The following is a 55,993-nucleotide window of genomic DNA, read 5'->3' on the forward strand; positions in this document are numbered from 1 at the left end:
TCGCGGACCTCCCGGATGGTCCGCTCGTGGGCGCGGAACGCGTCGCGGCGGTGCACCAGGGTGACCGACCTCGCGATCGGCTCGAGGTGCTGCGCCCAGTCGAAGGCCGAGTCACCGCCGCCGACGACGACGACGTCCTTGCCGCCGTACGGCGCGAAGCTGGGGACGAAGAACTCCAGCCCACGGCCCAGCCACCCGTCGGCCGCCGGGAGCGGCCGGGGGCTGAACTTGCCGATCCCGGCCGTGACGAGGACGGCCCCGCAGACGATCTCGGTGCCGTCGTCGAGGCCGACGCGGACGCGCGCGCCGTCGTCCACGTGGTCCATCGAGGTGGCCGTGCGGTCCAGGAAGTACGCCGGGTGCGCGGTCGCCGCCTGCTCGACCAGGCCGGCCACCAGGTCGCGGCCCTTGACGCGGGGGAAGCCCGCGACGTCGAGGATCTGCTTCTCCGGGTACATCGCGGTGACCTGGCCGCCGAGCTCGGGCAGCGAGTCGACCACCGCCACCCGGAGCTCGCGGAAGCCCGCGTAGTAGGCGGCGTACAGGCCGGTCGGGCCGGCGCCGATCACGAGCAGGTCGACCTCGGTGGGCTCCGTCACGCTCATGGAGGCGATCCTGCCCCGGCGAGGGGCCTCTGGGACAGTGGCACCGATGTCGTCCGCCCGCCGCACCGCCGCCGGCTGGCTCGCCGTCCTGACCGGATCGGCGCTGGCCACGGCCCTCCTGTGGGCCGTCGGCGCCCCCACCCCGGCGCTGTTCGGACCACTGCTCGCCGGCTTGGTGTGGGCCCTCACCTCCCCGGTGACGCTGGTCCTGCCGTCGCTGGCCGCCCGCTCGGGGCAGGCCGTGCTGGGCGCCACCATCGGCGCTGTCGTCACCGCCGAGACCCTGCGCAGCCTCGGCGCGGACGTCGTGCCGATCGTGCTCGTCGTCGTCGCCTCCCTGGGGCTCAGCCTCGCCGCCGGCTGGGCGCTGGCGCTGCGGCGCGACGTCGACCTGCCGACCGGGGTGTTCGCGATGATCGCCGGCGGCGCCTCCGGCGTGGTCGCCGTCTCCCGCGAGCTCGGCGCCGACGAGCGGGTGGTCGCGGTGGTCCAGTACCTCCGCGTGCTGCTGATCCTGATGGTGATGCCGCTCGTCGCCGTGGCGCTGTACGGCGGGTCCGCCGGCGGCGGCGCGGCCGTCACGGCCGGCACCGACCTGCCCGGGGACCTGCTCTTCGTCGTCCTCGCGGTCGGTGGCGGGCTCGCGCTGACCCGCTGGGTGAGGGTGCCGGCCGCCGGTCTGCTGCTGCCGCTGACGGTGGCGGTCGTGATCGCGGCCACCGGCGTCCTCGGCACCGTGTCGGTGCCCGCCTGGCTGCAGTGGCCGGCGTACGCCGTCATCGGGGTGCAGGTGGGGCTGCGGTTCACCCGCGCGTCGCTGCGGTCCATCGCGGCGATGCTGCCCGCCGTCGTCGGGCTGATCGTGGCGCTCGTGCTGGCCTGCGCGGGGCTGGGCGGTCTGCTGGTGCTGACCACCGACGTCGACCCGCTGACGGCCTACCTGGCCACGACGCCGGGCGGGCTGTTCGCCGTCCTCGCGACCGCGCTGGACAGCGACGCGGACGCCGCCTACGTGCTGGCGCTGCAGGTGGTCCGGCTGCTGGTGATCCTGCTGCTCATGCCGTTCCTGGGACGTTTCCTGGCCCGCCGCCGAGCGCCCTGATCTGGCTGCGGGTCCTCCGCCGCCACCGCCAGAGCTGCAGGAGGCCGAGGCCCCACAGCACGTACTGGCTGCTCATCGCCCACCGGAACGCCTCGGGGGTGTAGGCCGTGCTGGCGCCGGGGGTGAACGCGTCGAGCACCACCCCGATGACCACGACGAGGACGAGGCTGGCCACGAACCCGCCCTGGTTGATCAGGCCGGTGGCGCTGGCCAGCCGCTCGGAGGGGTTCGAGGTGCGCCCGAGGTCGAAGCCGATCATGGACGCCGGACCGCCGACGCCGACCACGACCATCAGCAGCAGGAGCAGCGCCAACGGGGCGTTCCCGGGCCAGAGCAGCACGACCGCCCAGGTCGCCGCCAGCGCCCAGACCACGCTGATCGCCAGCGTCGAGCGGTGCCACGGGTGGATGCCGATGAACCAGCCCATCAGCGGGCCACTGGCCATGACCGCGACGATGATCAGGCTCAGCAGGAGGCCGGCCTCCGCCGGGGAGCGGCCCTCGCCGCGCACCAGGAACGGGTAGCCCCACAGCAGGCTCATCGTGGTGGAGCTGAACTGGGTCGTGAAGTGGATCCAGAAGCCCAGGCGGGTGCCGGGCTGGGCCCAGGAGGCGGCCAGGCTGATGCGCACGGCGGTGAGCGAGATCGGGGCGCCGCGCAGCCGTCGTACCTCGGGGGTGTCGGCGAGGACGACGAACGCGACCACGCCCGCCACCAGGCTGGCGCCCGCGGCGACCAGGTAGGCGCCGGTCCAGCCGAGCGTCCCGAGCGCCCACGTCATCGGCACCGCCGCGACGATGGCCCCGGACTGCCCGAGCGTGCCGGTGAGCTGCGTCATCAGCGGGATGCGCCGCGGCGCGAACCAGCTGCTCAGCATGCGGAGCACGCACACGAACGTCATGGCGTCGCCGATGCCGACCCCGACCCGCGCGAGCACCGCGAGGGCGTAGGTGTCGGCCAGCGCGAACCCCGCCTGCGCGACGACGATGAGGGCGGTGCCGGTCAGCAGCACCGACCGCGACCCCCAGCGGTCGACCATGAGGCCGACCGGGACCTGCATGGCGGCGTACACGAGCAGCTGCAGCATGACGAACGTCGACAGCTGCGCCGCCGAGATGCCGAACCGGTCGGAGGCCTCGAGGCCCGCGACGGCGAGCGAGGAGCGGTGGAAGACGGCCAGCAGGTAGATCGCCAGCCCCACCGCCCAGACCGTCAGCTGGGTCCGACGGGAACGCATGGGCACTCGCGTCAGGGTACGGCGTCCTCGCGGCCGGGCTGGATTCGGCGGGGGTGGGGCGGGGGCTGGGCACGCACCGTGCGGCGCGCGGCTCACCACGCTAGGTGGGCGAGCACACGGTGAGCGAGGCGAGCTCACCGCGCTGACCTCGGGCTGACCTACCTACCCTGGTGAGCGACGGGCTGGAGTGTCGACCAGTCCAGGAGAGGAAAGCCATGGGACCCGCCGACGCCCTGCTCAGGGCGGCCACCGCCGATGGCACGGACGTCCCGGGGACGCCGTACAGCCTGCGTCTCGAGGGGCTCCGGGTGCCTCAGGACGGCGGACCGGCCCACGTCAGCTGGACCTACCGCGACCCGACGGGCGAGACCGACCGGGTCCCCGGCACCACGGAGGTGCGGCTCACGGACGACCCGCGCACCCAGTGGCGGGCGGCGCAGCTCGACGCAGCCCACGCCTACCAACGACACCTCGACCTCGACACCCGCCCCGGCGAGCCGTACGTCCCGGTCCGATTCGAGATCGACGAAGCGTGGCACCTGCTGCTGGAGCACCTGGGGCGGAGGCACCGGGTGGTGGAGTCCGACGGCGTCCTGCGGGTCGGTGAGCACGGGCGGCTCCGTGTCGACCGCGAGGCGTGGGCGGCCTACCTCAACCAGTTCGCCGACGACACCGGCACGGGCCCCGAGGAAAATCCCGACGGCTGGGTCCCGTGCGCTGTGCCCCTCGTGGACGGACTCCCGCTGTGGGCCGACGACGAGCTGACCGAGTCACTCGGCGCCTGGGGCAACGGCCGCGTCGTCGGTCGCGAGATCGTGACGGACTCCTAGCGGCACCAGCAGTGTCGCCGGAGTCCGCGACCTCACGACCTCCTCCGGTCCGTGCCCACGACCGAAAGCCGTCCCGCGGCCGGCCCGCCACACCGACTCCTACTGGTGCTTCACTCCTGCCGGCGCCGTGGGGCCGGGCCCCGGCAGGACGTCCGACACGATGTCCTCCAGCTGCTCGACCGACTCGATGACGACGAACCGGCGGTCGACCACCCTCCCCGACGCGTCGATCACCATCAGCAGAGGGAGCTTGTTGAGGAACGGGATCGGGTCGAGCGCGTTGATGTCCCCCGCAGGGTCGGACAGCTGTGGGTACGTGGCACCGGCCGCTGCGAGGAAGTCCATCGCACGGTCTGCCTGGGGGTCCTGGTAATCGATCCCCAGTACGGGGACACGCTCCCCGTGCTCGTCGTGGAAGTCCTGGAGAACGGGCACCTCGGTAGCGCACGCTTCACACCACTGAGCCCACACGCTGATGACCCGCGGCCCCCTCAGGGTGGATAGGTCCACGGCTCGGCCTCCGCCGAAACACTCGGGGACGACCTCGGGGAGTCGGTCTCCACCCGGAGTCCTACCGCCATCAGGCTCGGGCGCTGGACACGGTTCGATCCCCGCTCGTTCCTTGGCTTCGCGCAGTTCAGGCGTGTCGACCTGCACCTCCGGGGGCCCGGTGAACGGCAGGGTCCAGTCTCGGTCGCCGCCCGACGAACAGGCCGAGACAGACATCGCTGCCACGACCGACGCGACCACCCACCGGACCACGGACGGGACGCCGGACCTGCGAGTCACGTCTTGACCCCGCCCCGACCCGACGTCCGTGACGCCGGCTCACTCATGACGGTCAGTCGTCGTCCTCGTCGAGAAGGCCCTCGCGCTCGGCCTCGGCGACGATCTCCCGCAGCTTCGTGAGGCTGCCGCAGTCGTCGTCGATCAGCGCGTTGCGGGCCTCGGCGAACGTCCGGCCCAGCTCGGCGCGCTCACGGTCGGAGACCCCGTCGCGGGCGGGGTTGAGGATGGTGAGCTCCTCCTCGGTGAGGTGGTGGTTCACCGCGGTGGCGAGCGCCTCGACGGCGTCGTCGAAGGCCTGGGTGTCGGTGCCCTTGAGCTCGAGGACGGCGAGCAGCGCCTCGTGGCCCTCGGCGTGCTCCTCCTCGCCGTGCTCCGCCTCGTGCTCGCTGACCGCCTCGCGCTTCTTGAGGCGGGGGTAGACGTGCTCCTCCTCGGCCCGGGCGTGGGCGACGTGGAGGGTCGAGAAGGCACGGCGGACGGCGTCACGGTCGGAGGTGGCGTCCCGGAGGTCGCGCAGGAGGGTCTCGAAGCGGCGGTGGTCGTCGAGGATCAGGTCGACGACGTCGCCCTCGATCGGGCGGCCCAGGTCGATGGAGGTGCTCATGTGACGGAGCGTACGGGTCAGCCCGCGCGCGTCAGTCGAGGCAGAACTCGTTGCCCTCGGGGTCGGTCATCACGAGGAAGCCCGCCTCCATGCGTCCGTCCGGGTCCGTGCGGCTCACTCGGGTCGCCCCCAGGCTCCTCACCCGCTCCGCCTCGACCTCCAGCGCCTCCATCCGCTCCTCGCCGGTGAGCCCCGGGGCGGCGCGGACGTCCAGGTGCAGGCGGTTCTTGACCGACTTGGACTCCGGGACGCGTTGGAAGAACAGACGGGGCCCCACGCCGTCGGGGTCACTGCACGCCGATCGGGAGTTCCACTCCGACTGCGGCACGCCCCACGCCTCGAGCGCGGCGGGCCAGGAGTCGAACCCGGGCGGCGGCGGGTCGACGACGTAGCCGAGCGCCTCGGCCCAGAACGCCGACAGCGCCGCCGGGTCGGCGCAGTCGACGGTCACCTGCACCGCCCGGACGGTCACTTCATCGCCTCCATCATCTGACGCAGCTCCTTCTTCAGGTCGCCGATCTCGTCGCGCAGGCGGGCGGCGACCTCGAACTGCAGCTCCGCCGCGGCGGCGTGCATCTGGGTGGTGAGGTCCTGCACGAGGTTCGCCAGGTCCGCGGTCGGCATGTCGCTGGGCGGCGGGGCCTCGCCGTTGGCGCGGCTGAGGGCCGGGACCGGCTGCCGGGCCTTCGCCTTCACGCCGCCGGCGCGGGAGTTGGCCTCCGTGCCGGCCCAGGTCTCCAGCAGGGCCTGGGTGTTCTCGTCCTCGCGGGCGAGCATGTCGGTGATGTCCGCGATCTTCTTGCGCAGCGGCTGCGGGTCGACGCCGTGCGCCGTGTTGTAGGCGACCTGCTTCTCGCGGCGGCGGTTGGTCTCGTCGATCGCCGAGGCCATGGACGGCGTGACCGTGTCGGCGTACATCAGCACCTGGCCCGACACGTTGCGGGCGGCGCGGCCGATGGTCTGGATCAGCGACTTGTCGGAGCGGAGGAAGCCCTCCTTGTCGGCGTCCAGGATCGCGACCAGGGACACCTCCGGCAGGTCGAGGCCCTCGCGCAGCAGGTTGATCCCGACCAGGACGTCGTAGCTGCCGAGGCGCAGGTCCCTCAGCAGCTCGATCCGCTTCAGGGTGTCGACCTCGGAGTGCAGGTAGCGGCAGCGGACGTCGTGGTCGAGCAGGTAGTCGGTGAGGTCCTCCGACATCTTCTTGGTCAGGGTCGTCACCAGGACGCGCTCGTTCTTGTCGGTGCGGTCCCGGATCTCGGCCATCAGGTCGTCGATCTGCCCCTTGGTGGGCTTGACGATGACCTCGGGGTCGATCAGGCCGGTGGGGCGGATGATCTGCTCGACGACGTCGCCGCCCACCTTGTCGAGCTCGTAGTCGCCCGGCGTCGCCGAGAGGTAGATCGTCTGGCCGATCCGCTCGAGGAACTCCTCCCAGCGCAGCGGCCGGTTGTCCATCGCGCTCGGGAGCCGGAACCCGTGCTCCACCAGGTTCCGCTTGCGGGACATGTCGCCCTCGTACATGCCGCCGATCTGCGGCACCGCCACGTGGGACTCGTCGACGACGAGCAGGAAGTCCTCGGGGAAGTAGTCGAGCAGCGTGTTCGGCGCGGAGCCGCGAGAGCGCCCGTCCATGTGCATCGAGTAGTTCTCGATGCCGGCGCAGGAGCCGACCTGGCGCATCATCTCGATGTCGTACGTCGTCCGCATCCGCAGGCGCTGGGCCTCCAGGAGCTTGCCCTGGGCCTCGAAGACCGCGAGCTGCTCGGCGAGCTCGGCCTCGATGCCGCGGACGGCGCGCTCCATCCGCTCCGGGCCGGCCACGTAGTGGCTGGCCGGGAAGACGTAGAGCTCCTGGTCCTCGGTGATGACCTCCCCCGTGACGGCGTGCAGGGTCATCAGCCGCTCGACCTCGTCACCGAAGAACTCGACCCGGACCGCGTGCTCCTCGTACATCGGGAAGATCTCGAGGGTGTCGCCGCGGACGCGGAAGGTGCCGCGGGTGAACGACATGTCGTTGCGGGTGTACTGGATCTCGACGAGCCGTCGCAGCAGGGTGTCGCGGTCGCGCTCCTCCCCCACCTTGAGCCGCACCATGCGGTCGACGTACTCCTGCGGCGTGCCGAGGCCGTAGATGCAGGACACCGTCGAGACGACGATGACGTCGCGGCGCGTGAGCAGCGAGTTGGTCGCCGAGTGCCGCAGGCGCTCGACCTCCTCGTTGATGGAGGAGTCCTTCTCGATGTAGGTGTCGGTCTGCGGGACGTACGCCTCGGGCTGGTAGTAGTCGTAGTAGGAGACGAAGTACTCCACCGCGTTGTCCGGGAAGAGCTGCCGCAGCTCGTTCGCGAACTGCGCCGCGAGGGTCTTGTTCGGCTGCATCACCAGCAGCGGTCGCTGGACCTGCTCCGCGACCCAGGCTACCGTCGCGGTCTTGCCGGTGCCGGTCGCGCCCAGCAGGACGACGTCGTGGGTGCCGCCGTCGATGCGCTTGCTGATCTCGGTGATGGCGGCGGGTTGGTCGCCGGCCGGCTGGTAGTCGGAGACCACGTGGAACGGCGCCACACGGCGCTCGAGGTCGGTGACGGGTCGCATGCGACTCAATCTACGACCGACCGCCGACAGCGGCTCCCGGCCCGGTCCTAGGCTCACGGCCGTGCCGGACCCGTCAGGACCCCTCGTGCCCGACCACGTGCTCGATCTCTTCGTCGCCCCGGCCGTCGACCGCCCGCTGGCGGGCAGCCGCAGCGTCGTCGCCGGGGACCTAGTGCTCTCCCCCGGCCACGACCCGCGGGTCGACGACCTGCTGTCGCCGATGCTGGCCCGGTTGGCGGTCACGCTCGACGAGCGGCCCGGTCGCGTGCCGGGCGCGCTGCGGCTCGCGGTGCCCGTGCCCGCCCGGGACGGTTCGTGGGTCGTCGACGGGTGGGCGGCGACGCGGTGGGAGCCCGGGACCCGGGAGTGCGAGGACCCGGGCGTCACCCTGGCGGCGGGTCGGCTGCTCCACGCGGAGCTGGCGGTCGCGGTGCCGCGACCCCCCGAGGCCCTGGCCCGGCGGACCGACGCGTGGGCGCGGGCCGAGCGGCTGGCGTTCGGCCCGGTCGCCGACCTCGTGGCCGCGGCGGAGGGGCGGGGCCCCGCGGTCGCCGGGCTCGTCGGTCGGCTGGGCCCCTGGCTCCCGGAGCCGACCGGTCTCGGCCCGAGCCAGCTCGTGCACGCCGCCCTGGCGGGCAACGTCCTCCTGGACCCCGGCGGGTCGCCGGTCGTCGTCGACGTCACGCCCGCCTGGCGACCCGTGCGGTGGGCCGAGGCGGTCTGCGCGCTCGGGGCGCCGACGCGGCTCGTGGAGGGGCCGACGCGTGTCGAACGGGAGGCGCTGGCCCGCGCCGCGGCGTACCGGCTGCTCGGTGAGGAGCGGCCGGACGCCGCGGCGTACGCCTCAGCGCTCGAGGCGCTCGGCCTCCCGTAGCACCTGGGCGTCCTCGTCCTCGCCGGACCCGATGTTGGGGCCGCGCGGCGGGATGGCGTCGTAGTCCGCCGGGTCGAGGCGGTTCACCTGGCCCGAGGCGATCGACGACAGCATGCCGTCGAGGCCGATGTAGACCGAGCGCGTCAGCACGGCGCGGTAGCGCTGGCCCAGCGTCTGGGTCTGCCCGCGGACCTCGAACAGGACGGCGCCGCTGCCGTTGAGGGCGAAGGAGCCGAGCGCCGTCCCGGGCAGGTCGATGCCCTGCGGGTAGAGCGTGACGTTCCCGAACAGCGGGCGGTCGGCCGCGGCGGCCTGCAGCGAGCGGTTGACCGCGACGTTCAGCTTCTTGGAGTAGTCGAGGTCGTAGTCCTCGGCGTACTCGGCGTACTCCGGCTTGGTGGCCGGGTCGGCGACGAACTGGCCGGAGATGGAGAGCGTCACGTACTCGTCGGGGTCGTCCGGCATCACGTAGCAGGCGCCCTGGTGGTGCAGGTCGACGTACGTGTCGACCTCACCGAACTCGTCGGTCAGGCCGCGGTAGACGTCGCGCACCGTGCGGGCCTCGGGCGTGATGTACCAGCCGGTCTGGGACGAGTCGCCCGGGAAGTCCTCGGCGCGGGGGCGGTAGTCGAGGTCGGGGTTGAAGTCGCGGTTGGTGTCGAAGCCCGGCCGCTGGCTGTAGTCGTCGCCCTGGATGTCGGGGTCGTCGTAGTAGTTCCACGCCGGGTCGGCGCCGCGCAGCTGCGGGAAGCGGGCCCGGACCTCGCGCCAGCTCTGGTCGTTGCCGCGACGGTCGAGCTCCGCGCCGTCCGGGTTCATCTTGGGGATGGCGACGATCGTCAGCTCGTCGCGCCAGCGCTCGGCCTTGCGGGACTCACTCGTGCCGACCCAGTCCAACAGGTCGAGGATCGCGTCGGTGCCGGTCTTCTCGTTGCCGTGGATCTCGCTGACGAGCATCACGACCTCGTCCCCGGTGCCGACGCGGGCGGACCAGATCTCGCGCCCGCGGTTGCTGCGGCCGATCTCGTCGACCTCGACACGGCCGTCGCTGACCCGGGCGATGCGGGCCAGCTCGACGCCGAGCTCGCGGTGGTCGGTGAACTGGTTGACCGGCAGGTCGCGGGGTTCCTCGCTGCACGACGCCCGCGCGCGGACGAACGCACGGTCGCCCGGCTGCGCCTCGTCGTACGCGCGGGAGGAGGACGGGGGCTCCGCGCCGCCGGAGCCGGGGGCGCCGACGGCGGAGGTCCCGCCGGCGAGGAGGGCGAGGGACGCGAGCCCGAGGACGGGCGCGAGGGCGCGTGAGCGCAGGACAGCAGACACAGGTTCTCCCGAGAGTTGTGAGGTTGCTGGGCTGTTGCTATCAGGAGTCGGCCCCGCGCGCCAGGGTCCTGCTTATAGGTTGACGCCGTGCCCCGCCGACGTCCGACCGCCGCCGAGACGTGGCTGGTGGTGCTGCGACGGGTGCTGATGGGGCTTGTCGGCGTCCAGCTCCTGACGGCCCTGGGCCTCACCCTCACCGACTCGTACCGTCGCCGCGGCCGCAAGCCGAAGCCGTTCCCGGTCACGCCGCCGCGGTCCGTCCCCGTCGGCGGAGGCGAGGTGACGACGTACACGTACGGGCGCGACCTGTACGCCGACATGCTGGCCGCGATCGAGGGCGCGCAACGACAGGTGCTGCTCGAGACCTACATCTGGAAGGGCGACGAGGTCGGCGAGCGGTTCAAGACCGCCGTGATCGACGCCGCCCGGCGGGGCGTCGAGGTGCACTGCATCTACGACGGGTTCGCCAACCTGGTCGTCTCGCCTCGCTTCAAGCGGTTCCCGGAGCCGGTGAAGGTGCTGCGCTACCCGGTGTGGACCGCCGGCATCCGGATCTTCGACATGCGCCGCTACGGCCGGGACCACCGCAAGATCCTCGTCGTCGACGACGAGGTCGGCTTCGTCGGCGGTTACAACATCGGCTCGGCGTACGAGACGGAGTGGCGCGACACCCACGTCCGCATCACGGGGCCCGGGGTCTGGGACCTCAAGCGCGCCTTCGCCGACTTCTGGAACCTGAACCGTCGGCGGCTGATCCTCACCTCCGAGCGGCCGCTCCTGCTCGAGACGCCGTCGCGGTGGGAGCCGGCGATCCGGTTCCAGCGCAACGTGCCGCGCCAGCTCGTCTTCCCGATCCGGGCGATGTACCTGGAGGCCATCGCGAAGGCCTCCACCAACATCTGGATGACCCACGCCTACTTCATCCCCGACCAGGACTTCGTGGACGCGCTGCGCGTCGCCGCCATGCGGGGCGTCGACGTCCGGCTGCTGCTGCCCATGACGTCGAACCACGTGGTGGCGGACTGGATCAGCCGCGGGTACTTCGAGCAGCTGCTCGTCGCCGGGGTGCGGATCTTCCGCTTCGCCGGCGCGATGGTCCACGCCAAGACGTCCACGATCGACGGCAGCTGGTCCACCGTCGGGACGGCGAACGTCGACCGGCTCAGCCTGCAGGGCAACTACGAGATCAACGTCGAGATCATCGACCCCGCGATGGCCACGAAGCTCGAGGAGATCTTCACGACCGACCTCACCAACGCCGTCGAGCTGTCGCTCGAGGACTGGGAGGCCCGGTCGTTCCAGCGCCGGTTCGCCGAGGGGATCCTGGCGCCGCTGCGCCCGCTGCTCTAGTCGTTCCCGCCTCTCAGGGCACGGGCGGCGCCGGGTGGATCTCCAGCTCGCGGCCGTCCGGGTCGGTGACCCGGAGGACCTCGCCCACGCCCTCGGCGTGACCGACCTCGGCCGGGTGGCCCGCGGCCACCAGCCGCGCCGCCACGTCGGCGAGGGGCTCGGACGTCTCCAGGCCGAGCTCGCACACCGGGGAGTCGTCGGTCGGCCGGTGCAGCCCGACGGCCCCGCCGGGGCCCTCGCAGGCGGCCCACCACTCGTCCTCGCCGGGCCGCGGCGCGAGGCCGAAGGCGCCGAGCAGGGTGCGGGCGTCGTCCCGGAGCTCGAGGGGCAGGTACCAGACCGGCCGGACGGTCGTGCGGTCGTCGGGCGACCCGGCGCGCTGGTGGTAGCCGTAGCTCTCGCCGGAGTCGGTGTCGACCTGGATCTCGTGGCCGTCGGGGGCGGGGACGACGAGCGCCCGGCCCCACGCCTCGTCGTACGGCGTGACGTCGAGGCCGGTCCCGCGCAGGTCGGCGACCAGGGCGTCGAGGCCGGCGGAGACGAAGGACAGGTGGGTTTCCCCCGCTGCCGCGCCGAGATCGCTGGAGGAGGCGCTGTGCACGGCGACGGCGCCGCGTCCGGCGCTCAGGACGACCCAGCCGCCCCCGTCGGCCTCGCTCTCGCGGCCGAGGCCGACGACCTCGAGGAAGCGGGCCACCGCCTCCACGTCGTCGGTGAACCGGACGGGCCGGACGAGGTCCCGCACGCGGGTGTCGCTGCCGCTGGTGACGGTGATCATCGGTTCTCCTCCAGGTAGGCGGTGAGGGCTCGTTCGACGAGCGCGGACAGGCTGGCGCCCTCGTCCACGGCGCGGTGCTTCACACGACGGACGAGCTCGGGCGGCAGGTAGACGTTGAACTGGGTCTTGTCCGCGCGACTGGGTGACGGCACGCGAGGATGCTAGCAACCTAGACTACTGAGGGGAACCCCTCCGAGTCGGCACGTCTGCGCACCTCAGGAGGCTCGAGTCGGCACGTCTGCGCATCCCGCGGAGGCTCCGTCTTCGGCTGAATGAGTGGTTGGCGACCGGTCGGGGTGGGATTGTCGACGCTCGGGACGTGTCGCACCCGGCCGGACCCTCGGGCCGCGCCGATCGCCACCGAGCACGACGGGCGCGGGTCCGGTCCCACGGCGTCCGGGTCACCGACTCGACCCCGCACAGCTGTACAGACGTGCCGACTCGACCCCGCACAGCTGCGCAGACGTGCCGACTCGACCCCGCACAGCTGCGCAGACGTGCCGACTCGACGCGTGGGCCTAGCCGGGCAGGTGTGTCGGCAGGGTGATGCGCGGGCCGCGGCGCGGCCGGGCGAGGTGTGCGAGCTCGACCAGGCGCTGCACGCGGTGCCGGTGCGGCCGGAAGGGCTCGAGCAGGGACGCCATGTCGGCGTCGTCCCCGACCGTGCCGGTCAGGGCCCAGGTGACGTTCTTCGCGATGTGGTAGTCGCCGAAGCTGACGGCGTCGGCGTCGCCGAGGGCCCGGAAGCGCACCTCGGCCGACGTCCAGACCCCGACCCCGGGCACGGTCCGCAACCGCCGGTCGGCCTCGTCGTGGTCGAGGCCGACGATCCGCTCCAGGCTGTCGGCCACGCGCGCAGCGCGGACGGCCGCCTTCGACCGCGCCGGGTCGACCCCCATGCGCAGCCACTCCCACGAGGGGATCGCGGCGACCACCGCCGGGGTGGGCGGCACCCAGAGACCGTGCTCCGCACCCGGCCCGGGGGCACGCTCGCCGAAGCGGCGGGCCAGCATGCGCTGCGCGGCGAAGGCCTGCTTGCCGGTGACCTTCTGCTCCAGGATCGCGGGCAGCAGCGCCTCGAAGACCAGACCGGTGCGGGTCAGCCGCCAGTGCTCGTGGCGCCGCCACGCCTCGGCCACGACCGGGTGCTCGGGGGCGAAGCCCGACGGGTCGTCCTCGGCGCCGCACATGGCGGGCAGCTGCCCCAGCGCCCAGTCGGCACCGTCGCCCCAGGCCGCGGCGTGCACCTCACCGAGGGCGTCGCGCGCGCGGACGACGAGCGTCGCCGGACCCTCCGGCGTGCGGATGCCGCGCCACACGGTGCCGTCGGGGTCGAGGCGGAAGGCCGCGTCGCTCCCCCGCTTGAGGATCCGCAGGTTCTGCGCCACGGGGCAGGGCCAGTCGGGCCGCCAGACCCGCCGCAGCCCCCGGTCCGCTCCGCTCACCCCGCCACGGTAGTCAGCGGTACGACGAGCGGCGGGCCTTGCCCGCGTCGTCCCGCAGCGGGTGCGGCACGGCCTCCCACCCTGTGGGCAGGTGCGGTGGGTCGAGACGCGTCGCCGCCCAGGCCCGGACGGCGTCGAGATCGGGGCACTGCACCACGGCGTGGAGGCCGCCGCCGCGGCCGACCACGACGGCCGATCCGACGTCGGGGTGCTCCAGCAGGGCGGCCTCGACGTCCGCCGGGGCGACCCGGTGCCCGTCGACGTCCACGAGGTCGTCCAGCCGGTCGAGCACCCACAGCCAGCCGTCGGCGTCCGTGCGGCCCGCGTCGCCCAGGCTGTGCCAGCCGTGCCGGTCCTGGGCCGCCGCCCCGACGTAGGTGTAGGTGGGCGCGTCCCGGCGCATCAGGATCTCGCCGACCTCGCCGGGTGCGCAGTCCCCGCCGTCGGGGCGCACCACCCGGAAGCGCGTGCCGCCGACGCCCCGGCCGACCGAGCCGGGGTGGAGCAGCCAGTCCTCCCCGCCGATCATCGCGACACCGGCCGACTCGGTCCCGGCGTACACCTCGACGACGCGGGACGGCCCGAGCCAGGCGAGCCAGTCCCGCTTGAGCGGCTCCGGGCACCGCGCGCCCACGTGGAGCACGGACTCCAGGGACGACACGTCGGCGGTCGCCCGATCGGGGTGCCGGGCGATCGCCCGCATCGTCGTCGGCGACAGCACCGACCACGTGACGCGGTGCCCGGCGACCAGCCGGAGCCACTCCCCGGCGTCGAAGGACGGCATGAGGACGAGCTCGTGCCCGCTGGTGAGGCCGCGCGTGGCGTAGACGAACCCGGCGCCGGCGTGCGGGGGCGAGGCGACGAGCTGGACGGCGTCGCGGGGGACGAACGCCGCCACCGGACGGTCGGGATCCACCCGGGCGGGCGCCGCCGCCCGGACGAGCTTGGGCCGACCGGTGCTGCCCGACGAGGCCGCGACCTTCCAGGACGACGCGGCGCGGTCCGGCAGCGGCGCGCCCGCCCGACCGGGCGTGAGGTCGAGCGGCCCGTCCTCGACCCGGGCCGGACGGGCGAGGTCCAGCAGCGCCGCCCGCTCGCCGGGCGCGAGCCCGGGCGCCAGCGGGAGCGGCGTGGCACCCGCCCGCCAGGTCGCCACGGCGGCCAGCACCAGGTCGACCGGGTCCCCGCAGCCCAGCACGACGACGTCGTCGACCCCGAGGCCCTCCGCCACCCAGCGACGGGCGACGCCGTCCGCGAGGTCCACCAGGGCGCGCCGGGTCACCACCCGGCGCCCGCTGCGCAGCGCCACCCCGTCGGGGTCGCGCTCCGCCAGGAGCGCCGGCGCCCGCGAGATCGTCACCTCGGCCACGCCCCGAGCCAAGCAGGCCCGCGGTGTCCAGGTCCGTCTCCGGGAGCCTGTTACACCGATCTCACCCAGTGGTTCGACGAACGAGTTCCGGACGAAACCACCCCGAAACAGCCCGAGCCTTGACTGGTCGGCATGACCACACCGGCGCGACGGGCCCTCGCCGCGCCGTACGACGCGCACCGGCACATCGGCCACCTGCCGGCGTACCCCTTCTACGGCGGACCGCCGATCCGGCCGGACACCACGGCCGTGGCCACCGTCGCCGACTTCCGGCGCAGCCTCGACGACCAGGGCGTGGAGCGGGCGCTCGTGCTCCCCAACTACGGCGTCCCGGACCCGGACGTCGCGTTCGACCTCAACTCCCTCGCGCTCGACGCCGCGGCCGCCGACGAGCGGATCTCCTGCGGGCTGTGGGTCTCACCCAAGGCCTCCGACGCCGCCCGCAACGAGAAGGCCCTGGGCCTGGTCACCGAGACCGGCGTACGGGCGCTGAAGACCAGCTTCCTGCTCGGTGGTGGCGTCGACGACCCGGACTGCGCCGAGCAGCTCGACGCGATCTTCACCACGGCGGCTGCCCACGACCTCGTCGTCCACGTGCACACCTCCCCCGGCGCCGCCTCCGACGTCGACCGGATCGGCGAGCTCGTCGAGGCGTACGGCGACGCCACCCGCATCCACCTCGTCCACCTCGGTGGTGGCATGAGCGGCCACCTGAAGCTGATCGGCGGGCGGTTCTTCGACTGGGTCGAGGCCGGCAAGCAGGTCTGGACCGACACCAGCTGGGCCGTCGGCTTCGCCCCCGCCTGGCTGGTCGCCGAGATCGAGCGCCGCGGCGTCGGGCACGACCGCGTGCTGTTCGCCACCGACGTCCCCTGGGGCGACTTCGCCGGCGAGCACGCCCGCCTCGCCGCCGCGACCGGCGACGGCGAGCTGGCCCGCGCCTTCTTCCACGACAACTTCGCGGCCCTCTACGGCACCACCTGACCCACCCGCTCCAGCCCGCACGACCCCCCGCCACCCGCACCACCCACCTGAGGAGAGCAGATGTCCGTGTTCGACGACGAGATCCTGGCCAACATCGAGAAGTCGGTGGCCGAGGTCCCCCACCCCTCGCAGGCGAAGGGCACCAACCTCTACGGCTCGACGAAGATCTTCCCCGACTACCAGGCCAGCGAGGGCCAGAGCTACCTCACCCTGGTCCACGGCATCCCGCACGAGTCGTCGGTCAGCTTCGTCGCGATCCTCCAGGCCACCCGGGCGCTGCGGAAGGGCTTCGACTCCGTCATCTACTTCTACGGTCCCGGCGCCCTGGCCTGCATGGACACCCGCGGGTTCCCTACCACCGGCGACGTCGCGTTCCCCGGCAACCAGAACATGAACGACTCGCTGAAGACCTTCATCGGCGAGGGCGGCACCGTCTTCTGCTGCCGCTTCGGCATGGCGCTGCACGGCTGCCGCGAGGAGGACCTCATCGAGGGTGTCGTGCCCTGCCACCCGCTCGACGTGCAGGACTGCGTCATCCACTTCGCCAACAAGGGCGCCATCATCAACTCCGTCTACAACCTCTGAGGTCGTGACCATGGCCTCCCGCCCCGACACCCGGGTCGACCTCGCCATCCAGGGCATCCGGCTGCTCGACCCGCCGGTCGCCCGCCGTGGTGGTGCCGGTCCGTCCGACGACGGCCACGTGCTGATCGACGGGGTGGGGGCCGCGGTCCCGCTCAACCCCCGCAGCCCGTACGCCGTGCGCGGCGGCCGGCTCCTCCTCGACGGGGCCGACACCGGCCTCGGGGTCGAGACGGTCGCCCGCCCGGCGTTCTACGACCTCGTCACCGCCGACGGGGTCCCGTACGAGCAGGTCGCCCGCCTCCACTCCGGGCACGTCCTCGCCACCACCGTCGTCCAGACCTGCGTGCGGTACGACGAGTCGCAGCGCTGCCGGTTCTGCGCGATCGAGGACTCGCTGCGCTCCGGCTCCACCGTCGCGGTGAAGACACCGGCGCAGCTCGCCGAGGTCGCGGAGGCCGCCGTCCGGCTCGACGGGGTGACGCAGATGGTCATGACCACCGGGACCTCCAACGGCCGCGACCGCGGCGCGACGCACCTCGCCCGCTGCGTGCGGGCCGTGCGCGCCGCCGTGCCCGACCTGCCGATCCAGGTGCAGTGCGAGCCGCCCGGCGACCTCGCGACCATCACCGAGCTCAAGGAGGCCGGCGCCGCCTCGATCGGGATCCACGTCGAGTCGCTGGACGACGACGTCCGGCGGCGCTGGATGCCCGGCAAGGGCAGCGTCCCGATGGCCGAGTACGACGCCGCCTGGCGCGAGGCCGTCCGGGTCTTCGGCCACAACCAGGTCTCCACCTACCTCCTGGTGGGGCTCGGCGAGGACCCCGACGAGCTCGTCGCCGGGGCCGAGCGGCTCATCGAGATGGGCGTCTACCCGTTCGTCGTGCCGTTCCGGCCGCTGGCCGGCACGCTCGCCACGGACGTCGACGGCGTCGGGGCGCCGGCGCGGGACGTCACCTACGACGTCACCTCCCGCGTCGCGAAGGCGCTCCGGTCCGCCGGCATGGTCGGCACCGACCAGGCAGCCGGCTGCGCGGCCTGCGGAGCCTGCTCCGGGCTGTCCCGCGAGGGGGCGTGATGCTCGACCACGGCATCCTCACCGGGTTGCTGCCCGCCGCAGGGCCCCGTCCGCTCCTGCGGGTCGAGCGGGCCGAGACCACGGCGCGGGCGGCGCACGACGCCCTGCGGCGCGCGGAGTTCGTGGACGCGCAGGGACTGTTCGGGGGCCACGACCGCGACGACGTCGACGACGACCCCCGCACCGTCGTGCTCCTCGCCCGCTCGATCGACGGTGACGTGCTGGGCGGCGTCCGGGTCCACCCCGCCGCGCACCCCGCCACCGCCTCCCGGGACCTCGGGTGGTGGCGCGGCAGCCGCCTCGTCGTCGCCCCCACCGCCCGCGGCTCGCGCGCCGGGGTCGCCGCCGCGCTGGTCCGCGCGGCCTGTGCGACGGCCGAGGACGCCGGCGCCCTGCGGTTCGACGCCGCCGTCCAGGCCCGGCACGCCGGGCTGTTCACCCGGCTCGGCTGGCGACGACGCAGCGGCCCGACGACGCGTCACGGCGTCCCCCACGTCGAGATGGAGTGGCCCGTCGGGCGCGTCCAGCGGCTGGTGGACGCCACCAAGGCCCCGCTGGCCGGGCTGCTCGGCCGCGTCACCGACCACCCGCTCGGCGGGGGCGGACCCGGGTGGGTCGGCGACGACGCCGCCCCGGTCCCCGGCGTCCCGCTCGTGGCCGCCTGCGACGCGATCCTGCCCTCCATGGTGGAGCGCGACCCCGAGTGGGCCGGCTGGTGCTCGGTCCTGGTCAACCTCAACGACCTCGCCGCGATGGGCGCTAGCCCGGTCGGCCTCCTCGACGCGGTCGGCGCCCGCGACGCCTCGTTCGCCCGGCGGGTCCTGCGGGGACTGCTGGACGCCGCCGAGGCCTGGGGCGTGCCCGTGCTCGGCGGCCACACCCAGCTCGGGGTCCCGGCGGCCCTGTCGGTCACCGCGCTGGGCGCCACGCCCCACCCGGTCCCCGGCGGCGGCGGCCGCCCCGGTCACGCCCTGCGGGTGTCCGCGGACCTCGGCGGTGGCTGGCGTCCCGGCTACTCCGGCAGCCAGTGGGACTCCACGACCAGCCGGACCCCTGCCGAGCTGCGCGCCACGGGCGGCGTCGTCCGCACGCTGGACCCCGCCGCCGCGAAGGACGTCTCCATGGCGGGCACCGTCGGCACCGTCGGCATGCTGGCCGAGGCCAGCGGGTGCCGCGCGGTCGTCGACGTGGCGGACGTGCCGACCCCCGACGTCGCCACCACCGGGGACTGGCTGACCTGCTTCCCGGGCTTCGCCGTCGTCACCACCGATCGCCCCGGGAGACCCGCCGACGGGCTCCCGGCCACCGTCACCAGCCGCGTCTGCGGCGACCTCGTCGAGGGCGCGGGCGTCGGCCTGCGCTGGCCCGACGGCGTCGTGACCGAGGCCGTCACCACCACCGTCACCGGACTGGGAGCAGCATGACCACCACCCACCTCGCCGCCGTCGCGGACAGCTTCGGCCGCGACGTCGAGCAGAACCTCGCCCAGATCGAGACGTACGTCCAGGCCGCCCGCGGCCAGGGCGTCTCGCTGCTCGCGTTCCCCGAGGCATGCCTCGGCGGCTACCTGTCCGTGCTCGGGTCGGGGCGTGACGGCACCCACGCCGAGGCCCCGGACGACCTGCCCCCGGCGATGGACCTCGACGGTCCGGAGCTGCGGCGCGTCGGGGAGCTCGCCGGCGACATGACCGTCGTCGTCGGCCTCTGCGAGGCCGACGGCACCGAGCGCTACAACAGCGCCGCGGCCGTGACCGGCGACGGCGTCCTCGGGGTCTACCGCAAGGTCCACCAGCCGCTCGGGGAGAGCCTCTACTACGGCGCCGGGGAGCAGATCCTCGCCTTCGAGTCGCCGGTGGGGCGGATGGGCCTGCTGGTCTGCTACGACAAGGCGTTCCCCGAGGCCGCCCGCGCGCTGGCGCTGGACGACGCCCGGGTGGTCGCCTGCATCTCGGCCTGGCCGGCGTCGCGCACCGCCGGGGCGGGGGACGTCGCGCAGGACCGTTGGACCCACCGCTTCAACATCTTCGACCAGGCCCGCGCGCTGGAGAACCAGGTCGTCTGGCTCGCCGCCAACCAGACCGGCACCTTCGGCTCGCTGCGCTTCGTGGGCAACGCCAAGGTCGTCGGCCCGGGCGGCGACGTCCTCGACACCACGGGCACGGCCCCGGGGATGGCGTTGGCGTCCCTCGACCTCGACGACGTCCTCGGCACCGCGCGCCGCTCGATGTTCCACCTCGGGGACCGGCGCCCCGAGCTGTACCGCGCGACCGAGCTGGTCGGGGCCCGTCGTGCCTGAGGCCGGAGTCACCGTGCGCTGGCCCGACGGCCGGGTCGAGGAGTGCTGGTCGCCCTCGCTCGTCGTCCACGACCACCTCGAGGCGGGCCGCCGCTACACCGTCGCCGACTTCGTCGACCGGTGCACCGCGGCGATGGCCGAGGCCGACCGGCGGGTCCGCGCCCGCTACGGCTTCGCCTGCACCGGCGCCGCCGCCACCGTCGAGGCCGTCGGGGCCTCCGCGTCCCGGCACGCCGCGGACGCCGAGGTCGAGGTCCTCCGTGTCCACCCGCCCCTGCCCGGGGAGCCGGCATGAGCGGCGCAGGCGCCAGCCCCGCGGCGCGTCGTACGTCGGTCGTCGTGGTGGGCGGCGGCCAGGCCGGGCTGTCGGTGAGCTGGCACCTCGTGCGCGACGGTGTGGACCACGTCGTGCTGGAGGCCGAGACCGTCGGGCACGAGTGGGCCGACCGGCGCTGGGACTCCTTCACCCTCGTGACGCCGAACTGGCACTGCCGCCTGCCCGGGTACGCCTACGACGGGCCCGACCCGGACGGCTTCATGACCCGCGACGAGGTCGTCGCCTGGCTGGGCGCCTACCCGGCCACGTTCGGTCCCCCGGTCCTGGAGCACACCCGGGTGACCGGCCTCGTGCCGTCCGGTGACGGGGGCTTCGTCGTCACCGCCGGCGGCCCCGACGGCCCCGCGACCTGGGAGGCGGACCACGTCGTCGTCGCCACCGGGGGCTACCACCTCCCGATCGTCCCGCCCTGGGCGGCGGCGCTCGACCCCGCGGTCACCCAGGTGCTGTCCGGGGACTACCGCCATCCCGGACAGCTGCCGGACGGCGACGTCCTCGTGGTGGGCAGCGGCCAGTCGGGCACGCAGATCGCCGAGGACCTCCACCTCGCCGGCCGCGGCGTGCACCTCGCCCTGGGCGACGCCCCACGCGTCGCCCGGACCTACCGGGGTCGCGACACCATGACCTGGCTCGCCGACATGGGGCTGTACGACACCCCCGTCGCGCGCTACCCCGGCGGTCTCGCCGCGCGGGAGAAGACCAACCACTACGTCACCGGCCGCGACGGCGGGCGCGACATCGACCTGCGGCGGTTCGCCGCCGAGGGCATGCACCTGACGGGGAGGGTCGACGGACTGCTGGACGGGCCCGGTGGTCACAGGCTGGGTCTCTCCCCCACCGTGCGCACCGCACTGGACGCCGCGGACGCCGTCTACAACTCGATCTGCGCGGACATCGACGCCTACGTCGAGCGCGCCGGCGTCGACGCGCCGCCCGGGTCGCCGTACACGCCGGTGTGGGAGCCGGACGACGAGACGACCGAGCTCGACCTGGCGGCCGCCGGCGTCACGAGTGTCGTCTGGGCGATCGGCTACCGGCCCGACTACCGCTGGGTCGGGGCGCCCGTGTTCGACGGCGGGGGCCGGCCCGCCCACGACCGCGGTGTCACGGCACTGCCCGGACTCTCGTTCCTCGGCCTGCCGTGGCTGCACACGTGGGGCTCGGGGCGCTTCCTCGGCATCGCCGCCGACGCCGCGCACGTCGCGGAGCACGTCCGGGCCGACCTGGCCGTCGCGGCCGACCGGCTGGCGGGCTGAGCGTGGTCCGGGTCCGGATCGGCGCGGCGGCGGCCCACTTCGGTCGTGACCTCGCCCGGGCCGTCGCGAAGGTGGAGCGCGTCGTGGCCGACGCCCGCAGCCGCGGGATCGAGCTGCTCGTCCTCCCCCAGGCCACCCTCGGCGGCTACCTCGGCGACCTGCGCCACCCCGACGCCGCCGACCCCCCGGCCGCGATCACCCTCGACGGCCCGGAGCTGACCCGGCTGCGGGGGGCCACCGGCCCGATGGTGCTGTGCCTCGGGCTCACCGAGGCGGCCGTGTCGTCCGCCGGGACCGTGGTGCACAACACCGCCGTCTGCCTCACCGGGGACGGCGTGCTGGGCCGGCACCGGAAGGTCCACCGGGCCGTGCGCGAGTCGGTCGTGTACGCCGCCGGGGACCGCTTCGACGCCTTCGACACCCCCGTCGGGCGGCTCGGGATGCTGGTCGACTACGACAAGACCTTCCCCGAGTCCGCGCGCTCGCTCGCGCTGGACGGCGCGCAGGTGCTGGTGTGCCCGTCGGCCTGGCCCGCGTCGGTCACCGACCGCGCGGCCCGCCTGCCCGCCGACCGCCAGTCCCGGCTCTTCGACCTGTACGACGGCGCCCGGGCCGCCGAGAACCAGGTGGTCTGGGTCTCCGCCAACCAGACCGGCGTCACCGGGGGCCTGCGCTTCCTCGGCCAGGCGAAGGTCGTCGGCCCCGGTGGCGACGTGCTCGCCCGGACCGGCAGCAAGGGCGGCCTGGCCGTGGCGGACCTGGACGTCGCCGCCGAGGTCGCCCGGGCCCGACGCACGCTGCACCACCTCGCCGAGCTGGCCCCGGCGGCGTACCGGGGTCCGGGGCAGGTGGCGGTCCGGTGAGGGTGGCCCTCCTGACCTACTCCACCCGCCCCCGCGGCGGCGTGGTCCACACCCTGGCCCTGGCGGAGGCGCTGGTCCGCGCCAACGCGGAGGTCGACGTGTGGACGCTGGGCCGCGGTGGTGACACCACGTTCTTCCGCCCGGTCGCACCCGGGGTCGGCGTCCGCGCCGTGCCGTTCCCCGAGGTCGCCGACGAGCCGGTCGGGGCGAGGATCGTGCGCTCGATCGAGGTCCTGCGCCGCGCCTTCGCGGCGGACCGTGGCGCCTACGACGTCGTCCACGCCCAGGACTGCATCTCCGCGAACGCCGCGCTGCCGTGCGTGCGGACGATCCACCACCTCGACACCTTCACCACCCCCGAGCTGGCGGCGTGCCACGAGCGCGCCGTCGTCGCCCCCACCGCGCGCCTCTGCGTCTCCGAGGCCGTCGCCGACGAGGTCCGGGCGGGCTGGGGGCTGGACCCGACCGTCATCCCGAACGGCGTCGACGCCGCCCGGTTCGCCGCGGGCGCTCGCGACCTCGCGGGCCGGCGCCGCTGGGCCGACGCGCACGGGCCGTACGTGCTCGCCCTGGGCGGCATCGAGCCCCGCAAGGCGAGCCTCGACCTGCTGGAGGCCTTCGCCCTCGTACGACGCGACCGGCCCGGGCTGCGCCTCGTGCTCGGGGGCGGCGAGACGCTCTTCGACTACCGCGACTACCGCGCCGCCTTCGACGCCCGCGCCGACGAGCTCGACGTGAGCCCGGTCGTCCTCGGCACCCTGAGCGAGGACGAGCTCCCCTCGCTCGTCGCCGAGGCCTCGGCCCTCGCCATGGTCTCGACCAAGGAGGGCTTCGGGCTCGCCGCGATGGAGGCCCTGGCCGCCGGCGTCCCCGTGGTGGCGCGCGACCTACCCGTGCTGCGCGAGGTCCTCGCCGGCACCGTCGCGTACGGCGCCGACGTGCCCGCGATCGCCACCGCCCTCGCGGGTGTGCTCGACGACCCTCCGGACCCGGGGGCCGGCCGTCGTCTCGCGGCGTCGTACACGTGGGACGCGGCGGCCTCGGCCCACCTGGACTTCTACGACCACCTGCTCACGCGATGACCGTCCGCCGTTGTCGGTGGTCGCGTCTAGCGTCAGCGACATGGGGAACGAGTCGGCTGCCAGCGACCTGCAGCAGCGTGCGAGCGCGCTGCTGAGCCGCTTCGCGTACGCCGCCCTCGACGAGCACAGCGACCGCGACCTCGTCGACCTGCTGCGCGCGACCGAGGAGCTCAAGTCCGCGGCCGCAGCCCTCCAGGCCCGCGCCGCCGCGACGATGGCCGCTCGGGACGACTGCCCAGCCGGGCGACGCAGCGCCGGGTCGCAGGTCGGGCTCGCACGCCGCGAGTCGCCGTACCGGGGTCGCGAGCTGACCTCGTTCGCCACCCGGCTGACCGAGGACCTCCCCCGCGTCCTGGACGCCCTGACCTTCGGGCGCCTCAACGAGCGGCGCGCGATGGTCCTGGCCGCCGAGCTGGCCGACCTCTCCCCGGAGCACCGGGCGGAGGCCGACGAGAGGCTCGCGGGCAACCCGTCGACCCTCGACGGTCTCGGCGACCTCGCGCTGCGACGGGCGGCGCGGCGGGTGGCCTACGAGCTCGACCCGGAGGCCCCGGTCCGACGGCGGCAGAAGGCACGCACCACCCGACGCGTCTCGAGCCGTCTCTCCTTCGGCGACGGGATGTCCACGATCTCGGGCTGGGTCGAGGACCTCGCAGCCGCGGCGATCATGACGTCGCTGCGCGACGGTGCCGACCGCATCCTCGCCCAGGACGACCCGGACGACGACCGGACGCACGCTCAGATCGTGGCCGACCTGTTCGTCTCGCGACTCACCAACCAGAAGCACGCCCAGGCGACCCCCGTCGCGGTGAAGCTGCTCGTCTCGGCCGAGACGCTGCTCGGTGACGAGGACACCCCGGCCGACGTGGAGCACATCGGGCCGGTCCCGGCCTCGGTCGCGCGGCAGCTCGTCGGGCTGTCCCCCGACCTCCGCTCGACGATCCAGCGCTTCTTCGTCGCCGCGGGCAGCGGCACCCTCGTCGCGATGGAGTCCGGGGCCCGTGGTTTCACCGGACAGCTCCGCGACTTCGTGCTGACGCGGGACCGGTGGACCTGCCGGACGCCGTACTGCGACGCACCGGCCCGCCACGTCGACCACCCCGTCCCGGTGGCGGAGGGCGGGGAGACGAGCGCGCCCAACTCCGGCGGAGCCTGCGCGGGCTGCAACTACACGAAGGAGCATCCGGGGTGGACCTACACACCGGTGCCCCGCTGGCCGGCCGACCCGCGGCCCCACGAGCTCGAGATCGTCACCCCCACCGGACACGTCTACCGTGCGCTGGCCCCGCCGGGGCCGAGGCCGCCCCCGACGCCCGAGCCACGCCGCATCAGGTGGGACGGGCCGGCGAAGTACGCCGCCTGACGCCGCGGACCGGGGTGCTTCGATGGACCCGTGCTGCTCGCCGACCTCGTCGCCACCTCCACCGCGGTCGCCGCGACCCGCTCCCGCAAGGAGAAGGTCGCCGCCCTCGCCGAGCTGTTCGCGCGCGCCGACCCCGACGCGCCCCTCGAGGTCGAGGTCGTGACGTCCTACCTCGGCGGAGCGCTGCGGCAACGTCGTACCGGGCTGGGCTGGCGCTCGCTGACCTCGCTCCCCGACCCGGCCGACGAGCCGAGCCTGACGGTGCTCGCGGTGCACGAGGCGTTCGAGCACGTCGCCGGGCTGTCGGGGCCGGGGTCGCAGACCGCCCGGGCGGCGGCCACCGCCGAGCTCTTCGGCGCCGCCACCGCCGAGGAACAGCAGTGGCTGCGCGGGCTGGTGACCGGCGAGGTGCGGCAGGGCGCGCTCGACTCGCTGGTGCAGGAGGCCGTCGCCCGGGCGACGGAGACCCCTCTGCCCGCCGTACGCCGGGCCGCGATGCTCGCGGGCTCCACCGTCGTCGCGGCCCGGGCCGCCGGCACCGGCGGCGAGGAGGCGCTCGCCGCGATCGGCCTCGAGGTGATGCGACCCGTCACGCCCATGCTCGCCTCGACCGCCCCGACCGTCGCCGAAGCGCTGGAGAAGGTGGGCGGGGAGGTCGCCGTCGACACCAAGCTCGACGGGATCCGGATCCAGGTCCACCGCGACGGCGATGACGTCCGGATCGCGACCCGCTCCCTCGACGACATCACCACCCGCCTGCCCGAGGTGGTCGAGGTGGTCCGGGCCCTGCCGGCGCGCACGGTCGTCCTCGACGGCGAGGCGCTCTCGCTCGGAGGTGACGGCCGACCCCGCCCGTTCCAGGAGACCGTCTCCCGCACGGCCAGCGCGCACGAGGAGGGGGCGGCCGCCGTGACGCCGTACTTCTTCGACCTGCTGCACCTCGACGGCGCCGACTACCTCGACCGCCCCGGTCGCGAGCGACTCGCCGCCCTCGACGCGCTCGTGCCGGAGGCCCACCGGGTCCGACGCCTCGAGACGGGCGACCCCGAGGCGGCCGAGGCCTTCGCCCGCGCCGCCGTCGCGGACGGGCACGAGGGCGTCGTCGTGAAGTCGCTCGACGCCCCCTGGGAGGCAGGACGTCGCGGCGCGGCCTGGGTGAAGGTCAAGCCCCGCCTGACCCTCGACCTCGTCGTCCTGGCCGTCGAGTGGGGTTCCGGACGTCGCCGCGGCTGGCTGTCCAACATCCACCTCGGCGCCCGCGCCGACGACGGCGACGGGTTCGTCATGCTCGGCAAGACCTTCAAGGGCATGACGGACGAGGTCCTCGCCTGGCAGACCGAGCGCTTCCTCGGCCTCGAGACCCACCGCGAGGGGCACGTCGTCCACGTGCGACCGGAGCAGGTCGTCGAGATCGCCCTCGACGGCGTCCAGCGCTCGCCGCGCTACCCGGGTGGGATCGCGCTGAGGTTCGCCCGGGTGCTGCGCTACCGCGACGACAAGACGCCGGGCGAGGCGGACGTGCTGTCCACGGTCACGGGCTTCCTGCTGCCAGGCTGACCCGATGGACGACGACCTCCCGCGCATCCCCCGCGTCGCCGGCGAGCGGGAGGCGCTCGCGGCGTACCTCGAGCACTTCCGGGCGACGATCGAGCTGGCGTGCCGCGACCTCACGACCGCCCAGGCGGGCGCCCGGTCGATGCCACCGTCGACGATGTCGCTGCACGGCCTCGTGCGGCACCTCGCCAGCGTCGAGCGGTGGTGGTTCCAGCAGAGCTTCGAGCACCGCGACGTCCCGACGCTGCACGCCGGGAACGACGACTTCGAGCCGCCGCCGGACGCGGACCTGCAGGCCGACCTCGCGACCTGGCAGGCCGAGTGCCGGGTGTCCCGCGAGATCGTCGCCGCCCACGACCTCGACGACGTGGTCCGCCCGCTCGACTGGTACGAGGACGTCGACCTGCGCTGGCTGGTGCTCCGGATGATCACGGAGTACGCCCAGCACTGCGGGCACGCCGACCTGCTCCGCGAGGGCGTCGACGGCAGGACCAGCTCGTGACCGCGCTCGTCACCCCGGACCTGGAGACGGCACGTCTGCGGCTGCGCTCCTTCCGTGACTCCGACGCCGACGACCTCTTCGCGCTGCAGAGCGACGCGCACGTGCTGCGGTACTGGGACGCGCCGCCGTGGACCGACCCCCTGCGGGCCGTGTCGTTCATCGAGAGGTGCTCGCGGATCGCGGCCGAGAGCGACGGCGTACGGCCCGCAGTCGTCGATGGAACCGACGGGTCGTTCCTCGGCTGGATCACGCTGAACAGCTACGACCTCACCTTCCGCAGCGCGTCGCTCGGCTTCTGTTTCGCCGAGCGCACCTGGGGCCGGGGGTACGCCACCGAGGCAGCGGGAGCGCTCCTGGCGTGGGCGTTCGCGGCGCTCGACCTCAACCGGGTCCAGGCCGAGGCGGACACCCGCAACACCGCCTGTCGGCGGGTGCTGGAGAAGCTCGGCTTCGTCCTCGAGGGAACACTGCGCGAGGACTGTGTGGTCGACGGCGTCGTCTCCGACTCCTGGGTGTTCGGCCTCCTGCGCCGCGAGTGGGTCGCGTCACGGTCGTGACACTCCCGGTTACACGTCCCGTACCCTCGGTCCCGTGACCACCACGCCGGCCCCCCGCGGCGACGGCCGTCGCTCGGCCGCCGCCCAGCGCCGCCGCGAGCGCAAGCGCGAGATCATCGCGGCGACCCGCGCCCTGTTCGACGAGCGCGGCGTCCGCGACGCCCAGATCGAGGACGTCGCCCGCGCCGTGGGCATCAACCGGGCGATCATCTACCGGCACTTCACCGGCAAGGAGGAGCTGTTCGCGCTCGCCCTCGTCGGTTACCTCGACGAGCTGCGCGAGGAGCTGGTGGCGGCCGCCGACTCCGCCGGGCCCGACGACCACCGGGCCCGTCTGACGGCCCTGACACGGGCCTTCGTCGACTACGGACTGGGCCACCCCGCGTTCGTGGACTGCGCCCAGACCCTGATGCGGCGCACCGGTCCGGAGCTGTGGGACGAGATCGCCGAGTCCGCGATCTACCGCCTCGGCCGCTCCATCTCGGGGTGCCTGGCCGTGCTCGCCTCGACCTTCGAGGCCGGGACGGAGAGCGGCGACTTCCACGTCGAGGACCCCCACCTGCTCGCCAACACCCTGTACGCCAGCGGGCTCGGTGCCCTGCAGCTCGCGAGGGTCGGGATCCTCGTCAAGGAGGCCGCCCCGGGCGTGCCCACGGTCGGCAGCATCACGGCCGACCAGGTCAAGGAGCACATGGTCACCAGTGCGCTCGCGATGGCCTCGGCGGGGACCCCGCAGCAGGCCTGACCCGCGCTCCCTACGCGGCCTGGAGCTCGACGACGAAGGTCGTGCCGCCCTGCGGTCGGGCCTCGCAGCGGATCGATCCCCCGTGGCGCTCGACGACGTCACGGCAGATCGACAGGCCCAACCCGGTCCCGGCGTACGAGCCGGCGGACGTCGGTGCCCGGTACAGGCGGTCGAAGATCTGCTCCCGCTGGTCGTCGGGGACGCCGATCCCGTTGTCGCCGACGCGGATCACGGCACGGCCGCCGTGCACCTCGCCGGTCACCTCGACCCGGGGCTCGACCCCGGGGGCGACGTACTTGACCGCGTTGCTGACGAGGTTGGTGAAGAGCTGGTGGCACAGGTCCCGGTCGGCGTGCAGCGCCGGGAGCGACGCGTCGACCACGAGGTAGGGCTCGCACCGCTGCTCGCGGGCGATCCCGGGCAGCAGACCACCGGGGCCGGCCAGCGACACCGTCTCGGGCTCCAGCGTCGACTTCCCGGCGCTGGCCAACAGGTCGCGGATCAGCTCGGCCATGCGGTCGGCGGTGCGCTCGGCGCGGGAGAGTGCGTGGGCGAGCCCGTCCCGCGCCGGCCCGGGCGGCAGGTCCTCGACGAGGTCCGCCGCCTGCTCGACCCACCCGCGCGTCGCGGTCAGCGGCGTCCGCAGGTCGTGGGCCGCGACCTCGGCGAACTCGTGGAGGCGGTCCTGCGCGACCCGCTCGTCCGTCACGTCGCGCGAGACCACCAGCGCGGCGGCGGGCTCCCCGTCGACGACCCCCTGGGACAGCGGCACCGCGCGCAGGGCGATGATCCGGCGGCTGCCGCCGGGACCGGCGATCGCGACGTCCTCGAGGATCGTCCGACCCTCCCGCCGGGCCCGGTACGACGGGCGGTCGTCCTCCGCGATCCGTGACCCGTCGAGCCGGTAGATCTCCGCGGTGACCACCGACGAGGCCGCCCTGTTGCTGCGGACGACCGTGCCCTCCGCGTCGACGACGGCGATGCCCTCGTCCATCGCCTCGGTGACCGCGTCCAGCAGCTCGATCCGGGCGCCGGCGTGACGGTTGGCCTCTGCCAGCTCGGCGAGCAGCGCGAGCCGCTCGTCCCGCCCGACGGCGACGGCGAGGGTGGTCAGCGCGACGGTGAGGACGAAGGCCTGCGTCACGAGCGCGTTGAGCTGGGGCGTCTCGAGGCTGGCGAAGGGTCCGATCCCCGCCAGGGTGAGCCCGCAGGCGGCGGTCCCGCAGCAGGCGGACAGCAGCCCTGCCCAGAGGGTGGGCAGCCGGGCACCGGCCCAGACGGCCACGCTCACGAGGGCGAACGCCAGCTGGGCCCGGCCGTAGGTGAACACGAAGCCGTACGTCGTCACGGCGACCAGGACCAGGGCCAGCACCTCCGGCCACCCCGCGTACGGCGTCCGGGGATGGGGTGCGGACACCGCGCGGACGGGGGCGATCCCGCGCCGCGCGCGCCACCACTCCCAGACCAGGTGGCCGACGGCGCCGACGATCACGACGCCGGCGAAGTGGCGTCCCCACCAGTCGGCGACCCCCGAGCCGCGCGGCTGCTCGGGGACGACGAGGTCGATGAGCCCGCTCGCCAGCAGGGCGCCGACCAGGGTGCCCAGGAGCAGCGCACCGAGGAACCCGACGAGGGACCGCAGGTCGTGCAGGCTGGCACCACCGCGCACCCCGAGCAGGGAGGGTGCCCACTGTCGGAGCAGGAGCGCGCAGCACACCGTCTGCACGCTCGCCGCCACCGCCACGATCCAGGCGAGGCTCCAGCCCGAGCCGGTGACGACCATGACCAGCGCGACCGCGACGGTCATGGCGGCGAGACTCAGGGACCGCCCGAGCCGTCCACGACTGGCCAGGTACCAGAGCAGCGCCGCGCCGGACGCAGGCCACACGAGCGCGAGGGACTGAGCGCCGATCGCCGTGGCGACCCGGGCGCCGAGCCCGAGTCCGACGACGGCGAGAAGTCCGACCACGAAGACCGCGGCCCCGCCCCCACGAACGGACACCCCCACCCCTGTCGTCCGGTGCGCAGCCGGGCGAGCGCCGACCGCGGCCGACACTCTACCGCCACCCTCAGGGACGCTCCAGGATCGCGGTCACTCCCTGCCCGCCGGCCGCGCACACCGAGATGACGCCGGAGCCGGAACCCTTCTCCGCGAGCAGGGAGGCGAGGGTCGCGACGATCCGCCCACCGGTGGCCGCGAACGGGTGGCCCGCCGCGAGCGAGGAGCCCACCACGTTCAGCCGCTCCCGGTCGACCGCGCCCAGCACGTCGTCGAGGCCGAGGCGCTCCTTGCAGAACACCGGGTCCTCCCACGCCTTCAGGGTCGCGAGCACCTGGGAGGCGAAGGCCTCGTGGATCTCGTAGAAGTCGAACGAGCCGAAGTCCTTGCCCTCCCGGGCGAGCATCCGCGGCATCGCGTACGCCGGCGCCATCAGCAGCCCCTCGCCGCCGTGGACGTAGTCGACCGCCGCCGTCTCGTACGCCGTCAGGTAGGCGAGCACGGGCAGGCCGCGCTCGGCCGCCCACTCCTCGGAGGCCAGCAGCACCGCGGAGGCGCCGTCGGTCAGCGGCGTCGAGTTGCCGGCCGTCATCGTGGCGGCCGCACCCTTGCCGAAGACCGGCTTGAGCTTCGCGAGCTTCTCCACCGAGCTGTCGGGGCGCAGGTTGTCGTCGAGCTCGAGACCACGGAACGGCGTCACGAGGTCGTCGAGGAAACCCCGCTCGTACGCCGCCGCGAGGTGGGCGTGCGACGCGGCGGCGAGCTCGTCCTGCTCCTCACGGCCGACCTGCCACTCGACGGCGGTCAGGGCGGCGTGCTCGCCCATCGACATCCGGGTGCGCGGCTCGGAGTTCTGCGGGATGGCGGGCACGAGGTCGGCCGGCCGGATGCGCGACAGGGCAGCGAGCTTGCCCTGGGTGGTCTTCGCGCGGTTGGCGGCGAGCAGCTTCTTGCGGAGCCCCTCGCCCACGGCGATCGGGGCGTCGGAGGCGGTGTCGGAGCCGCCGGCGATCCCGGACTCGATCTGTCCGAGGGCGATCTTGTTGGCCACCTGGATGACGGCCTGCAGACCTGTCCCGCAGGCCTGCTGGATGTCGGTGGCCGGGGTCTCGGGCGCGAGCCGGGAGCCCAGCACCGCCTCGCGGGTGAGGTTGAAGTCGCGGGAGTGCTTCAGCACCGCCCCGGCGACGACCTCACCCAGCCGCTCGCCGGCCAGGTCGTACCGGTCGGCCAGCCCGTCGAGGGCCGCGGTGAGCATGTCCTGGTTGGAGGCGGTCGAGTACGCGCCGTTCGATCGCGCGAAGGGCGTGCGGTTGCCGCCGACGATCGCGACGCGACGGGTCTTCTCCTGCATGGGAGCTCCTGGTGCTCGGGGTCTGGCCGCGTCCAGACTACTGATGAGTAACCTGGATCCGCAGCCCGGTGAGTCCCATCTCACCAACAATGGACACCGAGTTACACATCGCGTTACACAAGTGTCCCGGCCCGGTGCCCGAGCCGATGACCGACCCCGATGTCGACAGTGAGGACCCGCAGGACCATGAGCGACCGCTACCAAGGCTTCGTCAGCACCCCGATCGGCAAGCTGCTGGTCAAGAACCTCGGCCTCCCCTCGCCCGTCCGGCTCGACCGCTGGACCGAGGGCGCCCCCCTGGTCGACGGCACCGTCCTGGTCGGCGGCGACGGGCGGCTGGCGGGTCTGCTCCCGACCCTGCTGAAGGACCTCGGTGTCGAGGTCCGCACCGAGGCGGAGGGCGACGGGCGGTTCAAGGGCCTCGTCCTGGACGCCACGGGCATCACCGACTCCGCCGGGCTCGTCGCGCTCACCGAGTTCTTCACGCCCGTGATGCGCCGGCTGGAGTCCTGCCCGCGCCTCGTCGTCCTCGGCACCGACCCCGCCCACACGCAGTCCGCCTCCGAGCGGGTCGCGCAGCGGGCGCTGGAGGGCTTCACCCGCTCGCTCGGCAAGGAGGTCGGCCGCGGCGGCACCAGCCAGCTCGTGTACGTCGCCCCCGGCGCCGAGGAGGCGACCGCCTCGACGCTGGCGTTCCTGCTGTCGCCGAAGTCGGCGTACGTGTCCGGTCAGGTGGTCCGCATCGGCGTCCACGGCACGACCACCGTCGCGGAGGAGCCCGCCGTCGCCGAGAAGCCGCTGGCGGGCAAGGTCGCGCTGGTGACCGGCGCCAGCCGCGGCATCGGCGAGCAGATCGCCCGCGTCCTGCACCGCGACGGCGCCACCGTCGTCGGCGTCGACGTCCCGCAGGCCGCCAGCGACCTGGTGTCGCTGGTCCAGGAGCTCGGCGGCGACCACCTCGCCCTCGACATCACCGCGAAGGACGCCCCGCAGCGCATCGCGCAGCACCTCAAGGACAAGCACGGCGGCGTCGACATCGTCGTCCACAACGCCGGCATCACCCGCGACAAGAAGCTCGCCAACATGAAGGCCGACCGCTGGGAGTCCGTCATCGCGGTGAACCTGACCGCCCCCGAGCGCATCTCCCGCGAGCTGCTGGAGCAGGGCGTGGTCAACGCCAACGGCCGCATCATCGGCGTCGCCTCCATCGCCGGCATCGCCGGCAACGTCGGTCAGACCAACTACGCCGCCTCGAAGGCGGGCGTCATCGGCCTCGTCGACTCCCTCGCGCCCGAGGTCGGCGACGGCATCACCGTCAACGCGGTCGCCCCCGGGTTCATCATCACGAAGATGACCGCGGCGGTCCCGTTCGCCACCCGCGAGGTCGGCCAGCGCCTCAACGCGATGGCGCAGGGCGGCCTGCCGGTGGACGTCGCCGAGACCATCGCCTGGTACGCCCACCCGGGCTCCACCGCGGTCAACGGCAACGTGGTCCGCGTGTGCGGCCAGATGATGCTGGGGGCCTGAGGTGGCGTCGCAGGACGGCGTGGTCGACAAGGAGCTGACGGGCGAGCCCGGCGGGCTGGCCACGATCGCCCGCGCCGCGCTCCCGCTGCTGCCCGTGGTCAACCGGCTGCCTGGCGTCCGCAAGGCCCCGCGCTCGTCGTACGACGGCCTGGCCTACCACCGCGCGCCGGTGACGGTCGAGCGCGACCACGTCGAGGCGTACGCCGCGGTGTGCGGCTTCCCGGTGAAGGACACCGTCCCGCTGCCCTACCCCCACGTGCTCGCCTTCGGGCTGCACACGGCGATCATGACCGACCCGGCGTTCCCGTTCCCCGCGGTCGGGACCGTGCACATGGAGAACGACATCACCTCCCACCGCCCGGTCCGGGTCGGCGAGGCCCTCGGTCTGCGCGTCGAGGCCTCGGAGGCCCGTCCGCACGCCAAGGGCACCGCGCTGGTCTTCTCCGCGACGGCCACCGTCGGTGACGAGACCGTCTGGGAGAGCACGTCGACGTACCTGCGCCGCGGGAAGGGCGACGAGGCAGCCCCCGCCGGGCTGCGGATCGAGACGACCCCCGGCACCGGGGTGCGCTGGCCGCTGCCCGCCGACCTGGGCCGGCGCTACGCCGCCGTGTCGGGCGACCACAACCCGATCCACCTCCACCCGCTGACGGCGAAGCCGCTGGGGTTCCCGCGCCACATCGCGCACGGGATGTGGAGCCTGGCCCGCTGCGTCGCCGCCCTCGAGAACCGTCTCGACGGGGACGGCGGCGCCCGGGTGCAGGTGGCCTTCAAGAAGCCGATCCTGCTCCCGGGCAGCGTCGCCTTCGGCTCCCGGCCCGTCGCGGACGACGGGCCCGGCGGCTACCTGTTCTCCCTGACCTCGCCGAAGGACGGCTCGCCGCACCTGGTGGGGCGCACGAGCCGTCCCTGACGGGTCCCGTCAGCGGGTTGCTCCGCCAGGCCTCAGCGGTGGCTCAGCGGAAGTCCGCCTGCTTGGCGAAGCTGCCGGTGGCGGGGTCCCAGGCGCCGACCTCGCTGTAGCCGTCGCCGTCCCAGTCGCCGGCGACCGGGAGGGCGCCGCGCGCCCCGAGCACGAACGTCTTGGTCGTGCCCACGGGGTAGCGGAGGGTGAAGGTGCGGGTCTCGCGGTCGTACAGACCGACGTCCGTCCGGCCGTCGCCGTTCCAGTCACCGACGAACGGCAGCTGACCGGCCTTGCCGAAGGTGATCTTGCGGTAGATGCCGCCGTCGTGGCCGCGCAGGTCGAAGCGGGTCACGTTGGCTCGCCAGACGCCGACCTCGTCGCGACCGTCGCCGTCCCAGTCGCCGGCGAGGGGCACGTTGCCCTTGTAGCCGAAGCGGAACTCCTGCGGGCCCTGCGGGGTCTTGAGGCGGAAGGTGCGGTCGTTGCCGTTCCAGACGCCGGGCAGGGCCTTGCCCGTGCCGCCCCAGTCGCCCATCACGGGGCGGTCGGTGCCGCCGCCCATCTGGCGTCGGAACATCCCGCCGTCGGGGCGTCGCGTCTCGAAGCGACCGGTGGCGCGGCGCCACACGGTGGCGTCGTCGGCACGCCCGCCCAGCACGTTCGCCGCGAGCGGCACGTCGCCGGCGTACGGCGCGGTGGGCAGCTCGGCCTGGGCGCAGTTCTTCGACACGAGGGTCGTGCCGAACGCGAACTCCTTGCCGTCGAACCAGGGGTGGATCACGCTGCCGTTGCGGCGCTGTTCGTAGTGCAGGTGGGGGCCGGTGCTGTTGCCCGTGGTGCCGAGCCGGCCGACCATGTCGCCGGAGTCGACCTCCGCGCCGACGCCCACGGCGATCGAGTTGAGGTGGGCGTACAGGGTCGACTCGCCGTTGCCGTGGTCGACGACGACCCAGTTGCCGTAGCCGCTCGAGGACCGGGTGGCGGTGGTGACCTTCCCGTCCGCGGACGAGACGACCGGCATGTCGAAGTCGTCGGTGCGGTTCCAGTCGACCGACAGGACGCTGGGACTGTGCGAGGAGCGCGTGGAGCCGTACCAGTCCTCGCCGCAGCGGAACGGCATCTGGAACGCGGTCTGCGGCCGGGTGCTGGCCTGGACCTCGATCCGGTCGCGGTCCTTGCGCTTCGCGCCCTTCTCCTTCGAGCCGTCGATGCGCACGCCGTCGACGACGCTGCCGACGGGGTCGTTCGGGATCGTCAGGGTGCCGCGGTCCTGGCCCCGGTCCTTCTTCCGGTCCTTGTCGGCGGCGGACGCCGAGGCGCTCGCCAGTCCGAGGGTCGTCACGGCGAGAGCCGCGGTGGTCAGCAGAGCGACGGAACGGCGCAGGGAGCGACGTGGCGGGAAGGGCATTCGACGTCCTCGAGATCGGGGGAGACGGCGAGTCACATCCTTCTCAGGAGTGCTCATTCGTCACAGCAGTCACAACCGTGACATGCGTCGGCGTGTCTGTCACCCAGATCCCGTGAATTACAACGGTGTAGTGCTATGCGGGCTTGTTCGCCGTCAGGCGGATGAGCCCCTCCTGCGCGACCGAGGCGACCAGACGGCCGTCCTCGGTGAAGACGCGGGCGGTCGCGAAACCGCGACCGCCGCTGGCCGAGGGCGACGCCTGGTCGTAGAGCCACCACCGGTCCGGACGGAACTGACGGTGGAACCAGACGGCGTGGTCGAGGGACGCCGGCTGGATCCGCGGGTCCCCGATCAGCAGGTCGTGCGGCACCAGCGAGGCCCCGAGCAGGGTCAGGTCGCTGGCGTAGGTGAACGCGGCGAGGTGGGTCAGCCGGTCGTCGGGGAGGTCGCCGTCCACGCGGATCCACAACCGCGCCCCGTGCTGCCGCTCACCCTTCGGGGGGACGACGTACCGCACGTCGAGCGCCGCCCACTCCTGCTCCCAGCGCTCCCGGGCCTCCTCGCCGGCCGAGCCGACGATGTCGACGAGCCGCATCGCCTCGTCCGGGCCGGGGACCTCGGGCATGGCGTCGGCGTGCTCGAGGCCCTCCTCGACGCGCTGGAAGTTGGCGGTGAGGAAGAAGATCGACCGGCCGTGCTGACGGGCGACGACGCGCCGGGTCATGAACGACCGGCCGTCGCGGAGCGCCTCGACGTCGTACAGGATCGGGATCTCGCTGTCGCCCGGGCGCAGGAAGTAGCAGTGCATCGAGTGCGCCTCGAACGCCGGGTCCACCGTGTGGGTGCCCGCGACGAGGGCCTGCGCCGCCACCTGCCCGCCGAAGACGCGCTGGCGCGTCTTCACCGTCGGCTGGCGGCCGCGGAACAGGTTGTCGTCGAGGGTCTCGAGGTCGAGGAGCTCGACGAGCTCGTCGGCTGACCGGGGCACGGTGCCTCCTGGGGCGCTGGGTGGGTCTCAGGGGGTGGGTCTCAGGCGGTGGGTCTCAGGTGCGGGGCGGCTCGTCGCCGCGGTCGAGGCGGGCGAGGAACTCCTCGAACTCGTCGCCGAGCTCCTCGGCGGTGGGGAGCGGCCGGTCGGGGGCCAGCAGACCCTCGCCGGACTCCTCGGCCCGGCGGAACGCGTCGTACTGCCGCTCGAGGCCGACGACGACCTCCGCGACCTCGGGGTGCTCGGCGAGGTACTCGGCGACCTCGTCGGCGCGCGTGGCCGCGGCCTCGCGCAGGGCCGTCAGGTCGACGGCGATGGCGGCGGCCCGCTCGACGTGCTCCAGCAGCACGACCGAGGCGGCCGGGTACTCCAGCTGCGCCAGGTAGTGCGGCACGTGGGCGACGTAGCCCAGCGCCGGCTGGCCCCACTCCCCCAGCCGGACCTCCAGCAGCGCCTGGGCGCTGGAGGGCACCCGCATCTCGCCGTCCCACGGGCTCGTGGTGGTGAGCAGGTCGGCGCGGCGGGCCGGGGCGTTGGCGTGCTCGGTGAACGTGATGGGTCGCGTGTGCGGCACCGCCATCGGCACCGCCCCCATGCCGACGACGCGGGAGACGGAGAACCGCTCGACGACCTCGCGCACGGCGCGGCAGAACGCCTCCCAGCGGTTGTCCGGCTCCGGCCCGGTGAGCAGCAGGTACGGCGTCCCCGCGGCGTCTCGCTGCAGGCGCACGACCAGCCGGGGCGCCTCGTAGTCGGTGTAGTGGTCGCGGGCGAAGGTGACGGGCGGGCGACGGGCCCGGTAGTCGTAGAACGCGTCGACGTCGAACGTCGCCACCACGGGTCCCTCCACGAGGCCGGCCAGGTGGCGGGCGGCGAGGCCGGCGGCGCTGCCGGCGTCGAGGAACCCGTCCAACGACAGGACCAGGGCGGGACCCTCGCCCTCCCGGGCGTCCGCTGCGAGACCCTCGACGTCGTCGACGATGTGGACCAGACGACCCGACGTACTCATGGGGTCAAACCTAGCCGTCAGCCGTACTGGCGCAGGATCCGGTCGGTCGCCGCGGCGGCGAGCTCGGGGCCGGTGGTGCCCAGCACCTGCCGCAGCACCCGGTCCGGGTCACCGCCACCGGCGTCGCCCCGCACGTCCATCGCCTCGAGGAGCGTCCACAGCGCGTCCGGGCCGAACACGGCCGCGATCTCCTCGCACACCTGCCAGGCCACGTCGTAGTTGGCGCTCGAGCGCGGACCCTCGTTGAACCCGCCGTCGTCGGGCAGGTCGGTGAGCCCCCGCCGTGCCTCGGTGAGGGCGGCCGACGACAGCAGCCGGTCCCCCAGTTCCAGCGGCTGCACCGAGACCCACTCGGCGATGCCCTCGGCGAGCCAACGGGGCACCAGCTCGTCGCGGGCGCCGAGCGCGACGTGGGTGAGCTCGTGGCGCAGCAGGCGGCCGCGCTCGGTCTCGTCGGCCGTGAGCATCCGGGGGTTGAGCACCACCCGCTCGGAGATCACGGGGCCGTCCGGGTCCGACCGGATCGGGATCGCGACGCCGTCGAGCCGCTCCGGGTCCCCTCCGGGCAGTCCGGCGACGGAGTCGAGCAGGAGCAGGTCGGAGGGCGCGTAGACGACCACCGGTCGGGTCCAGCGGTAGGGCACGACCTCGCGGACCTCGCGGACGGCGGCCGCCGTCGCGTCGACGACCTCCTCGCCGCTGTCGATGCTGCCGACGTCGAAGACGCCGAGCACGCCGCCGTCGCGGACCGTCCCGATCGGTCGTACGTCCCACGGCTGGGCGCCGCCCGCGGACGCGTCGGGCGAGACGGGCAGCTCGGAGACGAGCCGCAGCTCCTCCCCGCGGACCGGCTGCCAGACGAGCTCGTGCTCGGAGCGGACGGGCGCGGCGTCGAACCGGGACAGCTGGAGCACCTGGCGGACGCGCACCCGCACCAGGTCGTCGTCGACCGTGACCTCGGGCGGCCGCTCGTAGCGCAACACGCCCACGGGCAGCCGGGACAGGTTGACGGTGTAGCGCCGCTGCGCCCGGCGTGCCTCCTCCTCGGCGACGGTCTGGGCGACCACGGCGTCGGCGTCACCCCGTCGCAGGGCCCGGGCGCGGCGGTCGAGGGCGTCGTCGACCGCCCCGGCGAGCGCGTCGGCGTCCTCGAGCAGGGTCGGCGGAGCGGGCTCGCGGGCCGGCGGGGCCGCGACCGGGCCGTCCTCGAGCCAGGAGCAGCCCGCCGTGGTCGTCAGGGCGGCCAGGACCACGAGCCCGACCAGGCCGGTCCGTGCCGAGCCGACCGGGGCCGGGGGGCGGTTCACCGGGGGACGTCGCCCCGGAGGTGGCCGGGCGCGGGAGCGTCGGCGCCCCCGAGGGCGGTGACGTCCTCGACGATGCCGCGCGCCAGCGTCTGGGCGTCGAGGCCCACCCGCTCGAGGATCGTCGCCCGCTTGGCGTGGTCCATGAACTCCTGCGGGATGCCGTGCAGGCGGAACGGGACGTCCACGCCGGCGTCGACGAGGGCCTGGAGCAGCACGGAGCCGCATCCGCCGACGCGGCCGTTGTCCTCGACGCTGACCACGAGCCGGTGCGTCCGGGCGAGGTCGACGAGCGCGGGGTCGACGGGCTTGACCCAGCGCGGGTCGACGACGGTGACACCGATGCCCTGGTCGACCAGGCGGCGTCCGACGTCGACCGCGGTGGTGGCCATGGAACCCACGCCCACGACGAGGACGTCGCGGGTGCCCTCCGCACCGGTCGAGCGCAGCAGGACGTCGCAGCCGCCGGCGCGGTCGACCGCCTCCAGGTCGGCGGGCGGCGGGCCCTTGGGGAACCGCACGACGGTCGGGGCGTCGTCAACCTCGACGGCCTCGTTCAGCAGCTCGCGCAGCCGGGTGCCGTCACGGGGAGCGGCGATGCGGAGACCGGGCACGACCTGGAGGACCGACATGTCCCACATGCCGTTGTGGCTGGCGCCGTCGTCGCCGGTGACGCCGGCCCGGTCGAGCACGAAGGTGACGCCGCAGCGGTGCAGCGCGCAGTCCATGAGGACCTGGTCGAAGGCGCGGTTGAGGAAGGTGGCGTAGACCGCGACGACCGGGTGCAGGCCGCCCATCGCCATGCCGGCCGCCGAGGTCGCGGCGTGCTGCTCGGCGATCCCGACGTCCCAGGTGCGGTCGGGGAAGTGGGCCTGGAAGTGGTGCAGGCCGACCGGGTGCATCATCGCGGCGGTGATCGCGACGACGTCGGGCCGGCGGTGTCCGACCTTGACGATCTCGTCACCGAAGACGTCGGTCCAGCTGGAGGCCTTGGCGTTCTCGATGCCGGTGTCGACGTCGAACGGGCCCAGCGAGTGGAACTGGTCCTCCACGTGCTGCTCCGCGGCGTCGTACCCGAAGCCCTTGCGGGTGAGCGCGTGCACGATGACGGGCCCGTCGAAGCGCTTCGCCCGAGCGAGGGCGGCCTCCAGGGCGGAGCGGTCGTGGCCGTCGACGGGGCCGACGTACTTGAGGCCGAGGTCCTCGAAGAGGCCCTGCGGGGCGAGGGCGTCCTTCATGCCCTTCTTCACCGCGTGCAGCGCGTCGTAGGCCATCGGGCCGATGCCGGGGACGGCGTTGAGGCGCTTCTTCACCAGGTCGAGGACCTGCTCGTAGCGCGGGTCGGTGCGCAGGCTGGTCAGCGCGGTCGCGAGGCCGCCGATGGTGGGCGTGTACGAGCGGCCGTTGTCGTTGACGACGATCACCAGGCGCGAGTCCTCGGCGATCGCGATGTTGTTGAGCGCCTCCCAGGCCATGCCGCCGGTCAGCGCGCCGTCGCCGATGACCGCGACGACGTGGCGGTCCTCGCCGCGGACGGCGTACGCCTTGGCCAGCCCGTCGGCGTACGACAGGGCGGTGGAGGCGTGGGAGTTCTCGACGATGTCGTGGGGCGACTCGGCCTGGCTGGGGTAGCCGCTGAGGCCACCCTCCTGGCGCAGGGTGTCGAAGCCGGGGCGGCGGCCCGTCAGCAGCTTGTGGACGTAGGCCTGGTGGCCGGTGTCGAAGACGACGCGGTCACGCGGGGAGTCGAAGACCCGGTGGATCGCCATGGTCAGCTCGACGACGCCCAGGTTCGGGCCGAGGTGTCCCCCGGTGCGCGCGCAGGTGGCGACCAGGACGTCGCGGATCTCGACCGCGAGGCTGTCCAGCTGGTCGTCGTCCAGCGCACGCAGGTCGCGTGGTCCGGTGACTCCGTCGAGCAGGCCCATGACTCCCAGCCTAGAGGCCGGGTCCCCACACGGCTCAGTCCGCGTCGAGGACGGCGAGGGCGGGCGCCTCGAGGCTGCCCAGCCACACCCGGCCCTCGTGCTCGCGGACCCCGGTGACGAAGTGGAACGCCGCGTCGCCGGTCGCGAGACGGGTCGCGTCGAGGTCGTGGACCAGCGCGCCGGTGGCGCCGTCGTACGCCTGGACGTGGACGGTGCGGCCCGGGGAGGGCTTCAGCGGCCCGGGGGCGCGGGTCGCCAGGCGGCGCATCGCCAGCGGGGCCCGCTGGACCAGGCCGAGGAGGCCGACGACCGGACTCGCCAGGGCCACCCAGACGAGGCCGTCGGAGCCGACGGAGGCGTTGTCGGGGTAACCCGGCAGGCCGTCGACGAGGACCTCGGTGCTCCCGGCGCGCGGTCCGGCGAGGTGGTGGCGACGGATCCGGGCCGCGGACGTCTCGTTGACGGTCAGCCAGGCACCGGCGGGGTCGAGGGCGACGCCGTTGGCGAACCCGAGGTCGTCCAGCACGACGGCGAGGGTCCCGTCGGGGTCGCGGCGCAGGAGGCGACCGGTGCGGGTGTCCTGCGCCATCTCCTCCTCCCACTGCTCGCGGCCGTGGTGCAGGGAGGAGTCGGTGAACCAGATCGTGCCGTCGGCGGCGACGGCGGCGTTGTTGCAGAACCGCATCGCCCGCCCGTCGACGGTGCTCACCAGCGGCTCGACCGCCCCGGAGGCCGCGTCCACGGCCAGCAGGCCGCGGGTGCTGTCGCACACCAGCACCCGGCCGTCGGGCAGCCACTCGAGGCCCAGCGGGCGGCCCCCGGTGTCGGCGACCCGGGTGATCCGGGACCCGTCGGAGGAGACGCGCAGCAGGGACCCGTCGTCCACGCCGACCAGGACCGAGCCCTCGTGCGGGCCCGCCGTGGTGACGAGGACGTCCTCGGGCCCGACTCCGGGGACGGGGTGGACGGTCAGCCTCATCGCCCCGCCCCGAGCTGCGGGGAGGCGAGCAGGCTCGGCCAGACGGTCCGGGCGGCCAGCGTCAGCGGCAGGGACGGGGCCGTCGCGGGGTCCACGAAGACCATCCGCCTGCCCTCCCCGCAGACGACGTCGGCGTCCGTGACGTCCAGCCGGGTGACGAAGAGGTGGCAGTCATGCGGGCCGACGACCGGGTGGTCGACGCGGAAGGCGCCCAGCGGCGTCAGGGACGGCGCGGCGAGGCCGGTCTCCTCGTCGAGCTCACGGTGCGCGGCCCGCTCCGGGGTCTCCCCCGCCTCGATCGCACCCCCCGGCAGGCCCCAGCACTCGGGGTCGATCACGGGGTGCTCGTCGCGCTCCTGCATGAGCACCAGGCCGCGGCCGTCGACCACGGCGACGCTGGCGAAGTCTGGGACTCTCCTGCTGTCCGTCACGGTCGCCACGGTAGGCCCCTGGCAGGGTGGGCGGCATGAGCACGCCCTCTCCCCGCATCGGCCTGGCCACCTGCTCCGAGGTCCCCGACCTCGACGACGAGGGCCGCCTGCTGGCCGAGGCGCTGCGGGCCGCCGGCGCCACCGCGACCCCGCTGGTCTGGGACGACGCCGCCCTCGACGACGCCGCCTGGGCGTCGTACGACCTCGTGGTGGTGCGCTCGACGTGGGACTACGCCGAGCGGCTCGACGAGTTCCTCGCCTGGGTCGACCGCGTCGCCGCCCTGACCCGCCTGGAGAACCCGCCCGCGCTGCTGCGGTGGAGCACCGACAAGCGCTACCTCGCCGACCTGGCGGCCGCCGGCGTGCCGACCGTGCCGTCGGCGTTCGTCGCACCGGACGAGGCGCACGCGTCGGTCGAGCACCCCTACCTCGACGTCGAGCACGTCGTGAAGCCCAGCGTCGGCGCCGGCTCCCGGGGCGCGCTGCGGTTCGGTGCCGACGAGGCGGACCGCTCGCGGGCCCACGTCGCCGCGCTGACCGCCGACGGCTTCACCGCGCTCGTCCAGCCCTACCTGAGCGAGGTCGACGAGGCCGGGGAGACCGGGGTCGTGGCGATCGACGGCGAGATCTCGCACGCCTTCCGCAAGGGGGCGCTGCTCACCGTCGGCGACGAGCTCGTGGAGGGACTCTTCAAGCAGGAGGAGATCACCGCCCGCGAGCCCACCCCGCTGGAGGTCGAGGTCGCCCGGCGCGCGCTGGCCGCCGTTCCCGGGGGCAGCGCCGCGCCGCTCTACGCCCGGGTCGACCTGCTGCCCACCCCGGACGGCCCGCTCCTGCTCGAGCTGGAGCTGTGCGAGCCCTCGTTCTTCCTCGACACCGCGCCCGACCGTGCCGCGGCGATCGCGGCGGCGTTCCTGCGGCGGGTCTGAGCGCGCGCCCGCGGGAGAAGCCTCGGTCACGCCCGCCGCTCGGACGGCGGACCGCCGTACAGGTCGGCCCAGACCTCGACGCTCTCGACGATCAGCCCGTCGCGCAACGTCAGGAAGCTGGCGACCGCGAAGTGCTGTGGCTCCCCGGAGCCGTCGCGGCCGACCACGTGGGCGCGGCCGACCGCCCGGTCGCCGCTGACGACCGAGTCGTCGAGGTGCAGCCGCTCGAAACCGGGGTACTCGGCGTTGAAGTCGACCCACGCGTCGCGCGCGAACTCCTCGCCGGTGTGGACCAGACGGCAGACGAAGTCCGGGTGCAGCAGCGCGCGCAGGCCCTCCCAGTCGTGGGCGTCGATGGTCGCGGCGAAGCGGGCGAGGGCGGTCTCGGCGTCCATGCGAGGCGATGGTCGCAGGAAACTCAGTCCTCCGGGAGGGCCGCGAAGTCCTGCTTCATCTGCCGGTACCAGTCGAGCGAGCGCTTCGGGTGCCGCCAACGACCCTTCATCGCGTCCCGGGCCTCCTGGTGGGTAGCGTCGCCCTCCTTCTCGGCGGCCTTGAGGTGCTGGTCCTGGGCGTTGATGACATCGTCGGCGCTCTCGCCGCGGTGGGCGAGGTCGCAGGGGCCACCGAGCTGGCGGCAGGTCATGGTCTTCACGGTCGTTCCTCCTGGGTGTCGTCGTGCCTGGTGTCTCGTCGGGTCACCCGCGCGAGCACGTCCGGTGCGGCGCGGAAGTCGAGGCGTCGTACGACGCCGTCGGCCACGGTGAAGTCGAAGAGGACCTTCGCCTCCCCGCGGTGGAACCAGGCGTAGCCGGGCCGGTCCCCCAGCTGCACCGGCAGGGCGGCGTGGGCGCTGCCGTCGAAGAACGCGGCCACCTCCGCCGCGCCGCTCAGCCGCTCCGGGGTGCCCACGCCGACGGCGGCAGCGTCCGCGCGGACCTCGACGTCCGGGGCCAGCAGCCGCAGCAGGCCGTCGAGGTCGCCGCCGCGGGCGGCGGCCATGAAGGCGTCCACGACCACGTGGTCGGCGAGCGCGTCCTCGCGGGCCGGCTGGGCGACCTTGGCCCGGGCCCGCGAGGCGAGCTTCCGCGCCGCCGCGGGCGTGGTGTCCAGGACGGCGGCGATCGTCGCGTGCTCGAACCCGAAGCTGTCGTGCAGCACGAAGGCCACCCGCTCGGAGGGGGTCAGCCGGTCGAGGACCACCTGCAGCGCCACGGCCACCGTGTCAGCGAGGACCGCCTCGTCGGCGGGGTCGGGCACCGTGCCCTCGGGCTCGACCTCGCCGAGCAGGAGCGGGGTCCTGGCCCTCAGCCGGTCCAGGCAGAGCCGGGTGGTCACCGTGGTCAGCCAGGCCGGGAGGCTGTCGATGGACTCCCGGTCCACGCGGTCGAACCGCAGCCAGGCCTGCTGGACGACGTCCTCCGCCTCGCTCGCGTCGCCGAGCACGCGGCTCGCGACCCGCACCAGCCGAGGCCGCTCGGCCTCGAAGGCCCGGCCCCGCTCCGCCTCGTCCATCGGGTCTCCGCTCGTCACACCCCTCTGACGGGTGGACCCTCACAGGTGTGACCGCTACCCCGCCAGGAAGCTGAACCGGACCTCGCGCTCGTGGTTGTCGACGTTCAGGTCGACCAGGCACACGCTCTGCCACGTGCCGAGGGTGAGGTGCCCGCCGAGCACCGGCACCGTGGCGTACGGCGGCACGAGAGCCGGCATCACGTGCGAGCGACCGTGCCCGCGGGTGCCGTGGGCGTGACGCCAGCGGTCGTCGCCGGGCAGGAGGTCCTCGAGGGCGGCGAGCAGGTCGTCGTCGCTGCCGGCGCCGGTCTCCAGGATCGCGAGGCCGGCGGTGGCGTGCGGGACGAAGACGTGCAGCAGCCCGTCGCCGCGACCCCGGACCCACTCGCGGACGTCGCCGGTGAGGTCGAGGACGGTGTCACGCCCGCCGGTGCGGTAGGTGCGGGTCTCGGAGTCCATGCGGGCGATCCTGCCAGCCGGCCGTAGGCTCCGCCGGTGCCCCGGACCCTCGTGCGCGGAGAGGCCGCCGCCCGTGTCGGCGACCGTCTCGCCACCCGCCGACCCGTCGGCGTGCCGGCCGCGGTGGCGGTGCACCTGGTGGTGGGGCTCCTCCTCGCCAGCCCACTGCTGCTCACGCGTCCCGACGGGTGGCCGCCGTACGCCGCGGGCGCGTTCGTGCTGGGTGTCCTGCTGGTCCTCCTCGTGCTCGGGGAGGTGCTGACCTTCCGCCACCACCTCCACGAGCACGCGCTGGTCACGACGGCGACGTGGCCGTACCGGACCCGGGTCGTGCCCTGGTACAGCGTGGACGCCGGGAGCGTGCACGGCGGCGGGTACGTGCGCGCCGACGGCACGATGAGGGACGCGCGGAACCCGCGCTACCGCCAGGTCCCGGGCCGCCCGACCCTGCGGCTCGACGGCCTGCGGCCCGACCGGGCCACCCTGCTGGCGCGCGGGAGGGTGGGGTGGGACGAGGCGTTCACGGCACCGCAGGTGCTCGGCTCGGTCGACGTCGGGCTCCAGCCGGTCCGCCCGGTGACCTGGGTGCTCGGCTGGCCGGTCGCCGACCTGGAGGCCGACCTGGACACGATCCGCGGCCTCGCCGCGGCGCACGACTGACGGGTCGGCTCAGCCCTCGCCCGCGGCGCGCAGCGCCTGTTCGAGACGGTCGACCTTGCCGGTCAGCTCACCGGTCCGGCCCGAGCGGATGTCGGCCTTGAGCACGAGCGAGACCCGCGGCGACACGGCGGCGACGACGTCGACGCACTGCTTCACCACGGCCATCACCTCGTCCCACTCCCCCTCGACGTTGGTGAACATCGCGTTGGTCTCGTGGGGCAGGCCGGACTCCCGGACGACGCGCACGGCGGCCGCCACGGCCTCCGTGACGCCGCCGGTCTCGTCGGCGGTGGCGGGCGCGATGCTGAAGGCGACGATCATGCGACCACCGTACGGGGGCTCGTCGACGGACCGGCGCGGCTAGCTGATCAGCTCGTCCAGCCGCGAGTACGCCGACGCGTCACCCCGGAGCACCCGGCTGGGTCGCCCGTCGACCGAGACCGGGACGTCGCCGGAGACGGTGACCCGGCGCACCTCGCGGCGCTGGGTGTCGAAGTCGGCGACGGCGTAGTGCTGGGTGGCGCGGTTGTCCCAGATCGCCACGTCGCCGTCGGCCCAGCTCCAGCGGACGGTGTTCTCCAGCTTCGTCACCCGGTTCTGCAGCAGGGTGAACAGCGCGACCGACTCGGCGGAGTTGAGCCCGGAGAACCGCTTCACGAAGTGGCCCAGCACCAGCGACCGCTCACCGGTCTCGGGGTGGACCCGGACGACGGGGTGCTCGGTCTCGAAGACGGTGGCGGCGAACTGGTCCCTCGGCAGGGCCGCGGTGTCGACCGCGTCGGGGTCCTCGGCCTCGCGGACGTAGTCGTACTCGTTGGTGTGCACCGCCCACAGCTCGTCGGCGAGCGCGCGCAGCGGCGCCGGGAGGGCGTCGTACGCGGTGACGGTGTTGGCCCACACCGTGGTGCCGCCGTACGCCGGCATGGTGACGCCGCGCAGCACGCTGAAGGCGGGCACGCGGTCGACGAAGGTCACGTCGGTGTGCCAGGAGTTCGCCGCCATGCCCTTGGTGGCCTCGAACCGCAGCACGCGGGAGTCGCCGGTGCTGACGGTGGGGTGGGCGGTGGTCAGCGGGCCGAGCAGCGAGGCGAACGCCGCCTGCCCGGCGTCGTCCAGGTGGTCCTGGCCGCGGAAGAACACCACCTTGTGCGCCAGCAGGGCCCGCCGCACCTCGGCCACGGTCGCGGGGTCCAGGTCACCGCCCAGGTGCACGCCGTCGATCCGCGCGCCGATCCGGCCGCCGATCTTCGTCACCGTGAGGGTCCGGTCCTCGAGGCTCGTCGTCATCGTCCACACCTTTCTCAACAATCTGTGTAGAGATTGGTGAGATTAGCAGGACGTCGGCCGTCTCAGGTCAGCGACACGACCAGCACGGTGGTCGCGGACGCGGCACAGGCGAGCAGCACGAGGGGCCGGACGCGCTCCGCGGAGAGCCGCTCGCGCAGCACCCGGCCCAGCACGGTCCCGAGGGCGAGCGCGGGGAGCATGGTGGCCGCGACCAACGCCGAGGCCGCGCTCAGCTGCCCGCCGAGACCCAGGCCGGCCAGACTCAGCACGCCGCCCAGGACGAAGTAGACCGCCAGGGTGCTGCGGATCTGGGTGGGCGGGCGGTGCTGGTAGAGCAGCGCGACCGGAGGACCGCCCACCGAGGTGGTCGTCCCGGTGAACCCCGACACGAGACCGGCGCCGAGGAGCGTCGGACGGATGACCGGGATGTCGACCGCGCGCCAGGTCAGCAGGGTCGCGAGCAGCACCATCAGACCGACCGCGACGCCGAGCGCGTCGTCGGAGAAGGCCGCGACCGCCGCGACACCCAGGGCGATGCCCGGCAGCCGGCCGGGGACGACCCAGCCGAGGCCGCGCCAGTCGACGCCCTCGTGGTCACGGACGAGCGTGAGCAGCGGGAGCGACAGCACCAGCCACAGGAGCATGTCGGGCATGAGCTGGGGCGCCACCAGCACCGTCACCGGTGCGGCGAGCAGCCCCAGCCCCAACCCGACGAGGCCCTGGACGAGGGTCCCCGCCGTGACGGCGAGGAAGATCGTCGTCCAGACCCAGGGGCCCAGCCCGACGAGCCCGTCCAGGACCTCGGTCAGCGCTCAGCCCCGCAGGCTGCGGAGCACGAACTGCATGATGCCGCCGTTGCGGTAGTACGACGCCTCGCCCGGGGTGTCGATCCGGACCGTGGCCTCGAACTCGACGTCGCCGGCCTTCACGGTCACCGTGCGGGGGATGTCGCCGTCGTTCAGCGCGGTGACGCCGGTGACGGAGAACTCCTCCTCGCCCGTGAGGCCCAGGCTCTCGGCGGACTCGCCCTGGGGGTACTGCAGCGGCAGCACACCCATGCCGATCAGGTTCGAGCGGTGGATCCGCTCGTACGACTCGGCGACGACGGCCTTGACGCCCAGCAGAGCGGTGCCCTTGGCGGCCCAGTCGCGCGAGGACCCGGAGCCGTACTCCTTGCCCGCGAGGACCACCAGCGGCGTCCCGGCCTCGGCGTAGTGCTGCGCGGCGTCGTACACGGTGGTGACGTCGCCGTCGGCCGTGAAGTCACGGGTGACGCCGCCCTCGGTGCCCGGCGCGAGCTGGTTGCGCAGACGGATGTTGGCGAACGTGCCGCGGATCATGACCTCGTGGTTGCCACGGCGCGAGCCGTAGGAGTTGAAGTCGCGCTGCTCGACGCCGTGCTCGGCGAGGTAGGTGCCGGCCGGGCTGTCCTTCTTGATCGCGCCGGCGGGGCTGATGTGGTCGGTGGTCACCGAGTCACCCAGCTTCAGCAGGACGCGGGCGCCCGAGATGTCGGAGACGGGCTCCGGCTCGGCCGGCATGCCGTCGAAGTACGGCGGGCGACGGACGTAGGTCGACTCGGGGTCCCACTCGAAGGTGTCGCCCTCCGGGGTCGACAGGGAGCGCCAGCGCTCGTCGCCCGCGAAGACGTCGGCGTAGTCCTCGGTGAACATCTCGGCCGTGATGGCCTGACCGACGACCTCCTCGACCTCGGCCGGGGAGGGCCAGATGTCGCGGAGGAAGACGTCGTTGCCGTCCTCGTCGGTGCCCAGCGGGTCGTTGAACAGGTCGACGTCCATCGACCCGGCCAGCGCGTAGGCCACGACCAGCGGCGGGCTCGCGAGGTAGTTCATCTTCACGTCGGGGTTGATGCGGCCCTCGAAGTTGCGGTTGCCCGACAGCACCGAGGTGACGGCCAGGTCGTTCGCGTTGACCGCCTCGGAGACCTCCGTGATGAGCGGCCCGGAGTTGCCGATGCAGGTCGTGCAGCCGTAGCCGACGAGGTTGAATCCGAGCTTGTCGAGGTACGGCGTGAGGTCGGCGCGCTCGAGGTAGTTCGAGACGACCTGGGAGCCGGGCGCGAGGGTCGTCTTGACCCACGGCTTGCGCTGCAGGCCCTTCTCGACGGCCTTCTTGGCGAGCAGGCCCGCCCCGACCATGACGGACGGGTTGGAGGTGTTGGTGCAGGAGGTGATCGCCGCGATCGCCACGGCACCGTGGTCGATCGTCATCTCCTGGCCGTCGATGGTGATGACGGCCGGGTTGCTCGGGCGTCCGCCGTCCGCGGGGGCGCAGGACAGGTACTCGACCGGGCGGCCGTTGTCCTGCTCGGTGCCGCTGGGGGCGTCGGAGGCGGGGAAGCTCTCGTCGAGGGCCTCGTCCTGCGCGCCGTCCATGCCGTCGGAGTCGGTCTCGACGTAGTTGGCCAGGGCGCCGCGGAACGACTCCTTGGCCTCCGTGACGGCGACGCGGTCCTGGGGACGCTTCGGGCCGGCCAGCGAGGGGACGACCGTCGAGAGGTCCAGCTCGAGCTTCTCGCTGAAGCGGGGCTCGGCGGCCGGGTCGTGCCAGAGGCCCTGCTCCTTGGCGTACGCCTCGACCAGCGCGAGCTGGTCGTCGGAGCGGCCCGTCAGGCGCAGGTAGTCGATGGTCTGCTCGTCGATCGGGAAGACCGCGATGGTCGAGCCGAACTCGGGGCTCATGTTGCCGATCGTGGCCCGGTTCGCCAGCGGCAGCACCGACACGCCGTCGCCGTAGAACTCCACGAACTTGCCGACCACGCCGTGCTCGCGGAGCATCTCGGTGATCGTCAGCACGAGGTCCGTGGCCGTGGTGGCCTCCGGGAGCTCGCCGGACAGCTTGAAGCCCACCACGCGCGGGATGAGCATCGAGACCGGCTGGCCGAGCATCGCGGCCTCGGCCTCGATGCCGCCGACGCCCCAGCCGACCACGCCGATCCCGTTGACCATCGTGGTGTGGGAGTCGGTGCCGACGCAGGTGTCGGGGTAGGCCAGCGTCTCGCCGTCTACCTCGCGGGTGAACACGGTGCGGGCCAGGTGCTCGATGTTGACCTGGTGGACGATGCCGGTGCCGGGCGGGACGACCTTGAAGTCGTCGAACGCGCCCTGGCCCCAGCGCAGGAACTGGTAGCGCTCCTTGTTGCGGTCGTACTCGATCTCGACGTTGCGGCCGAAGGCCTCGGGCGAACCGAAGACGTCGGCGATCACGGAGTGGTCGATGACCAGCTCGGCCGGGGCGAGCGGGTTGATCTTGGAGGCGTCGCCGCCGAGCTCGGCCATCGCCTCGCGCATGGTGGCGAGGTCGACGATGCAGGGCACGCCGGTGAAGTCCTGCATGATCACGCGCGCCGGCGTGAACTGGATCTCGTCGCTGGGGTCCGCGTCGGCGTCCCAGCCCGCGAGCGTGCGGATGTGGTCGGCGGTGATGTTGGCGCCGTCCTCGGTGCGCAGGAGGTTCTCCAGCAGCACCTTGAGGGAGAAGGGCAGGGTGCGGACGTCGTCCTCACCCACGCCCTCGCCGGCGACCTTGTCCAGCCGGTAGATCGTGTACGACGTCCCGTCGACGTCCAGGGTGTCCTTCGCGCCGAAGCTGTCCTTGCTGGCCATCCGCGGTGTCTCCTCGCTGTTGCTGGGCATCGTCGTGACGTGCATTACCGCTCAGGTCATCCTGCCGCCGTGACGGTGGTCCGACCTAGCAAGGTCTGCCTTACCGGAGTACCCGAGCGAAGTATCTTGACGTCAAGATATCACGTCCTCCCCGTCGTCGGGGAGACTGCTGCGGTGCCGCTCGCCGACCTGTCCTGGCCCCGCCGTACGGAGCGGTGCGTCGTCCGGCCCGTCACGCTCACGGACGCCGACGCGCTGTGGTCCTACTGGCGGCTGCCCGAGGTCGTGCGGTGGACCGGCGGCGGTGACGCGACCACGGCCGCCCTCCACGAGCGGCTCTCCGATTCCGAGCGGCGCGGCCGCCGCCTGGTGGTCGAGCACGACGGTGCGGTAATCGGCGACCTCGTGCTGTTCCCCCGCGACGGCTGGGCCCAGCACCCCGTCAAGGAGCAGGCCGTCGGCGTCGAGGCGGAGATCGGCTGGGCGTTCGACCCGGCGTACGGCGGGCGGGGGCTGGCCACGGAGGCCGTCGGCGTGATGCTCGACGCCTGCCTCTCCCCCGCCCCGGACGGCCTCGGCCTGCGCCGGGTGGTCGCCAACTGCTTCGCGGCCAACGTGCCGTCGTACCGGCTGATGGAGCGGCTCGGCATGCGCCGCGAGGCCCTGAACCGCCGCGACTCCCTCCACGCCGAGCTCGGCTGGCTCGACGGCCTCTCCTACGCCCTCCTCGCCGACGAGTGGCGCCCGTCGCGCTGACCGCCGCGAGCCCCGGTGGTCGAGCCTGTCGAGACCGAGAACCCGCGAGCCTGTGGACAACGGCACGCAGGGAAACGTCCGACCGTGCAGCCTCGACCCCATGCCCTTCACCTACATGCTCGAGTGCGCGGACGGCAGCCTCTACGTCGGCAGCACGTTCGACCTCGAGCGCCGACTGATGCAGCACTCGTGCGGCGAAGGAGCCGCCTACACGCGAAACCGCCTGCCCGTTCGCCTCGTGTGGAGCCACGAGCAGGCCAGCATCCGTGAGGCGTTCTTTCTCGAGAAGCAGATCCAGGACTGGAGCCGCGCGAAGCGGCTGGCACTGATCGAGGGCCGGTACGACGACCTGCCGGCCCTGGCGCGCAGCAGGACGCCGCGGCGCACCTGAAACCACAGCGGGTCGACCCCTCCGCCCGACGAACAAACCGCGACCACCGGAGGTCGAGCAGCGACCGAGCCCCGGCGAGGAAGCGCCCGTCGAGACCACGCCGGCCCGCACCCGCAAGTCTCGGTCTCGGTCTCGGTCTCGGTCTCGGTCCCGGTCTCGGTCTCGGTCTCGACAAGCTCGACCACCGACGGGCGACGCCGGCCCTCATCGAACGGCCGACTCGGTCTCGACAAGCTCGACCACCGGTGGTCACCGCAGGCGCTGACCCCCTCGACCCGGGGCGGGATGTCGGGTAAGTTTTCGCGCTTGTGCGCCCAGGCGCGGAGGACCTCGTCACCGAGGCCCCCCGGGGTATCTCTCGGAGGGTCCGCCCTGCCCTGCGCACGTACGCCCGCCTGCTGCTCGCGGGGTTCCGGCGCGGGTCGCGCTACCGCCTCGCGGCGTTCGGCGGACTGGTCGCCAACGCGACGTTCGGCCTGCTCAAGGTGGCGGTGCTCTTCGCCGTCGTCGAGGCCGCGGGTGGTGAGGTCTCCGGCTACGACCTCGGCGCGATGAGCGCCTACATCTGGATCTCCCAGGGGCTGCTCGGGTCGGTGAACCTCATGGGACGCAGCGACATCGCCGAGCGGATCCGCACCGGCGACGTCACCACCGACTTCCTGCGGCCGCTCGACGTCCAGGCCGCCGCGGTCGTCGAGGACGTCGGCAAGTCCCTGTTCGCCCTCATCCCCCGGGGCATCCCGACCGTAACCATCGGGCTGCTGCTGGTGGGCATGGACGGACCCGACGGGCCGTTCGGCCTGCTGCTGGGCGCGGTCAGCCTGCTGCTGGGGATCAGCGTGTCCTGCTGCACCGTCTACCTGGTCGCCGTGGCCGGCTTCTGGATGGTCGAGACCCGCGGGCTCCAGATCCTCTACATGGTCGTCTCGGGGTTCCTCGCCGGGTTGTTCGTGCCGATCTCGCTCTTCCCCGGCTGGCTGTACGGCGTCGCGGTGGCCACGCCGTTCCCGTCGATGCTGCAGTTCCCTGTCGACGTGCTCTCCGGCCGGGCCGACCACGGCACGTCGGTCCTGCTGATCGGTGTCCAGGCCGCCTGGCTGGCGGCGGTCGCCGCCCTCGGCCAGGGACTCACGCGCGCCGGTCGCCGGAAGCTGGAGGTGCAGGGTGGTTGACCTCGCCCCGTACCGGGCCGTGCTCGCCTCCCGGATCCGCGCCCAGCGCTCGCACCGCGCCAGCTTTCGCCTCGACCTGGGCAGCTCGGTGCTGGTCGGCTTCGTCGAGCTCGCGGAGATCGCCGTCCTGTTCCTCACCGTCGACCGCCTCGGCGGGCTCGACCTCGCCGCGATCGTGCTCGTGTTCGGCATCGCCGACATGTCTTTCTCGCTGGCCGACATGGTGTTCGGGCACTGCGACAACCTCCCGACGTACCTCAAGGCCGGCACGCTCGACGTGTTCTACCTCCGCCCCCAGCCACTCCTGGCGCAGCTGGTCACCAGCGACATCTCGCTGCGGCGGCTGGCGCGCGCCGCGGTCGGGCTGGCCGCGCTCGTGGCCGGCCTCGTCGTCAACGACGTCGCCTGGAGCCTCGCGAACGCCGTCCTGCTGGTGCTCGCGGTGGTGTCCGGGGTCGTCACGTTCTCCGCGATGTTCGTGTGGGCGGGCGGGATGCAGTTCTTCCTCGTCGACGGCTACGAGGCCACCAACGCGTTCGTGTACGGCGGCCGGTACGCCGCCACGCAGCCCGCGTCCGTCTGGGGCCGCCCACTGGTGGTCGTCTTCGGCTTCTTCTTCCCCATGGCCTTCACCGCGTACCTCCCGACGCTGACCCTGCTGGGCCTGCCGGGCAGCGACTGGCTGCCCGGCTGGCTGGGCTGGTTCGCGCCGGTCGCCGCGGTGTGGGCGTGGGTGCTGGCGCTGGCCAGCTGGCGCACCGGGGTCCGGCACTACCAGGGAGGCGGCGGATGAGCACGGCGACGCAGACGGTCATCGAGACGCGCGGGCTGGGCCGCGACTTCCGCGTGCGGGAGGGCATGAGGCGCCGCACCGTGGTCGCGCTCGACGCCCTCGACATGCGCGTCGAGGCCGGCGAGGCGGTCGGCTACATCGGCGCGAACGGCGCCGGGAAGTCGACCACCATCAAGATGCTCTGCGGGATCCTCGTCCCGACCCGCGGGGAGGTCCTGACCTGCGGCCACCGCCCCGTCCCCGACCGACGCCGCCTGGCCCGGGAGATCGGCGTGGTGTTCGGGCAGCGCAGCCAGCTCTGGTGGGACCTGCCGACCGCGGAGTCCTTCCGCATCCTCGCCGCCGTCCACGGCCTCGACGCCGCGCGCGAGAAGCACCGCACCGGCGAGCTGGTCGAGCGCCTCGAGCTGGACGAGTTCCTCACCGTCCCGGTCCGCCAGCTCTCGCTGGGCCAGCGGATGCGGGCCGAGGTCGCCGCCGCACTGCTGCACTCCCCCCGGCTGCTCATCCTCGACGAGCCGACGATCGGGCTCGACGTGCTGAGCAAGCAGCGGCTGCGCGAGTTCCTCGTCGCGGAGCGCCGCGAGCACGGGACGACGCTGCTGCTCACCACCCACGACATGGGCGACGTCGAGCGGCTCTGCGACCGGGTCCTGCTGGTGGACCGCGGCGCCCTGGTCTACTCCGGCACGCTCGCCGGCCTCTCGCGCACCGTCGGCGCCGAGCGGGTGATGGTGCTCGACCTGGCGGAGCCACTGCCTCCGCTCCAGGTCGCGGGCACCACGCACCGCGGCTCCGAGGGCGGGACGGGTGGGCTCGGGCTGCGCCAGCGACTGGCCTTCGACCCCGCCGCCACCACCGCCGCGAAGGTGCTCGCCGCGGTCACCGAGCAGCTCGGCGCCGGCAACGAGGTGCTCGACCTCGCCATCGAGGAGCCGGACGTCGAGGACGTCGTCCGCCGGGTCTACGCGGCGCGTCGCTGAGTGGCCGAGGTCCCGAGGTCCACAGGTCCCGGCGATTGAGGTCCTTCGACCCGTGAACCTCGCCCGTGCCCGGGGTTCAGTGGGGCCCGGGCGCGACGTGAGGAGGCGGCATGTCCGGAAAGGTCGTCCACTTCGAGATCCCCTTCGACGACGGTGACCGTGCTCGGGCCTTCTACGGCAGGACCTTCGGGTGGCAGACCGTCCCCGTCCCCGGGATGGGCTACGCGATGGCGATCACCGGCCCGAGCGATCCGGCGGAGGGTCCGAGCGAGCCGAAGTTCATCAACGGGGGCATGTTCCAGCGCAACGAGCAGTTCCCGGTGAAGGCCCCGAACGTGGTCATCGACGTCCCCGACGTGGACGAGGCGTTGCGCCGGGTCGAGGCCGCCGGAGGATCGACCGTCGTCGGTCGGACGCCCGTCGGTGACATGGGCTTCACCGGTTACTTCACCGACACCGAGGGCAACCTGCTGGGACTGTGGGAGTCCACCTGACCCGACGGGTGGAAGGGCCTCAGGCCTCGGCCGCCAGGAGGTCCAGGGAGTGCCGGACCAGGTCCGCGCGCAGCCCGCACACCGCCGCCAGCTGCTCCGACGGCGCACCGAGCTGCTCGAACGGCACCGCCGAGACCCCCGCGAACAGCCACAGGAGGACCGCGTGGTGACGCCGCACCGTCGCCTCCAGGCCCGGGTGACCCTCGGCGGCCAGCCCGTCGGCGTACGCGGCGACGCACGCCCGCGAGAGCGTCGGCAGGTCCACCGGCGGCGGCGTCCCGAGCTGCAGCGCACCGGCGACGAGCTGGGTGAGGTCGAAGCCGAGGGCCTGCGGCTGCCAGAACCCGAGGTCGATCATCGTGAAGGAGTCGGGACCGTCGCCCGGCAGGAGGTTCGCGGGGCAGGCGTCGCCGTGGCTGGGGAACGTCGCCGCGGCGTCGACCTCGGCCGTGAGGGCGTCCAGGTCGGCGGTGGCGGCGAGCATCTCGCCGCGGACGTCGGCGAAGGCCGGGCCCACGACGGGGTGCTCCCACAGCGACGGGTCCGCCAGGGCGGGGAGGACCTGGAACCGGAGCCGGCCCGTCACGTACCGGGCCACCGACCAGTCGAAGCCGCCCACGCCGGCCAGCGGTCGGACGTCGCGGCTCCCGGCGAGCCGCCCGAGCAGGTGGGCGGCCCGCTCGTAGCGGGCGAGGTCCCAGGCGACCTCGGGCCGGGTGACGTCCTCGAGCCAGGCCACCCACGAGTCGGGGCAGAGGGCCGGGTCCAGGTCGACGACGGCCAGCGCCCGCGGCATCGACAGGCCGTCGGGGAGCCGGTCGGCGAGGCCGGAGCGGTACGCCGCGGCCTCGTTGTGCCACGGGAGGCCCGCCGCGGCCATCTCCCGCGCCGGCTCGGGGACGTGGACGAAGAACGCCGAGTGCCGCCACGCCTGCACGTGCTTCACGAACACCCGCCACGGCTCCTCCCCCGCCGGCGTCCGGGCGGTCCCGGA

General features: G+C 73.7%; 57 protein-coding genes (2 of these 57 running past the window's edge). 28 read left to right on the top strand and 29 right to left on the bottom strand.

What is annotated here, in order from left to right; all coding sequences use genetic code 11:
• Positions 1–605 carry the 5' portion of an NAD(P)/FAD-dependent oxidoreductase gene (locus Q0858_RS13740; protein ID WP_299055380.1) on the bottom strand. 379 nt of this gene lie to the left of the window's left edge, so 605 of the gene's 984 nt are visible here — the first part of the coding sequence; its start codon is at positions 603–605; the stop codon falls past the left edge of the window.
• 46 nt (positions 606–651) lie between these two features.
• Here Q0858_RS13740 and Q0858_RS13745 point away from each other — a divergent pair, with 46 nt between their 5' ends.
• Positions 652–1,707 carry an AbrB family transcriptional regulator gene (locus Q0858_RS13745; protein ID WP_299055383.1) on the top strand — a complete coding sequence of 352 codons (1,056 nt, stop codon included), beginning with the start codon at positions 652–654 and terminating at the stop codon, positions 1,705–1,707.
• Here the strand turns inward: Q0858_RS13745 and Q0858_RS13750 are convergent.
• Entirely contained in the window at positions 1,661–2,944 is a 1,284-nt protein-coding gene (locus tag Q0858_RS13750; protein ID WP_299055385.1) for a nitrate/nitrite transporter, read from the bottom strand. The two genes, Q0858_RS13745 and Q0858_RS13750, sit on opposite strands and share 47 nt — an antisense overlap.
• 215 nt (positions 2,945–3,159) lie before the next feature.
• Between Q0858_RS13750 and Q0858_RS13755 the strand changes: the two genes are divergently transcribed.
• Positions 3,160–3,774 carry a hypothetical protein gene (locus Q0858_RS13755; protein ID WP_299055386.1) on the top strand — a complete coding sequence of 205 codons (615 nt, stop codon included), beginning with the start codon at positions 3,160–3,162 and terminating at the stop codon, positions 3,772–3,774.
• Positions 3,775–3,873: 99 nt separating this feature from the next.
• On the opposite strand, the gene Q0858_RS13760 is transcribed toward Q0858_RS13755, so the two are convergent.
• The 4 genes from Q0858_RS13760 to uvrB all read right to left on the bottom strand — a co-directional run bounded on the left by Q0858_RS13760 (position 3,874) and on the right by uvrB (position 7,762).
• A complete protein-coding gene (locus Q0858_RS13760) occupies positions 3,874–4,500 on the bottom strand; it encodes a TlpA disulfide reductase family protein (RefSeq protein ID WP_299055728.1) in 627 nt (208 codons plus the stop codon).
• A gap of 115 nt (positions 4,501–4,615) precedes the next feature.
• Positions 4,616–5,167 carry a hemerythrin domain-containing protein gene (locus tag Q0858_RS13765; RefSeq protein ID WP_299055388.1) on the bottom strand — a complete coding sequence of 184 codons (552 nt, stop codon included), beginning with the start codon at positions 5,165–5,167 and terminating at the stop codon, positions 4,616–4,618.
• A 31-nt stretch (positions 5,168–5,198) separates the two neighbouring features.
• Positions 5,199–5,639, bottom strand: coding sequence for a VOC family protein (locus Q0858_RS13770; RefSeq protein ID WP_299055391.1), 441 nt, complete (start codon positions 5,637–5,639; stop codon positions 5,199–5,201).
• Positions 5,636–7,762: an excinuclease ABC subunit UvrB gene (uvrB, locus tag Q0858_RS13775; protein ID WP_299055393.1), complete on the bottom strand. Its 2,127-nt coding sequence runs from the start codon at positions 7,760–7,762 to the stop codon at positions 5,636–5,638. Before uvrB ends, Q0858_RS13770 begins: the two co-directional genes overlap by 4 nt.
• A gap of 61 nt (positions 7,763–7,823) precedes the next feature.
• Here uvrB and Q0858_RS13780 point away from each other — a divergent pair, with 61 nt between their 5' ends.
• Positions 7,824–8,636, top strand: coding sequence for a hypothetical protein (locus Q0858_RS13780; protein ID WP_299055395.1), 813 nt, complete (start codon positions 7,824–7,826; stop codon positions 8,634–8,636).
• Here the strand turns inward: Q0858_RS13780 and Q0858_RS13785 are convergent.
• Positions 8,607–9,959: a M14 family zinc carboxypeptidase gene (locus Q0858_RS13785; RefSeq protein ID WP_299055397.1), complete on the bottom strand. Its 1,353-nt coding sequence runs from the start codon at positions 9,957–9,959 to the stop codon at positions 8,607–8,609. The genes Q0858_RS13780 and Q0858_RS13785 overlap by 30 nt on opposite strands.
• Before the next feature lie 147 nt (positions 9,960–10,106).
• On the opposite strand from Q0858_RS13785, the gene Q0858_RS13790 reads away from it, so the two are divergent.
• On the top strand, positions 10,107–11,309 hold the full coding sequence (locus tag Q0858_RS13790; protein ID WP_299055730.1) for a phospholipase D-like domain-containing protein: 1,203 nt from the start codon (positions 10,107–10,109) through the stop codon (positions 11,307–11,309).
• Between the two features lie 13 nt (positions 11,310–11,322).
• Here the strand turns inward: Q0858_RS13790 and Q0858_RS13795 are convergent, their stop codons facing one another.
• The 4 genes from Q0858_RS13795 to Q0858_RS13810 form a co-directional block, all read right to left on the bottom strand.
• Complete coding sequence (locus Q0858_RS13795; protein WP_299055399.1) at positions 11,323–12,087, bottom strand: VOC family protein; 765 nt, start codon at positions 12,085–12,087, stop codon at positions 11,323–11,325.
• The gene (locus Q0858_RS13800; protein ID WP_299055402.1) at positions 12,084–12,239 is read right to left on the bottom strand and encodes a CopG family transcriptional regulator; all 156 of its coding nucleotides are present in this window, start codon (positions 12,237–12,239) and stop codon (positions 12,084–12,086) included. Before Q0858_RS13800 ends, Q0858_RS13795 begins: the two co-directional genes overlap by 4 nt.
• A 366-nt stretch (positions 12,240–12,605) precedes the next feature.
• Positions 12,606–13,532, bottom strand: coding sequence for a DNA-3-methyladenine glycosylase 2 family protein (locus tag Q0858_RS13805; protein WP_299055405.1), 927 nt, complete (start codon positions 13,530–13,532; stop codon positions 12,606–12,608).
• 13 nt (positions 13,533–13,545) lie between these two features.
• Positions 13,546–14,901 (bottom strand): AMP-binding protein, encoded by a 1,356-nt coding sequence (locus Q0858_RS13810; protein ID WP_299055408.1) that lies wholly within the window; start codon positions 14,899–14,901, stop codon positions 13,546–13,548.
• A 132-nt stretch (positions 14,902–15,033) separates the two neighbouring features.
• Here Q0858_RS13810 and Q0858_RS13815 point away from each other — a divergent pair, with 132 nt between their 5' ends.
• The 14 genes from Q0858_RS13815 to Q0858_RS13880 are packed head-to-tail and all read left to right on the top strand — an operon-like array spanning position 15,034 to position 28,100.
• Positions 15,034–15,885 carry an amidohydrolase family protein gene (locus Q0858_RS13815; protein ID WP_299055411.1) on the top strand — a complete coding sequence of 284 codons (852 nt, stop codon included), beginning with the start codon at positions 15,034–15,036 and terminating at the stop codon, positions 15,883–15,885.
• Between the two features lie 60 nt (positions 15,886–15,945).
• Positions 15,946–16,470 carry an MSMEG_0572/Sll0783 family nitrogen starvation response protein gene (locus Q0858_RS13820; protein ID WP_299055414.1) on the top strand — a complete coding sequence of 175 codons (525 nt, stop codon included), beginning with the start codon at positions 15,946–15,948 and terminating at the stop codon, positions 16,468–16,470.
• A gap of 10 nt (positions 16,471–16,480) precedes the next feature.
• A complete protein-coding gene (locus tag Q0858_RS13825) occupies positions 16,481–17,545 on the top strand; it encodes an MSMEG_0568 family radical SAM protein (protein ID WP_299055417.1) in 1,065 nt (354 codons plus the stop codon).
• Positions 17,545–18,969 (top strand): MSMEG_0567/sll0787 family protein, encoded by a 1,425-nt coding sequence (locus Q0858_RS13830; protein ID WP_299055420.1) that lies wholly within the window; start codon positions 17,545–17,547, stop codon positions 18,967–18,969. Before Q0858_RS13825 ends, Q0858_RS13830 begins: the two co-directional genes overlap by 1 nt.
• The gene (locus Q0858_RS13835) at positions 18,966–19,841 is read left to right on the top strand and encodes a carbon-nitrogen hydrolase family protein (RefSeq protein ID WP_299055423.1); all 876 of its coding nucleotides are present in this window, start codon (positions 18,966–18,968) and stop codon (positions 19,839–19,841) included. Before Q0858_RS13830 ends, Q0858_RS13835 begins: the two co-directional genes overlap by 4 nt.
• Positions 19,834–20,136, top strand: a complete 303-nt coding sequence (locus tag Q0858_RS13840) for an MSMEG_0570 family nitrogen starvation response protein (protein ID WP_299055425.1) — start codon at positions 19,834–19,836, stop codon at positions 20,134–20,136. Before Q0858_RS13835 ends, Q0858_RS13840 begins: the two co-directional genes overlap by 8 nt.
• A complete protein-coding gene (locus tag Q0858_RS13845) occupies positions 20,133–21,434 on the top strand; it encodes an MSMEG_0569 family flavin-dependent oxidoreductase (RefSeq protein WP_299055427.1) in 1,302 nt (433 codons plus the stop codon). Before Q0858_RS13840 ends, Q0858_RS13845 begins: the two co-directional genes overlap by 4 nt.
• Before the next feature lie 2 nt (positions 21,435–21,436).
• Complete coding sequence (locus Q0858_RS13850; protein ID WP_299055430.1) at positions 21,437–22,297, top strand: carbon-nitrogen hydrolase family protein; 861 nt, start codon at positions 21,437–21,439, stop codon at positions 22,295–22,297.
• Positions 22,294–23,379 (top strand): MSMEG_0565 family glycosyltransferase, encoded by a 1,086-nt coding sequence (locus Q0858_RS13855; RefSeq protein WP_299055433.1) that lies wholly within the window; start codon positions 22,294–22,296, stop codon positions 23,377–23,379. Before Q0858_RS13850 ends, Q0858_RS13855 begins: the two co-directional genes overlap by 4 nt.
• Positions 23,380–23,419: 40 nt before the next feature.
• Positions 23,420–24,742, top strand: coding sequence for a DUF222 domain-containing protein (locus Q0858_RS13860; RefSeq protein WP_299055435.1), 1,323 nt, complete (start codon positions 23,420–23,422; stop codon positions 24,740–24,742).
• Between the two features lie 30 nt (positions 24,743–24,772).
• The gene (locus Q0858_RS13865) at positions 24,773–26,299 is read left to right on the top strand and encodes an ATP-dependent DNA ligase (RefSeq protein WP_299055437.1); all 1,527 of its coding nucleotides are present in this window, start codon (positions 24,773–24,775) and stop codon (positions 26,297–26,299) included.
• Between the two features lie 4 nt (positions 26,300–26,303).
• A complete protein-coding gene (locus Q0858_RS13870; protein ID WP_299055439.1) occupies positions 26,304–26,798 on the top strand; it encodes a DinB family protein in 495 nt (164 codons plus the stop codon).
• The gene (locus Q0858_RS13875) at positions 26,795–27,355 is read left to right on the top strand and encodes a GNAT family protein (RefSeq protein WP_299055440.1); all 561 of its coding nucleotides are present in this window, start codon (positions 26,795–26,797) and stop codon (positions 27,353–27,355) included. Before Q0858_RS13870 ends, Q0858_RS13875 begins: the two co-directional genes overlap by 4 nt.
• Before the next feature lie 34 nt (positions 27,356–27,389).
• Complete coding sequence (locus Q0858_RS13880) at positions 27,390–28,100, top strand: TetR/AcrR family transcriptional regulator (protein WP_299055442.1); 711 nt, start codon at positions 27,390–27,392, stop codon at positions 28,098–28,100.
• 10 nt (positions 28,101–28,110) lie between these two features.
• Here the strand turns inward: Q0858_RS13880 and Q0858_RS13885 are convergent, their stop codons facing one another.
• Both Q0858_RS13885 and Q0858_RS13890 read right to left on the bottom strand, forming a co-directional pair.
• Entirely contained in the window at positions 28,111–30,102 is a 1,992-nt protein-coding gene (locus Q0858_RS13885; protein WP_299055444.1) for an ATP-binding protein, read from the bottom strand.
• Between the two features lie 67 nt (positions 30,103–30,169).
• Positions 30,170–31,453: an acetyl-CoA C-acetyltransferase gene (locus Q0858_RS13890; protein ID WP_299055446.1), complete on the bottom strand. Its 1,284-nt coding sequence runs from the start codon at positions 31,451–31,453 to the stop codon at positions 30,170–30,172.
• Between the two features lie 186 nt (positions 31,454–31,639).
• Between Q0858_RS13890 and Q0858_RS13895 the strand changes: the two genes are divergently transcribed.
• Together Q0858_RS13895 and Q0858_RS13900 are read left to right on the top strand one after the other, a co-directional pair.
• Positions 31,640–32,980 carry a 3-oxoacyl-ACP reductase gene (locus Q0858_RS13895; RefSeq protein WP_299055448.1) on the top strand — a complete coding sequence of 447 codons (1,341 nt, stop codon included), beginning with the start codon at positions 31,640–31,642 and terminating at the stop codon, positions 32,978–32,980.
• Between the two features lies 1 nt (position 32,981).
• The gene (locus tag Q0858_RS13900; RefSeq protein ID WP_299055449.1) at positions 32,982–33,893 is read left to right on the top strand and encodes a MaoC/PaaZ C-terminal domain-containing protein; all 912 of its coding nucleotides are present in this window, start codon (positions 32,982–32,984) and stop codon (positions 33,891–33,893) included.
• Between the two features lie 43 nt (positions 33,894–33,936).
• Here Q0858_RS13900 and Q0858_RS13905 read toward each other — a convergent pair whose 3' ends face one another.
• The 7 genes from Q0858_RS13905 to Q0858_RS13935 form a co-directional block, all read right to left on the bottom strand.
• Positions 33,937–35,229: a M23 family metallopeptidase gene (locus tag Q0858_RS13905; RefSeq protein WP_299055450.1), complete on the bottom strand. Its 1,293-nt coding sequence runs from the start codon at positions 35,227–35,229 to the stop codon at positions 33,937–33,939.
• A gap of 199 nt (positions 35,230–35,428) precedes the next feature.
• The gene (locus Q0858_RS13910; protein WP_299055452.1) at positions 35,429–36,283 is read right to left on the bottom strand and encodes an acyl-CoA thioesterase II; all 855 of its coding nucleotides are present in this window, start codon (positions 36,281–36,283) and stop codon (positions 35,429–35,431) included.
• Positions 36,284–36,338: 55 nt separating this feature from the next.
• Positions 36,339–37,292, bottom strand: coding sequence for a PAC2 family protein (locus tag Q0858_RS13915; RefSeq protein ID WP_299055454.1), 954 nt, complete (start codon positions 37,290–37,292; stop codon positions 36,339–36,341).
• A gap of 17 nt (positions 37,293–37,309) precedes the next feature.
• The gene (locus tag Q0858_RS13920; RefSeq protein ID WP_299055457.1) at positions 37,310–38,599 is read right to left on the bottom strand and encodes a hypothetical protein; all 1,290 of its coding nucleotides are present in this window, start codon (positions 38,597–38,599) and stop codon (positions 37,310–37,312) included.
• Positions 38,596–40,524, bottom strand: coding sequence for a 1-deoxy-D-xylulose-5-phosphate synthase (gene dxs / locus Q0858_RS13925; protein ID WP_299055460.1), 1,929 nt, complete (start codon positions 40,522–40,524; stop codon positions 38,596–38,598). The genes Q0858_RS13920 and dxs overlap by 4 nt, the downstream gene beginning before the upstream one ends.
• A 34-nt stretch (positions 40,525–40,558) precedes the next feature.
• Complete coding sequence (locus Q0858_RS13930; RefSeq protein ID WP_299055462.1) at positions 40,559–41,503, bottom strand: SMP-30/gluconolactonase/LRE family protein; 945 nt, start codon at positions 41,501–41,503, stop codon at positions 40,559–40,561.
• Positions 41,500–41,934 carry an NUDIX domain-containing protein gene (locus Q0858_RS13935; protein ID WP_299055465.1) on the bottom strand — a complete coding sequence of 145 codons (435 nt, stop codon included), beginning with the start codon at positions 41,932–41,934 and terminating at the stop codon, positions 41,500–41,502. Before Q0858_RS13935 ends, Q0858_RS13930 begins: the two co-directional genes overlap by 4 nt.
• Before the next feature lie 35 nt (positions 41,935–41,969).
• Here Q0858_RS13935 and Q0858_RS13940 point away from each other — a divergent pair, with 35 nt between their 5' ends.
• Positions 41,970–42,863 carry a hypothetical protein gene (locus tag Q0858_RS13940; RefSeq protein ID WP_299055468.1) on the top strand — a complete coding sequence of 298 codons (894 nt, stop codon included), beginning with the start codon at positions 41,970–41,972 and terminating at the stop codon, positions 42,861–42,863.
• Between the two features lie 26 nt (positions 42,864–42,889).
• Here Q0858_RS13940 and Q0858_RS13945 read toward each other — a convergent pair whose 3' ends face one another.
• Genes Q0858_RS13945 through Q0858_RS13960 form a run of 4 tightly spaced genes read right to left on the bottom strand, consistent with a single transcriptional unit; the run spans position 42,890 to position 44,837 of the window.
• On the bottom strand, positions 42,890–43,258 hold the full coding sequence (locus Q0858_RS13945; RefSeq protein WP_299055470.1) for a nuclear transport factor 2 family protein: 369 nt from the start codon (positions 43,256–43,258) through the stop codon (positions 42,890–42,892).
• A gap of 23 nt (positions 43,259–43,281) precedes the next feature.
• Positions 43,282–43,509, bottom strand: coding sequence for a hypothetical protein (locus Q0858_RS13950; RefSeq protein ID WP_299055733.1), 228 nt, complete (start codon positions 43,507–43,509; stop codon positions 43,282–43,284).
• Positions 43,510–43,514: 5 nt separating this feature from the next.
• Positions 43,515–44,378 (bottom strand): sigma-70 family RNA polymerase sigma factor, encoded by an 864-nt coding sequence (locus Q0858_RS13955; RefSeq protein WP_299055473.1) that lies wholly within the window; start codon positions 44,376–44,378, stop codon positions 43,515–43,517.
• 54 nt (positions 44,379–44,432) lie between these two features.
• Entirely contained in the window at positions 44,433–44,837 is a 405-nt protein-coding gene (locus tag Q0858_RS13960) for a YjbQ family protein (protein WP_299055475.1), read from the bottom strand.
• A 36-nt stretch (positions 44,838–44,873) separates the two neighbouring features.
• On the opposite strand from Q0858_RS13960, the gene Q0858_RS13965 reads away from it, so the two are divergent.
• A complete protein-coding gene (locus Q0858_RS13965) occupies positions 44,874–45,497 on the top strand; it encodes a hypothetical protein (protein ID WP_299055477.1) in 624 nt (207 codons plus the stop codon).
• Between the two features lie 9 nt (positions 45,498–45,506).
• Here Q0858_RS13965 and Q0858_RS13970 read toward each other — a convergent pair whose 3' ends face one another.
• From Q0858_RS13970 to Q0858_RS13985, 4 genes are all read right to left on the bottom strand, one after another.
• Positions 45,507–45,818, bottom strand: coding sequence for a thiamine-binding protein (locus Q0858_RS13970; protein WP_299055478.1), 312 nt, complete (start codon positions 45,816–45,818; stop codon positions 45,507–45,509).
• A 39-nt stretch (positions 45,819–45,857) separates the two neighbouring features.
• The gene (locus Q0858_RS13975; protein WP_299055480.1) at positions 45,858–46,784 is read right to left on the bottom strand and encodes a TauD/TfdA family dioxygenase; all 927 of its coding nucleotides are present in this window, start codon (positions 46,782–46,784) and stop codon (positions 45,858–45,860) included.
• A gap of 62 nt (positions 46,785–46,846) precedes the next feature.
• The gene (locus tag Q0858_RS13980; RefSeq protein ID WP_366916016.1) at positions 46,847–47,581 is read right to left on the bottom strand and encodes a sulfite exporter TauE/SafE family protein; all 735 of its coding nucleotides are present in this window, start codon (positions 47,579–47,581) and stop codon (positions 46,847–46,849) included.
• A 15-nt stretch (positions 47,582–47,596) separates the two neighbouring features.
• Entirely contained in the window at positions 47,597–50,410 is a 2,814-nt protein-coding gene (locus Q0858_RS13985) for an aconitate hydratase (RefSeq protein ID WP_299055739.1), read from the bottom strand.
• Positions 50,411–50,584: 174 nt separating this feature from the next.
• Between Q0858_RS13985 and Q0858_RS13990 the strand changes: the two genes are divergently transcribed.
• The 6 genes from Q0858_RS13990 (at position 50,585) to Q0858_RS14015 (ending at position 54,999) form a co-directional block, all read left to right on the top strand.
• Complete coding sequence (locus Q0858_RS13990) at positions 50,585–51,166, top strand: GNAT family N-acetyltransferase (protein ID WP_299055481.1); 582 nt, start codon at positions 50,585–50,587, stop codon at positions 51,164–51,166.
• 100 nt (positions 51,167–51,266) lie between these two features.
• Positions 51,267–51,557: a GIY-YIG nuclease family protein gene (locus tag Q0858_RS13995; RefSeq protein ID WP_299055483.1), complete on the top strand. Its 291-nt coding sequence runs from the start codon at positions 51,267–51,269 to the stop codon at positions 51,555–51,557.
• Between the two features lie 308 nt (positions 51,558–51,865).
• The gene (locus Q0858_RS14000) at positions 51,866–52,729 is read left to right on the top strand and encodes an ABC-2 family transporter protein (RefSeq protein ID WP_299055486.1); all 864 of its coding nucleotides are present in this window, start codon (positions 51,866–51,868) and stop codon (positions 52,727–52,729) included.
• Complete coding sequence (locus Q0858_RS14005) at positions 52,722–53,522, top strand: ABC-2 family transporter protein (RefSeq protein ID WP_299055487.1); 801 nt, start codon at positions 52,722–52,724, stop codon at positions 53,520–53,522. The genes Q0858_RS14000 and Q0858_RS14005 overlap by 8 nt, the downstream gene beginning before the upstream one ends.
• Positions 53,519–54,505 (top strand): ATP-binding cassette domain-containing protein, encoded by a 987-nt coding sequence (locus tag Q0858_RS14010; RefSeq protein WP_299055489.1) that lies wholly within the window; start codon positions 53,519–53,521, stop codon positions 54,503–54,505. The genes Q0858_RS14005 and Q0858_RS14010 overlap by 4 nt, the downstream gene beginning before the upstream one ends.
• A 110-nt stretch (positions 54,506–54,615) precedes the next feature.
• Complete coding sequence (locus Q0858_RS14015) at positions 54,616–54,999, top strand: VOC family protein (protein ID WP_299055490.1); 384 nt, start codon at positions 54,616–54,618, stop codon at positions 54,997–54,999.
• Between the two features lie 19 nt (positions 55,000–55,018).
• Here Q0858_RS14015 and Q0858_RS14020 read toward each other — a convergent pair whose 3' ends face one another.
• Positions 55,019–55,993 carry the 3' portion of a hypothetical protein gene (locus Q0858_RS14020; RefSeq protein ID WP_299055492.1) on the bottom strand. It continues 171 nt past the right edge of the window, so 975 of the gene's 1,146 nt are visible here — the last part of the coding sequence; its start codon lies off the right edge, out of view; its stop codon occupies positions 55,019–55,021.

The sequence above is a fragment of the uncultured Nocardioides sp. genome, from assembly GCF_947489365.1.
GTDB lineage: Bacteria > Actinomycetota > Actinomycetes > Propionibacteriales > Nocardioidaceae > Nocardioides.

Bases quoted from the DNA above. Each gene is read 5' to 3' on its own strand.
- Q0858_RS13895 (WP_299055448.1), top strand. From the start codon at position 31,640: ATGAGCGACCGCTACCAAGGCTTCGTCAGCACCCCGATCGGCAAGCTG.
- Q0858_RS13955 (WP_299055473.1), bottom strand. From the start codon at position 44,378: ATGGACGAGGCGGAGCGGGGCCGGGCCTTCGAGGCCGAGCGGCCTCGG.
- Q0858_RS14015 (WP_299055490.1), top strand. From the start codon at position 54,616: ATGTCCGGAAAGGTCGTCCACTTCGAGATCCCCTTCGACGACGGTGAC.
- Q0858_RS13845 (WP_299055427.1), top strand. From the start codon at position 20,133: ATGAGCGGCGCAGGCGCCAGCCCCGCGGCGCGTCGTACGTCGGTCGTC.
- Q0858_RS13835 (WP_299055423.1), top strand. From the start codon at position 18,966: ATGACCACCACCCACCTCGCCGCCGTCGCGGACAGCTTCGGCCGCGAC.
- Q0858_RS13995 (WP_299055483.1), top strand. From the start codon at position 51,267: ATGCCCTTCACCTACATGCTCGAGTGCGCGGACGGCAGCCTCTACGTC.
- uvrB (WP_299055393.1), bottom strand. From the start codon at position 7,762: ATGCGACCCGTCACCGACCTCGAGCGCCGTGTGGCGCCGTTCCACGTG.
- Q0858_RS14010 (WP_299055489.1), top strand. From the start codon at position 53,519: ATGAGCACGGCGACGCAGACGGTCATCGAGACGCGCGGGCTGGGCCGC.
- Q0858_RS13940 (WP_299055468.1), top strand. From the start codon at position 41,970: ATGAGCACGCCCTCTCCCCGCATCGGCCTGGCCACCTGCTCCGAGGTC.
- Q0858_RS13930 (WP_299055462.1), bottom strand. From the start codon at position 41,503: ATGAGGCTGACCGTCCACCCCGTCCCCGGAGTCGGGCCCGAGGACGTC.
- Q0858_RS13755 (WP_299055386.1), top strand. From the start codon at position 3,160: ATGGGACCCGCCGACGCCCTGCTCAGGGCGGCCACCGCCGATGGCACG.
- Q0858_RS13985 (WP_299055739.1), bottom strand. From the start codon at position 50,410: ATGGCCAGCAAGGACAGCTTCGGCGCGAAGGACACCCTGGACGTCGAC.
- Q0858_RS13790 (WP_299055730.1), top strand. From the start codon at position 10,107: ATGGGGCTTGTCGGCGTCCAGCTCCTGACGGCCCTGGGCCTCACCCTC.
- Q0858_RS13890 (WP_299055446.1), bottom strand. From the start codon at position 31,453: ATGCAGGAGAAGACCCGTCGCGTCGCGATCGTCGGCGGCAACCGCACG.
- Q0858_RS13795 (WP_299055399.1), bottom strand. From the start codon at position 12,087: ATGATCACCGTCACCAGCGGCAGCGACACCCGCGTGCGGGACCTCGTC.
- Q0858_RS13830 (WP_299055420.1), top strand. From the start codon at position 17,545: ATGCTCGACCACGGCATCCTCACCGGGTTGCTGCCCGCCGCAGGGCCC.
- dxs (WP_299055460.1), bottom strand. From the start codon at position 40,524: ATGGGCCTGCTCGACGGAGTCACCGGACCACGCGACCTGCGTGCGCTG.
- Q0858_RS13860 (WP_299055435.1), top strand. From the start codon at position 23,420: ATGGGGAACGAGTCGGCTGCCAGCGACCTGCAGCAGCGTGCGAGCGCG.
- Q0858_RS13870 (WP_299055439.1), top strand. From the start codon at position 26,304: ATGGACGACGACCTCCCGCGCATCCCCCGCGTCGCCGGCGAGCGGGAG.
- Q0858_RS13950 (WP_299055733.1), bottom strand. From the start codon at position 43,509: ATGACCTGCCGCCAGCTCGGTGGCCCCTGCGACCTCGCCCACCGCGGC.
- Q0858_RS13825 (WP_299055417.1), top strand. From the start codon at position 16,481: ATGGCCTCCCGCCCCGACACCCGGGTCGACCTCGCCATCCAGGGCATC.
- Q0858_RS13970 (WP_299055478.1), bottom strand. From the start codon at position 45,818: ATGATCGTCGCCTTCAGCATCGCGCCCGCCACCGCCGACGAGACCGGC.
- Q0858_RS13975 (WP_299055480.1), bottom strand. From the start codon at position 46,784: ATGACGACGAGCCTCGAGGACCGGACCCTCACGGTGACGAAGATCGGC.
- Q0858_RS13765 (WP_299055388.1), bottom strand. From the start codon at position 5,167: ATGAGCACCTCCATCGACCTGGGCCGCCCGATCGAGGGCGACGTCGTC.
- Q0858_RS13915 (WP_299055454.1), bottom strand. From the start codon at position 37,292: ATGAGTACGTCGGGTCGTCTGGTCCACATCGTCGACGACGTCGAGGGT.
- Q0858_RS13820 (WP_299055414.1), top strand. From the start codon at position 15,946: ATGTCCGTGTTCGACGACGAGATCCTGGCCAACATCGAGAAGTCGGTG.
- Q0858_RS13750 (WP_299055385.1), bottom strand. From the start codon at position 2,944: ATGCGTTCCCGTCGGACCCAGCTGACGGTCTGGGCGGTGGGGCTGGCG.
- Q0858_RS13760 (WP_299055728.1), bottom strand. From the start codon at position 4,500: ATGTCTGTCTCGGCCTGTTCGTCGGGCGGCGACCGAGACTGGACCCTG.
- Q0858_RS13815 (WP_299055411.1), top strand. From the start codon at position 15,034: ATGACCACACCGGCGCGACGGGCCCTCGCCGCGCCGTACGACGCGCAC.
- Q0858_RS13960 (WP_299055475.1), bottom strand. From the start codon at position 44,837: ATGGACTCCGAGACCCGCACCTACCGCACCGGCGGGCGTGACACCGTC.
- Q0858_RS13745 (WP_299055383.1), top strand. From the start codon at position 652: ATGTCGTCCGCCCGCCGCACCGCCGCCGGCTGGCTCGCCGTCCTGACC.
- Q0858_RS13945 (WP_299055470.1), bottom strand. From the start codon at position 43,258: ATGGACGCCGAGACCGCCCTCGCCCGCTTCGCCGCGACCATCGACGCC.